The 46,175-nt window shown below is 65.4% G+C and carries 47 protein-coding genes (1 of these 47 only partly in view); 30 read left to right on the top strand and 17 right to left on the bottom strand.

The features are described 5' to 3' along the window. The 3 genes from AC04PT_RS14705 to AC04PT_RS14695 form a co-directional block, all read right to left on the bottom strand. Window positions 1–499, bottom strand: a 499-nt coding sequence (locus AC04PT_RS14705; protein WP_482874472.1) for a hypothetical protein, incomplete at its 3' end; no start/stop codon positions are given. A gap of 28 nt (window positions 500–527) precedes the next feature. After that, window positions 528–926: a DUF1203 domain-containing protein gene (locus tag AC04PT_RS14700; protein WP_482874476.1), complete on the bottom strand. Its 399-nt coding sequence runs from the start codon at window positions 924–926 to the stop codon at window positions 528–530. 210 nt (window positions 927–1,136) lie between these two features. Next, on the bottom strand, window positions 1,137–1,334 hold the full coding sequence (locus tag AC04PT_RS14695) for a DUF1127 domain-containing protein (protein WP_482874471.1): 198 nt from the start codon (window positions 1,332–1,334) through the stop codon (window positions 1,137–1,139). 170 nt (window positions 1,335–1,504) lie between these two features. Between AC04PT_RS14695 and AC04PT_RS14690 the strand changes: the two genes are divergently transcribed. The 3 genes from AC04PT_RS14690 (at window position 1,505) to AC04PT_RS14680 (ending at window position 5,288) form a co-directional block, all read left to right on the top strand. Continuing rightward, window positions 1,505–3,106: a hypothetical protein gene (locus AC04PT_RS14690; RefSeq protein ID WP_482874470.1), complete on the top strand. Its 1,602-nt coding sequence runs from the start codon at window positions 1,505–1,507 to the stop codon at window positions 3,104–3,106. Window positions 3,107–3,221: 115 nt separating this feature from the next. Further along, window positions 3,222–4,613 (top strand): 30S ribosomal protein S12 methylthiotransferase RimO, encoded by a 1,392-nt coding sequence (gene rimO / locus AC04PT_RS14685; protein WP_482874469.1) that lies wholly within the window; start codon window positions 3,222–3,224, stop codon window positions 4,611–4,613. 87 nt (window positions 4,614–4,700) lie between these two features. Next, window positions 4,701–5,288, top strand: coding sequence for a thymidine kinase (locus tag AC04PT_RS14680; protein ID WP_482874468.1), 588 nt, complete (start codon window positions 4,701–4,703; stop codon window positions 5,286–5,288). A 74-nt stretch (window positions 5,289–5,362) separates the two neighbouring features. Here AC04PT_RS14680 and AC04PT_RS14675 read toward each other — a convergent pair whose 3' ends face one another. The 3 genes from AC04PT_RS14675 to AC04PT_RS14665 are packed head-to-tail and all read right to left on the bottom strand — an operon-like array spanning window position 5,363 to window position 7,043. Then, window positions 5,363–5,701, bottom strand: coding sequence for a tRNA-binding protein (locus AC04PT_RS14675; protein ID WP_482874467.1), 339 nt, complete (start codon window positions 5,699–5,701; stop codon window positions 5,363–5,365). Further along, a complete protein-coding gene (proC, locus tag AC04PT_RS14670) occupies window positions 5,694–6,509 on the bottom strand; it encodes a pyrroline-5-carboxylate reductase (protein ID WP_482874466.1) in 816 nt (271 codons plus the stop codon). Before proC ends, AC04PT_RS14675 begins: the two co-directional genes overlap by 8 nt. Before the next feature lie 33 nt (window positions 6,510–6,542). Then, entirely contained in the window at window positions 6,543–7,043 is a 501-nt protein-coding gene (locus AC04PT_RS14665; RefSeq protein ID WP_482874465.1) for a type III secretion system chaperone family protein, read from the bottom strand. Window positions 7,044–7,394: 351 nt separating this feature from the next. On the opposite strand from AC04PT_RS14665, the gene AC04PT_RS14660 reads away from it, so the two are divergent. The 10 genes from AC04PT_RS14660 to AC04PT_RS14615 all read left to right on the top strand — a co-directional run bounded on the left by AC04PT_RS14660 (window position 7,395) and on the right by AC04PT_RS14615 (window position 19,003). Beyond that, window positions 7,395–8,402, top strand: coding sequence for a LacI family DNA-binding transcriptional regulator (locus tag AC04PT_RS14660; protein WP_482874464.1), 1,008 nt, complete (start codon window positions 7,395–7,397; stop codon window positions 8,400–8,402). Window positions 8,403–8,521: 119 nt separating this feature from the next. After that, on the top strand, window positions 8,522–9,829 hold the full coding sequence (locus tag AC04PT_RS14655) for an ABC transporter substrate-binding protein (protein ID WP_482874463.1): 1,308 nt from the start codon (window positions 8,522–8,524) through the stop codon (window positions 9,827–9,829). Window positions 9,830–9,952: 123 nt separating this feature from the next. Continuing rightward, on the top strand, window positions 9,953–10,819 hold the full coding sequence (locus AC04PT_RS14650) for a carbohydrate ABC transporter permease (protein ID WP_482874462.1): 867 nt from the start codon (window positions 9,953–9,955) through the stop codon (window positions 10,817–10,819). 12 nt (window positions 10,820–10,831) lie between these two features. Next, window positions 10,832–11,662, top strand: coding sequence for a carbohydrate ABC transporter permease (locus AC04PT_RS14645; protein ID WP_482874461.1), 831 nt, complete (start codon window positions 10,832–10,834; stop codon window positions 11,660–11,662). Between the two features lie 12 nt (window positions 11,663–11,674). Beyond that, the gene (locus AC04PT_RS14640; protein WP_482874460.1) at window positions 11,675–12,679 is read left to right on the top strand and encodes an ABC transporter ATP-binding protein; all 1,005 of its coding nucleotides are present in this window, start codon (window positions 11,675–11,677) and stop codon (window positions 12,677–12,679) included. Continuing rightward, the gene (locus AC04PT_RS14635) at window positions 12,679–13,449 is read left to right on the top strand and encodes an L-iditol 2-dehydrogenase (RefSeq protein ID WP_482874459.1); all 771 of its coding nucleotides are present in this window, start codon (window positions 12,679–12,681) and stop codon (window positions 13,447–13,449) included. Before AC04PT_RS14640 ends, AC04PT_RS14635 begins: the two co-directional genes overlap by 1 nt. A gap of 30 nt (window positions 13,450–13,479) precedes the next feature. Continuing rightward, the gene (locus AC04PT_RS14630; RefSeq protein WP_482874458.1) at window positions 13,480–14,946 is read left to right on the top strand and encodes a mannitol dehydrogenase family protein; all 1,467 of its coding nucleotides are present in this window, start codon (window positions 13,480–13,482) and stop codon (window positions 14,944–14,946) included. A 173-nt stretch (window positions 14,947–15,119) separates the two neighbouring features. Beyond that, window positions 15,120–15,395, top strand: a complete 276-nt coding sequence (locus AC04PT_RS14625) for a hypothetical protein (RefSeq protein WP_482874457.1) — start codon at window positions 15,120–15,122, stop codon at window positions 15,393–15,395. 161 nt (window positions 15,396–15,556) lie between these two features. Then, window positions 15,557–17,443, top strand: a complete 1,887-nt coding sequence (locus AC04PT_RS14620; RefSeq protein WP_482874456.1) for a hybrid sensor histidine kinase/response regulator — start codon at window positions 15,557–15,559, stop codon at window positions 17,441–17,443. 72 nt (window positions 17,444–17,515) lie between these two features. Further along, window positions 17,516–19,003: a calcium-binding protein gene (locus AC04PT_RS14615; protein WP_482874455.1), complete on the top strand. Its 1,488-nt coding sequence runs from the start codon at window positions 17,516–17,518 to the stop codon at window positions 19,001–19,003. 297 nt (window positions 19,004–19,300) lie between these two features. Here AC04PT_RS14615 and AC04PT_RS14610 read toward each other — a convergent pair whose 3' ends face one another. After that, entirely contained in the window at window positions 19,301–21,199 is a 1,899-nt protein-coding gene (locus tag AC04PT_RS14610; protein ID WP_482874454.1) for an alpha/beta hydrolase, read from the bottom strand. Window positions 21,200–21,464: 265 nt separating this feature from the next. Then, window positions 21,465–21,710, bottom strand: a complete 246-nt coding sequence (locus AC04PT_RS14605) for an accessory factor UbiK family protein (RefSeq protein WP_482874453.1) — start codon at window positions 21,708–21,710, stop codon at window positions 21,465–21,467. Window positions 21,711–21,801: 91 nt separating this feature from the next. On the opposite strand from AC04PT_RS14605, the gene lgt reads away from it, so the two are divergent. The 5 genes from lgt to AC04PT_RS14580 all read left to right on the top strand — a co-directional run bounded on the left by lgt (window position 21,802) and on the right by AC04PT_RS14580 (window position 26,085). Then, window positions 21,802–22,683, top strand: a complete 882-nt coding sequence (lgt, locus tag AC04PT_RS14600; RefSeq protein ID WP_482874452.1) for a prolipoprotein diacylglyceryl transferase — start codon at window positions 21,802–21,804, stop codon at window positions 22,681–22,683. Then, complete coding sequence (locus tag AC04PT_RS14595; protein ID WP_482874451.1) at window positions 22,680–23,735, top strand: class I SAM-dependent methyltransferase; 1,056 nt, start codon at window positions 22,680–22,682, stop codon at window positions 23,733–23,735. The genes lgt and AC04PT_RS14595 overlap by 4 nt, the downstream gene beginning before the upstream one ends. After that, a complete protein-coding gene (pgeF, locus tag AC04PT_RS14590; RefSeq protein ID WP_482874450.1) occupies window positions 23,732–24,487 on the top strand; it encodes a peptidoglycan editing factor PgeF in 756 nt (251 codons plus the stop codon). The genes AC04PT_RS14595 and pgeF overlap by 4 nt, the downstream gene beginning before the upstream one ends. Before the next feature lie 339 nt (window positions 24,488–24,826). After that, window positions 24,827–24,964 (top strand): hypothetical protein, encoded by a 138-nt coding sequence (locus AC04PT_RS14585; RefSeq protein ID WP_482874449.1) that lies wholly within the window; start codon window positions 24,827–24,829, stop codon window positions 24,962–24,964. Between the two features lie 440 nt (window positions 24,965–25,404). Continuing rightward, entirely contained in the window at window positions 25,405–26,085 is a 681-nt protein-coding gene (locus AC04PT_RS14580) for a Hint domain-containing protein (RefSeq protein ID WP_482874448.1), read from the top strand. A 102-nt stretch (window positions 26,086–26,187) separates the two neighbouring features. Here the strand turns inward: AC04PT_RS14580 and AC04PT_RS14575 are convergent, their stop codons facing one another. Further along, entirely contained in the window at window positions 26,188–26,688 is a 501-nt protein-coding gene (locus tag AC04PT_RS14575; RefSeq protein ID WP_482874447.1) for an Lrp/AsnC family transcriptional regulator, read from the bottom strand. Between the two features lie 190 nt (window positions 26,689–26,878). Here AC04PT_RS14575 and trxB point away from each other — a divergent pair, with 190 nt between their 5' ends. Continuing rightward, window positions 26,879–27,889, top strand: a complete 1,011-nt coding sequence (gene trxB / locus AC04PT_RS14570; protein WP_482874446.1) for a thioredoxin-disulfide reductase — start codon at window positions 26,879–26,881, stop codon at window positions 27,887–27,889. 116 nt (window positions 27,890–28,005) lie between these two features. On the opposite strand, the gene AC04PT_RS14565 is transcribed toward trxB, so the two are convergent. Next, window positions 28,006–28,533, bottom strand: coding sequence for a DUF6647 family protein (locus AC04PT_RS14565; protein ID WP_482874445.1), 528 nt, complete (start codon window positions 28,531–28,533; stop codon window positions 28,006–28,008). 104 nt (window positions 28,534–28,637) lie between these two features. Between AC04PT_RS14565 and AC04PT_RS14560 the strand changes: the two genes are divergently transcribed. Beyond that, window positions 28,638–29,543, top strand: coding sequence for a LysR substrate-binding domain-containing protein (locus AC04PT_RS14560; RefSeq protein ID WP_482874444.1), 906 nt, complete (start codon window positions 28,638–28,640; stop codon window positions 29,541–29,543). A 122-nt stretch (window positions 29,544–29,665) separates the two neighbouring features. Continuing rightward, window positions 29,666–31,744, top strand: a complete 2,079-nt coding sequence (locus tag AC04PT_RS14555) for a bifunctional sulfate adenylyltransferase/adenylylsulfate kinase (RefSeq protein ID WP_482874443.1) — start codon at window positions 29,666–29,668, stop codon at window positions 31,742–31,744. Window positions 31,745–31,835: 91 nt separating this feature from the next. Here the strand turns inward: AC04PT_RS14555 and AC04PT_RS14550 are convergent, their stop codons facing one another. The 3 genes from AC04PT_RS14550 to AC04PT_RS14540 are packed head-to-tail and all read right to left on the bottom strand — an operon-like array spanning window position 31,836 to window position 33,365. After that, on the bottom strand, window positions 31,836–32,720 hold the full coding sequence (locus AC04PT_RS14550) for a PhzF family phenazine biosynthesis protein (RefSeq protein ID WP_482874442.1): 885 nt from the start codon (window positions 32,718–32,720) through the stop codon (window positions 31,836–31,838). Next, entirely contained in the window at window positions 32,720–32,947 is a 228-nt protein-coding gene (locus AC04PT_RS14545; RefSeq protein WP_482874441.1) for a DUF1150 family protein, read from the bottom strand. The genes AC04PT_RS14550 and AC04PT_RS14545 overlap by 1 nt, the downstream gene beginning before the upstream one ends. A 4-nt stretch (window positions 32,948–32,951) precedes the next feature. Continuing rightward, window positions 32,952–33,365: an Hsp20 family protein gene (locus AC04PT_RS14540; RefSeq protein ID WP_482874440.1), complete on the bottom strand. Its 414-nt coding sequence runs from the start codon at window positions 33,363–33,365 to the stop codon at window positions 32,952–32,954. A 159-nt stretch (window positions 33,366–33,524) separates the two neighbouring features. On the opposite strand from AC04PT_RS14540, the gene AC04PT_RS14535 reads away from it, so the two are divergent. From AC04PT_RS14535 to AC04PT_RS14515, 5 genes are all read left to right on the top strand, one after another. After that, window positions 33,525–33,749 (top strand): YdcH family protein, encoded by a 225-nt coding sequence (locus tag AC04PT_RS14535; protein ID WP_482874439.1) that lies wholly within the window; start codon window positions 33,525–33,527, stop codon window positions 33,747–33,749. Window positions 33,750–33,913: 164 nt separating this feature from the next. Continuing rightward, complete coding sequence (locus tag AC04PT_RS14530; protein ID WP_482874438.1) at window positions 33,914–34,177, top strand: hypothetical protein; 264 nt, start codon at window positions 33,914–33,916, stop codon at window positions 34,175–34,177. Between the two features lie 83 nt (window positions 34,178–34,260). Next, entirely contained in the window at window positions 34,261–37,125 is a 2,865-nt protein-coding gene (locus AC04PT_RS14525; RefSeq protein WP_482874437.1) for a S8 family serine peptidase, read from the top strand. 110 nt (window positions 37,126–37,235) lie between these two features. After that, complete coding sequence (gene purE / locus AC04PT_RS14520) at window positions 37,236–37,724, top strand: 5-(carboxyamino)imidazole ribonucleotide mutase (RefSeq protein WP_482874436.1); 489 nt, start codon at window positions 37,236–37,238, stop codon at window positions 37,722–37,724. Next, window positions 37,717–38,799, top strand: coding sequence for a 5-(carboxyamino)imidazole ribonucleotide synthase (locus AC04PT_RS14515; RefSeq protein ID WP_482874435.1), 1,083 nt, complete (start codon window positions 37,717–37,719; stop codon window positions 38,797–38,799). Before purE ends, AC04PT_RS14515 begins: the two co-directional genes overlap by 8 nt. Before the next feature lie 288 nt (window positions 38,800–39,087). Here AC04PT_RS14515 and AC04PT_RS14510 read toward each other — a convergent pair whose 3' ends face one another. The 4 genes from AC04PT_RS14510 to AC04PT_RS14495 form a co-directional block, all read right to left on the bottom strand. Next, window positions 39,088–40,245, bottom strand: coding sequence for an alpha-D-ribose 1-methylphosphonate 5-triphosphate diphosphatase (locus AC04PT_RS14510; protein ID WP_482874434.1), 1,158 nt, complete (start codon window positions 40,243–40,245; stop codon window positions 39,088–39,090). Beyond that, on the bottom strand, window positions 40,238–40,978 hold the full coding sequence (locus AC04PT_RS14505) for an alpha/beta fold hydrolase (RefSeq protein ID WP_482874433.1): 741 nt from the start codon (window positions 40,976–40,978) through the stop codon (window positions 40,238–40,240). The genes AC04PT_RS14510 and AC04PT_RS14505 overlap by 8 nt, the downstream gene beginning before the upstream one ends. A 188-nt stretch (window positions 40,979–41,166) precedes the next feature. Continuing rightward, entirely contained in the window at window positions 41,167–41,994 is an 828-nt protein-coding gene (locus tag AC04PT_RS14500; RefSeq protein ID WP_482874432.1) for a DMT family transporter, read from the bottom strand. A 4-nt stretch (window positions 41,995–41,998) separates the two neighbouring features. Continuing rightward, the gene (locus tag AC04PT_RS14495) at window positions 41,999–42,688 is read right to left on the bottom strand and encodes a CDP-alcohol phosphatidyltransferase family protein (protein ID WP_482874431.1); all 690 of its coding nucleotides are present in this window, start codon (window positions 42,686–42,688) and stop codon (window positions 41,999–42,001) included. Window positions 42,689–42,767: 79 nt separating this feature from the next. Here AC04PT_RS14495 and AC04PT_RS14490 point away from each other — a divergent pair, with 79 nt between their 5' ends. The 4 genes from AC04PT_RS14490 to AC04PT_RS14475 form a co-directional block, all read left to right on the top strand. Further along, entirely contained in the window at window positions 42,768–43,457 is a 690-nt protein-coding gene (locus AC04PT_RS14490; protein WP_482874430.1) for a fumarylacetoacetate hydrolase family protein, read from the top strand. 125 nt (window positions 43,458–43,582) lie between these two features. Beyond that, window positions 43,583–44,620 (top strand): TRAP transporter substrate-binding protein, encoded by a 1,038-nt coding sequence (locus AC04PT_RS14485; RefSeq protein WP_482874429.1) that lies wholly within the window; start codon window positions 43,583–43,585, stop codon window positions 44,618–44,620. A gap of 49 nt (window positions 44,621–44,669) precedes the next feature. Next, window positions 44,670–45,242 carry a TRAP transporter small permease gene (locus AC04PT_RS14480; protein WP_482874428.1) on the top strand — a complete coding sequence of 191 codons (573 nt, stop codon included), beginning with the start codon at window positions 44,670–44,672 and terminating at the stop codon, window positions 45,240–45,242. Continuing rightward, window positions 45,239–46,175, top strand: the 5' portion of a protein-coding gene (locus AC04PT_RS14475) for a TRAP transporter large permease (RefSeq protein WP_482874427.1). 560 nt of this gene lie beyond the right edge of the window; only the first 937 of its 1,497 coding nucleotides appear in the window; its start codon is at window positions 45,239–45,241; the stop codon falls past the right edge of the window. The genes AC04PT_RS14480 and AC04PT_RS14475 overlap by 4 nt, the downstream gene beginning before the upstream one ends.

The following is a 46,175-nucleotide window of genomic DNA, read 5'->3' as shown; positions in this document are numbered from 1 at the left end:
ATCCGTATTTGTCGCCGCCACGCTGAGGGGTGTCATACACCTCCAGGATGACCCCGGGGTAAGTGGCACTCTGAGGCGTCACGCAGCGACGGACCGCTCTGACGCCGAGCGCCTTCGATAGTTGTGACATTGGCAGGAAGGGATCCGATCCGCGAATTCCATTGCGCAGAAACGCCGTCCAGCCGAATGTTGTCGAGAGGAACAGCTCTTTCGTAGGCACCGGCGACAGGAGTTCAAGTGAGGCAAGGCATTCAACAAGCCCACCCTCCAGCCAGGTGGTTTCCACCGTCATGCCATGGTCCTTGTACATCTCCGGCCTCACGCCCGAGATGTCCCGGAGATCCGCGTCGATCAATCCGAAGTCGTAGGTAACCGGCCACCAATTCGCCCATTCAGAAATCCGCACGTCAGACTCTCCCACCCCCCTGGAGGCATGCGCGGCGATGCGCGGACCACGCGATGACATCGTCATCATCAGGGCGGAAAACCGCGCCGACATCGCGCCTCGTGCGCCTCACCCAAGCCGATCATGGCAGCCTTGGCAAGCGCCGACCCGTGCGGCTGACAGAGGCCGCAAAGCAACCCGGTTTGGCGAAATGAAGGTGGATATAAGCAGCCGCATCAATCTCGAAGGACCGAAGAATCCCTGTGGCAAGGGCGCTGCCCGGGACGGCTTCGGCATCGATCATCATATGGTCTTCATCGAAGACACGCAGGGATATCAGCCTTGACTGCAATACCTCCGGCACCTCGTTTTCAGGGATGCGTGCTGTTTCGACACCCTTGCGCACAAAGATTGCATGGCTGGCGTGGTAAGGGCCCCGCGCGGCCTGATGCGTGTAATTCAACAAGACGACGGTATCGCCGACGTCTGCGTCGGTCATGCTTACCCGACAAGGCGTACCGGGTTTTACTGCAACGCGCATTCGGCACGCTTGCCGGCGCATCAGTTCCCGGTCACTCAGTTCGAAGAGACCTTCGAACTCTTCCGCCCTCAGCGGGTGGATTTGAAATCCCATTGCAACTGTCCTCTGCAAAGCCTGCAGCGATCATTGCACGCATGGCTTCGCCGTCCGCCCCGCATCATGCGCATAGATGATGCGGGGCGGGAGGATGAGGCCTGAACCCATTCGTGTTCAATGCCCGCCGGTGTCGGCGTCGCGGCGGGTCATGCCCACGTCGCGCAGTTGCGTGTCGGTCAGGCGGCGCATTTTCTGACGTTCACGATATGCGGCATCTGCGGCAATGATGCGGTCCAGCGACCGCGCAAAGAAACCGAAGAATACATTGCGGATCGTGGCGGGACGGGTGGCTGTGGTGCGAAGGGTAGTCATGGCGTGCTCCTGAAGGTCGGGGTTGCGATGTGATGACCCATCTTCGCCCGGGCCCGCAAAGGCCCCGCAAAATGCCGGGTGCAAACTGCCTGTCGCCGTGCAAAAATCCCGTAAAATCCTTGTCCGTCCGCGTAAAAAACCGGCGGTCGCCCGAAACGGAACGTCCGACCATGACTTTGCTGACGCTGCATTTGTCCGGCCCGCTTCGGATCGACACCGTCGGTGGCGCCCCGGTCTCGGGGCTGTCGCGGCGGGGTCAGGCGTTGCTGGCCTGTCTGGCGATGCAGCCGGCGCACCGGGCCGAACGCGCCATGCTGGCCGACCTGCTGTGGTCCGACCGCTCTGAGGATCAGGCCCGGGCCTCCCTGCGACAGGAGCTGTCGGTTCTGCGACGGTCGCTGCCTGAGGACGTGATCGAGGCGGATCGCCAGGCGGTCTGGCTTGTGCCGGACAATGTCTCGGTCCAGTGCGGCGGCGAGGCGGAGTTCCTGCAGGGGTTCGATCTGGCCTCCGAGGGGTTCGAGGACTGGCTGCGGCACCAGCGGTCCGCCGACCCACCGCCTGCCACCGCCGGTCCCAACTGCAGCGACCACCCGACACTGGCGGTGCTGCCGTTCCGCGAACTGGGCGCCGACGAAGCCGACATGTTCGCCGATGGCGTGGTCGAAGAGATCACCGGCGCGCTCAGCCGCGCGCATGAGTTCGACGTGATTGCCCGCCAGTCCGCCTATGCACTGGGCGGCGACGCCCTGTCGGTGCCGCAGGCGGCCGAGCGTCTGGGCGCGGACTACCTTGTCGAAGGGTCGGTCCGCCGCGCCGGCGACCGTGTGCGCATCGCGGTGCAGCTGGTGCGCGGATCGGACGGTCACATGCTCTGGTCGGCGCGCTTCGACGACCGGCTCGACGATCTTTTCGACCTTCAGGACCGGATCGCCGCGCAGGTGGCGGGGCAGGTCTCGCCCAATCTGCGCTCGGCCGAGATCGCCCGCGCCCGGACCCGCGCGCCGCAGGACCGTACCGCCTATGAACTGATGCTGACCGCCCTGCCGCATTTCTGGGCGCACAAGGCGGACGAGAACGTCAAGGCAATCGCGCTTCTGGACCGGGCGCTGGCGCACCAGCCGGACTACGCGCTCGCCATGGCCTACAAGGCGTGGTGCCATGCGCATCAATGCTGCTACACTTGGACCATCGACGGAGGCCCCGACCGCGCCGCCGCCGAAGACCTCGTGGCGCGCGCCGCGCCACTGGTGCAAGAGGACGCTCCCGCGCTCGTGGCACTGTCGGCTGTCTGCGGGCTGGCGCTGAACGATTTCGCCCGGGCCAAGGCGCTGGTCATCCGGGCGCTGACACTCGATCCCAACAATGCCTGGGGCTGGCTGCGGCTGGGCTGGACCTCGATCTACGTCGGCGAGTTCGACGCCGGAATGGCCGCCTTTGACCGATACGACCAGCTAAGCCCGCTCGACCCGTTCCGCTTCAATGCGCTGTTCGGGCGCTCCGCGGCGATGCGCGCGATGCGGCGCTATGACGAATCGGTGGCGCTCTGCGAGCAGGGGCTGCGCGAGGGCACCGGCGTGACCTGGGCCTACCGGATGCTGTTCGGCACCCACTGGCTGGCCGGCAACCACGCGGCGGCGATGGAGGCAGGGCGCAAATGGCGCGCCGCCTATCCCGAGATCACCCTCGAACGGGCCAGCAACCTGATGCCGAAATGGGAGCATGACCCGGCCTATGCCGAGGCGCTGCACCGGCTGTGGGACGAGGGCTAGGCAAAGCGTCGCCGCTTCGATCCTTGTGCGCGACGCGGCCCTGCGCAGGCCGGAACCCGCCCGCGCCGCGCTCTGCCTCTTTCCCAGGGGCGCCGGACCGTCTATAGCGCCCGGCATGACAACGAACCCGCCCGATCTTCGCCCGGACCTCGCCAATGCGCGCGTCCTAACCGACACGCGGTCCCGCGCCGGTCAGCCGACCATCGGCATGGTCTCGCTCGGCTGTCCCAAGGCGCTGGTCGACAGCGAACGCATCCTGACCCGGCTCAGGGCCGAGGGCTACGGCATCTCGCCCGATTACGCGGGCGCCGACGCGGTGATCGTCAACACCTGCGGGTTTCTCGACAGCGCCAAGGTGGAAAGCCTCGAGGCGATCGGCGAGGCGCTGCGCGAGAACGGTCGCGTGATCGTCACCGGCTGCCTCGGTGCGGAACCTGAGTATATCACAGGCGCCCATCCCAAGGTGCTAGCCGTGACCGGCCCGCACCAATACGAACAGGTGCTGGACGCGGTGCACGGCGCGGTGCCGCCCGATCCCGATCCGTTCGTGGACTTGCTGCCCGCCAGCGGCGTCAAGCTGACGCCCCGGCATTTCAGCTACCTGAAGATTTCCGAGGGCTGCAACCACAAGTGCAAGTTCTGCATCATCCCGGACATGCGCGGGCGGCTTGCCTCGCGGCCGGCAAAGGCGGTTCTGCGAGAGGCCGAAAAACTGGTCGAAAGCGGCGTCAAGGAACTGCTGGTCATCAGCCAGGACACCTCGGCCTATGGCACCGACTGGAAGGACCGCGAGGTCAAGGCGCCGATCCTGCCCCTGACGCGTGACCTCGGCAGTCTCGGGGCCTGGGTGCGGCTGCATTACGTCTATCCCTATCCGCATGTGCGCGAGTTGATCCCGCTGATGGCCGACCCGGCGAACGGCGTGCTGCCCTATCTGGATATCCCCTTCCAGCATGGTCACCCCGAGGTGCTCAAGCGCATGGCGCGTCCCGCCGCCTCTGCTCGGACGCTGGACGAGATCGCCGCTTGGCGCGCTGATTGCCCCGATATCACCCTGCGGTCGACCTTCATCGTCGGCTATCCCGGCGAGACCGAGGCCGAATTCGACTACCTGCTCGACTGGCTGGACGAGGCGCAGCTCGATCGCGTCGGCTGCTTCCAGTACGAAAACGTCGCCGGAGCGCGGTCGAACGATCTGCCGGATCACGTGCCCGCTGAGGTCAAGCAGGAGCGCTGGGACCGTTTCATGGAAAAGGCGCAGGCCATTTCCGAGGCCAAGCTGGCCGCGAAAGTGGGCACCACCTGCGAGGTGATCGTGGATGACGTGGACGACGACGGCATTGCCACCTGCCGCACCATGGCCGATGCGCCCGAGATCGACGGCAACCTCTTCATCGACGAGGGCGCGGGCGGTCTGCAGCCGGGCGATATCGTCACGGTCGAGGTTGACGAAGCCGGCGAGTACGATCTCTGGGGACGGCTTGCAGGCTCTGACACGGGCGTCTGATCCATCGATGGATCAGTCCCGATCCGTTGACGGATCGGCCGCGATGCGCCTTGCATGCGCCGCCTCGGGCAGGGCATAGAACGGCGTATGGCCAAGCTCTATTTTCACTACTCCACGATGAACGCCGGCAAGTCGACGCTTCTGTTGCAGGCCGCCTACAACTACCGTGAACGCGGCATGCAAGTGCACCTGATGACCGCGCGCCACGATGATCGCGCCGGGCAGGGGCGGATCGCCTCGCGCATCGGGATCGGCAGCGAGGCAGAGACCTACGGCACGCAGGACGATCTGTATAACTGCATCGAGCGGCAGCAACAGGCGATGGGCGAGAGGCTCGCGTGCGCCTTCGTCGACGAGGCGCAGTTCCTCACCGAGACGCAGGTCTGGCAACTGGCCCGCGTGGTGGACGACCTGGGCGTGCCGGTGATGTGTTATGGCCTGCGGGTGGATTTCCAGGGCCAGCTGTTTCCCGGCTCGGCGGCGCTTCTGGCGCTGGCCGACGAGATGCGCGAGGTGCGCACCATCTGCCATTGCGGGCGCAAGGCGACGATGGTGGTGCGGCAGGACGAAAGCGGCGCGGTGCTGAAAGAGGGCGCGCAGGTGCAGATCGGCGGCAACGAGACCTACGTGAGCCTCTGCCGCCGGCACTGGCGCGCGGCGATGGGCGCGCGCTGAACCGGCACCGAAATCTTGCAAAGATTTCGGCCCGCATTCTTGCAAAGAATGCGGCACCGCCCCGGTCGGGATCGTCAGTGCATTCGCTGGCCGTTCGCGACGGGCTGGTCGGGGCACAGCAGTACGATGCCGCCCGCGTCGTCCGACACACCGAGCGTCAGCACCTCGGACATGAACTTGCCGATCTGGCGCGGCGGAAAGTTCACCACCGCCATCACCTGCCGCCCGACCAACGCCTCGGGGGTGTAGTGGTCGGTGATCTGGGCCGAAGTCTTCTTCTCGCCGATCTCCGGGCCGAAATCGATCCACAGCTTGATCGCCGGTTTTCTCGCCTCGGGAAAGGGCTCGGCACGGGTCACGGTGCCCGCGCGTATGTCGACCTTCAGGAAATCGTCAAAGGAGATCTCAGTCACCGCTGAGCTCCTTCGACCGGTCCGTCGCGGCCTTGACCGCGCGTTTCAAGAGCGGCGGGAACCCCGTCTCTCCATCCATCAGAACCTCGAGCGCCGCCTGCGTGGTGCCGTTGGGCGAGGTCACGTTGACGCGAAGCTGTGACGGGGTCTCTTCGGCCTCTTCGGCCAGCACCCCTGCGCCCCCCACCGTGGCACGGGCCAGCTTCATGGCCAGCTCAGACGGCAGGCCCTGTGCCTCGCCCGCCGCGGCCAGAGTCTCGATCAGGTGGAAAACATAGGCCGGGCCGGAACCCGACACGCCCGTCACCGCGTCCATCTGCGCCTCACTGTCCAGCCGCACGGTCTGACCGACGGCCTGCAACAGCTCCTCGGCAAGCCTCATGTGATCCTCGGTGACAGCGTCGTTGCCGGTAAGCGCAGTGATCCCGCGGCCGACGGCGGCGGGGGTGTTGGGCATCGCCCGGATGATCGGGTTGCCGGCGCCCAGCACCCTTTCATAGGTGGCAAGCGTCACGCCCGCGGCGACCGAAACGAAAAGCGTCGCGCCGCCGGCCATGGACTGTATCCTCGGCAGCGCCTCGCCCATCATCTGCGGCTTGACGGCAATCAGCACGATCGCGGGCGTTTCAGGCAGACGGGCGTTGATGTTGACGCCGCTGTCTTTGAGCCAATCCGAGGGGTAGGGGTCGATCACGTGAACGCTGTCGGCGGGCAGTCCGTCCTTCAGCCAGCCCTGCAGCATTGCCGACCCCATCTTGCCGCATCCCAGCAGCACGAGGCCGCAACGGGCCAGATCGTTTGAAGTCATCGCCCCCTCCTGTCGTCCATTCGGGGGCGAGTGTTACGCGCGGCCGTAGGCCTCTGCAATGGCAACCTGAAGCGCTTCCTTGGGGGTGCGATCGCCGTATACGACAAGCTGCAAGGCAGGGTAATAGCGCTCGGCGCTCATCACCGCGGCATTGATCATGGTGTCGATCTGATCGGGGCTGGCGACCTGTCCGCCCGCCAGCACAAGGCCATAGCGATAGACCATCAGCTGATGGCTGCCCCACCAGGTAAAGGCGCCGGCCCAGCACTGATCGTTGATCGCGTTCAGCGCTTCACAAAGCTGCGGGGTCTTCTCTTCGGGGGGTTCCATTTCGAAGGTGCATATCAGCCGCAGCGTTTCGTCATAGGCCGACCATGCGAGGGTGATGGAATAGGTGCGCCATTGCCCCTCGACCGCCATCGCGATCTGGTCGTCGTGGATGCGGTCGAAGTCCCAATCGTGGTGTTCGGCGATGTGCTCGACGATGTCGATCGGGTGGAGGTCGTCCTCCAGGAACTGCTCGGAAAGTGCCATGCGCCACCTCTTTGTTTTGGTAGCGCGAGGGGGTGGCAGCGCCCCAAGCGCTAGGTGCCTGCTCTAGGGGCGGTGGGCATTTACCCGGCCCCTACCCGATATGGTGAGGGGAGGGGCATGTCATGTAAAGCGATATTTCCGTGAGTGCCGCAATAAGTTGTGGACGGTTTGGAAATCAGCACAAGAGACAGGCGGTGGCTGGCGCGCCGAAACGACCCTATACTCGAATGCATCGGGATAGCCCGCGTGAATTTAAAATTTGCGCGCGGAAAATTTGTCGCTAAGCTCTTTCACGAGAGGGCCGACGCTCCAGAGGGAACCAAGCCAGTGGTCGCACCGAGAATAAAGAACATGGAGGAGTTCGCCTCCGTCAGCGGCATCTCGCGGCCCACGGTCTCGAAGTATTTCAACGATCCCGCCTCGGTGCGCAAATCCACCCGGCAGCGTATCGAGGCGGCGCTGGAGCAATATGACTACCGGCCGAACATCTACGCGATGAACCAGAACCGGGCGCAGACCAAGAACATCGGCATCATGGTGCCGTTTCTGGCTGATCCGTTCTTTGCCGAACTGGCCCGCACCATCGAGACCGAGGTCATCGCAGCCGGGTATCGGCCGATCCTGCTCAGTTCGCATGGCTCGCCGTCGCTGGAGCAGGAGAACCTGGAGAGCCTGCGGTCGATCAAGCCGGCGGGCGTGCTTCTGGCGGCGCTGGGCCGCGCATCGGACGTGGCCGCGGTCGAAGCCTTCGCTCGGGATGTGCCGACGGTGCTGTTCGATAGCCAGATCAGTGGGATAGGCGAAGCTTTCATCGGCCATGACATCACTCAGGCGACGGACCTGATGTGCGATTACCTATGCCGCACGGGCGCGCCGCCGGTATTCTTCGAAATGCGCACACCCTCCAACCCGAATGCCTTCCGGCGCCGCAAGGCCTATGCTGCGGCGATGGAGCGGCTTGGCCACACGGCCGAACTGGTGCAGGTCGAAGGCACCGGCTGGGACTTCGAAGAGATCGGCTACCGCGAGGGATTGCGGGTGCTGTCCGAGCGCAGCCTCGCCACCGACACGGTGCTTTGCAGCAACGACCGCCTTGCGATCGGGTTGCTGGCGGCGGCCTATGAAAAGGGTATGCGGGTAGGGGTCGGACCCGGCTGTGCCCTGCGGGTTGCGGGCCACGACGATCACCCGTTTTCGCGTTATACCTGCCCGATGCTGACGACAGTGGCGCAGGATTACGCGGCTATCGGACAGGCCAGCGTCGCAAGCCTCATGAAGCTGATCGAATCGGACGACCGCCCCGACACACGGGAAAAGACCTTCTGTGCCGGGCGACTCATCCGTCGCGCGTCTGCCTAACGTATTGATATTCCGAAAAGGTCGGCAAAAGTTTACGCGCGTAAAAATTTTGATTGACCGAAAGGCACGTCTGGCGTTACCGTTTCTGCACGACATCCAAGCATTCAGGGAGGAAACGGATGCCTTTGAACAACGCACTTCGCACCGCGACGGCCGTGTCGCTGCTGGCTGCCACCGGCGCCTATGCGGACACGATCACCATTGCCACGGTTAACAACGGTGACATGATCCGGATGCAGGGTTACACCGACGATTTCACCGAAAAGACCGGCCACGAGGTCGAATGGGTGACCCTGGAGGAGAACGTTCTCCGCCAGCGCGTGACCACCGACATCACCGCCAAGGGCGGCCAGTTCGACATCATGACCATCGGCATGTACGAAACCCCGATCTGGGCGGCCAACGGCTGGCTGGTGCCGCTGGACGACCTGTCCGACGAGTATGACGTCGACGACATCCTGCCCGCCATGCGGGACGGGCTGAGCCATGACGGCACGCTTTACGCGGCACCGTTTTACGGCGAAAGCTCGATGATCATGTACCGCACCGACCTGATGGAAAAGGCCGGGCTGGAAATGCCGGAAGAGCCGACCTGGGAATTCATCCGCGAGGCCGCAGCGGCCATGGATGATCCGGAAAACGACATCAACGGCATCTGCCTGCGCGGCAAGGCCGGTTGGGGTGAAGGCGGCGCGATCATCACCGTCACCGCGAACTCCTTCGGCGCGCGCTGGTTCGACGAAGACTGGACCCCGCAGTTCGATCAGCCGGAATGGAAAGAGGCACTGACCTTCTTCTCCACCCTGATGAACGACTACGGCCCCGACGGCTATGCCACCAACGGCTTCAACGAGAACCTCTCGCTGTTCCAGCAGGGCAAATGCGGCATGTGGATCGACGCCACCGTCGCGGCCTCCTTCGTGACCAACCCCAACGACTCGGAAGTGGCTGACATGGTCGGCTTCGCTCTGGCGCCGAACGCGGAAGGCCACGAGAAGCGTGCCAACTGGCTCTGGGCCTGGGCGCTGGCAGTCCCGGCCGGGACCGACAACGAGGAAGCCGCCAAGGCGTTCATCGAATGGGCCACCTCGAAGGACTACATCGAGCTCGTGGCCGAGAAAGAAGGCTGGGCCAACGTGCCGCCGGGCGCGCGCACCTCGCTCTATGAGAACGAGGATTACAAGTCGGTGCCCTTCGCCGAGAAGACCCTTGCCTCGATCAACGCGGCCGATCCCAAGAACCCTGCCGAAAAACCGGTTCCCTATGTCGGCGTCCAGTTCGTCGCCATCCCGGAATTCGCCGGTCTTGCCAGCCAGGTGAGCCAGGAATTCTCGGCGGTCTACGCCGGCCAGCAGACCGTGGACGAGGCGCTTGAAAAAGCCCAGGCCATCGCCATGGAAGAAATGGAAGCCGCCGGCTATCGCTGAGGCATCCTCCCAAGGGCCGGGGGGTGGCTTGTCCATCTCCCGACTCCCTTGATCCGTGTTATCCTTTTTCCAGTTTCAATCGCGTTCAACATGCACCTTGCGTGACCAGAGAGGATTTGTGTCATGGCGACCCAGCACTCCCGATCCGCAGCGCGTTTCATGATGGCCCCGGCCGTTGTCCTTCTTCTCGGATGGATGCTCGTGCCGCTGATCATGACGCTCTATTTCTCATTTAAGGATTTTCGGCCCCTGCGCGGGGGCGACCTAGGATGGGTCGGCTTCGACAACTACGTCCGCTTTGTATCCTCCTCCGCCTTCTGGCCCTCGATCCAGGCCACGCTGATCATCGTCGGCGGCGCGCTGATCATCACCGTGGGCTTCGGCATCCTGCTCGGCATCCTGCTGAACCAGCCGATGTGGGGGCAGGGCGTCGTCCGCATCCTCGTGATCGCGCCGTTCTTCGTCATGCCCACCGTGTCGGCGCTGGTGTGGAAGAACATGTTCATGGACCCCACCAACGGCCTTCTGGCGCACGTGTGGCGCTTCTTCGGGGCCGACCCGGTGGTCTGGCTGTCCGACCATTCGCTGTTCTCGATCATCCTGATCGTGTCGTGGCAGTGGCTTCCCTTCGCCACGCTGATCCTGCTGACCGCGATCCAGTCGCTCGACGGCGAGCAGCTGGAAGCCTCGGAAATGGACGGCGCGCCGGTGCTGAAACGCTTCTGGTACATCGTGCTGCCGCACCTGAGCCGCGCGATCACCATCGTCATCCTGATCGAGACCATCTTCCTGCTGTCGATCTTCGCCGAGATCCTCGTGACCACCGGCGGCGCCTTCGGCACCCGGACCCTGACCTACCTGATCTTCCAGCGCGTGCTGGAAAGCCAGAACGTCGGACTCGGATCGGCGGGCGGTGTCTATGCAATCATTCTCGCCAACATCGTTGCCATCTTCCTGATGCGCATCGTCGGCAAGAACCTGGACGCGTGAGGAGATAACATCATGGCACGTGCCGTCACCAATCAACGCAAGGCGATCAACACCGCCGCAGCCTGGGCCGTGGGTCTTCTGATCTTCTTCCCGATCCTCTGGACCATCCTCACCAGCTTCAAGACCGAAGCCATGGCGATCGCCGATCCGCCGGTGTTCCTGAACTTCGACTGGACTCTGGAGAACTACTCCGCCGTCATGGAGCGCTCGAACTACGCGCGCTTCCTGTGGAACTCGATCATCATCGCCGGCGGGTCCACCATCCTCGGCATCATCATCGCGGTGCCCGCGGCCTGGTCGATGGCCTTCGTGCCCTCGAAACGGACCAAGGACATCCTGCTCTGGATGCTCTCCACCAAGATGCTTCCGGCGGTCGGCGTGCTCTACCCGATCTACCTGATCTTCATCAAGCTGGGCATCCTCGACACCCGCATCGGGCTGGTGATCGTCATCATGCTGATCAACCTGCCGATCATCGTCTGGATGCTCTACACCTACTTCAAGGAAATCCCCGGCGAGATCCTCGAAGCCGGACGCATGGACGGCGCCAGCCTGAAGGACGAGATCATCTACATCCTCACCCCGATGGCGGTTCCGGGCATTGCCTCGACGCTGCTGCTGAACTTCATCCTAGCCTGGAACGAGGCGTTCTGGACCCTCAACCTGACCGCCGCGAAAGCCGCGCCGCTCACCGCCTTCATCGCCAGCTACTCCAGCCCCGAGGGTCTGTTCTACGCCAAGCTCAGCGCGGCCTCGACCATGGCCATCGCGCCGATCCTCATCCTCGGCTGGTTCAGCCAGAAACAACTCGTTAGCGGCCTGACCTTCGGCGCTGTGAAATAAGGACCAAAGACCATGGGACAAATTCAACTGCACCAAGTCACCAAGAGCTTCGGCGACGTCAACGTCATCCCGCCCTTGGACCTGAAAATCGAAGACGGTGAGTTCACGGTCTTCGTCGGCCCCTCGGGCTGCGGCAAGTCAACCCTCCTGCGGCTGATCGCTGGGCTGGAGGACATCACCTCGGGCAAGATCGAGATCGACGGCCAAGACGCCACCCATCTGCCACCGGCCAAGCGCGGTCTGGCGATGGTGTTCCAGTCCTACGCGCTCTACCCGCATATGTCGGTGCGCAAGAACATCGCGTTTCCGATGAAGATGGCGGGCATGGACCAGGCCGAACAGGACCGGCGGATTGAAAGTGCGGCCAAGGCGCTGAACCTCACCGACTACCTTGACCGGCGCCCCGGCCAGCTCTCGGGCGGCCAGCGTCAGCGGGTGGCCATTGGCCGTGCCATCGTGCGTGAGCCTTCGGCCTTCCTCTTCGACGAACCGCTGTCGAACCTCGACGCGGCGCTAAGGGTGGGGATGCGTCTGGAGATCTCCGAGATGCACAAGCGTCTGGCGACCACGATGATCTACGTCACCCACGACCAGGTCGAAGCGATGACCATGGCCGACAAGATCGTGGTGCTTCAGGCCGGCGTGATCGAGCAGGTCGGCTCGCCGCTGGAGCTTTACCGCGCACCGCGGAACAAGTTCGTTGCCGGCTTCATCGGCTCGCCCAAGATGAACCTGATCGAGGGCGGCGAGGCGGCCAAGCACAATGCCCACACCATCGGCATCCGTCCCGAGCACCTCGACGTCTCGACGACGGAAGGCCAGTGGCAGGGCACCGTCGGCGTGGCCGAACACCTGGGATCGGACACCTTCATCCACATTCACGGCATCCCGGGCTGCGACCCGCTGACCGTGCGCGCCGGCGGCGACGTTGCCGTCAAGCACGGCGACACCGTCTACCTGACGCCGCAGGCCCAGCACATCCACAAGTTCGGCGCCGACGGGCTGCGGATCGACTGATGCGGCTCGAGGGCAAATCCGCACTGATCACCGGGGCCGCGCGCGGCATCGGCAAGGAATTCGCCCGGGCCTACGTGAACGAGGGCGCGCAGGTGGCGATCGGGGACATCAACCTCGACGCCGCCCGCGCCGCCGCGGAAGAGATCGGGCAGGGCGCCTATGCCGTCCACCTCGATGTCACGCGGCAGGACAGCATCGACAAGGCGGTTCAAGAGGTCGTGGGGCATGCAGGCAAGCTCGACATCCTGATCAACAACGCCGCGTTGTTCGATGCCGCTGAGACCGTTGATATCACCCGCGAAAGCTATGACCGGCTCTATGCCGTCAACGTCGCGGGGACGCTGTTCACCATGCAGGCGGCGGCTCGCCAGATGATCGCGCAAGGCCACGGCGGCAAGATCATCAACATGGCCTCGCAGGCCGGGCGGCGCGGCGAAAGCCTCGTGCTCGTCTACTGCTCGACCAAGGCGGCGGTGATCTCGATGACCCAGTCGGCGGGGCTGAACCTGATCAGGCACGGCATCAACGTCAACGCCATCGCGCCCGGCGTGGTCGACGGTGAACACTGGGTCCACGTGGATTCGATGTTCGCCAAGCTCGAAGGCAAACAGCCCGGCCAGAAGAAGGCCGAAGTGGAGGCGGGCGTGCCCGCGGGCCGCTTTGCCACGCCCGGAGACCTGACCGGCATGGCCGTGTTTCTCGCCTCGGACGAGGCCAACTACATCGTGTCACAAACCTACAATGTCGATGGCGGTCAGTGGATGAGCTGACCGGGAAGGACCCCGAAGAGGACCCTTGCTATGAAACTGTCCAACGCCACGCTGAATGACCTGCCCGCCGGGGTGGATCGGCCGCGCTATGACCGGTCGAAGCTGACCCCGGGTATCATCCATGTCGGTCTCGGCAATTTCCACCGCGCGCATCAGGCCTGGTATCTGCACCGGCTGATGCAGGAGGGCGAGGCGCTGGACTGGGCGATCCTCGGTGCCGGGGTGCGCGACTACGACAAGGCGATGCGCGACAAGCTGCTGGCGCAGGACTGCCTGACCACCCTGATCGAGCTTGATCCGGCCGGCACCTCGGCCGAGGTGGTGGGGTCGATGATCGGCTATATCCCGATCGAAGAGGGCAACGGCGCACTGATCGCCGAAATGGCCCATCCGCGCATCCGCATTGTCGCCCTGACCGTGACAGAGGGTGGCTATTACCTCGATCCGGCTACGAAAAATTTCGATTCCAAGCATCCCGACATCCAGCATGACATCGCCAATCCCGACACCCCCCGGACCGTCTTCGGCGCCATGATCGCCGCGTTGCGAATGCGGCGTGATGCGGGTGCGGCGGCCTTCACCTGCCAGAGCTGCGACAACCTGCCGGGCAATGGCACCAAGCTGCGCGAGGTGGTGTTGGAGCTGGCGGAGTTGATGGACCCCGAGTTGCGCCAGTGGATCGAGACGCATTCGGCGTTTCCGGACTCGATGGTGGATTGCATCGTGCCGGCCACCGGACCCAACGAACTGAAGCTGGCCGAAGCGATGGGCATCGAGGACAAGGTCCCGGTAACACACGAGAATTTCCGGCAGTGGGTGATCGAGGACCACTTCGCGAACGGCCGCCCCGCGTGGGAGAAGGCGGGTGCGACGATCTCGGACGGGGTGCATGAGTACGAGGCGATGAAGCTGAGGATGCTCAACGGCGGACACCAGGTGATTGCGGCGCCTGCGGAGGTTTTGGGGATCACCACTATCGCTGGTGCCATGGAGAATGACGGGATCAAGGGGCTGCTGCGGAAGGTCGCGCTGGACGAAATCTCGCCGCATGTGGATGATGTGCCGGGGATGACTACGGCGCAATATGTTGATTTGATTGACAAAAGATTCTCTAACCCGAAGATCCACGATACGGTGCGGAGGGTCGCGTTCGACGGGTCCTCGCGGCACACGGGCGCGGTGCTGCCGGTGATCCGGGATGCGATAGAGGCAGGTAAGCCATTGAAAGGATTGGCTTTGTCGCAGGCTCTTTGGGCGCGGATGTGCTATGGAACACGCGAAGACGGGACCCGGATCGAGCCGAATGACCCGGCGTGGGACCAGTTGACCGCCGCCGCTGCGGACGCCAGGAACGAGCCGCGCAAGTGGTTGGAACAAAGGCAGTTTTACGGCTCGATCGGGGACGACGAGCGGTTTTCGGAGGCCTTCGAGACCTGGCTGCGTATGATTTGGGACAAGGGGGTCGCGGCCGCCTTGGACGCGTACCGCAAGGGCTGATCGCCCAGCTGCAAGTTTTGTACAATTTGTACAAAACGACCCCCTGTTTTGTACAAAAGCCCCCCCCCGAGGCCCCGCTGGACGCCGCCGTGGCGGAGGCCGGGGGCTGCGTACGGCCCGGTCAGGCTTTGGCAACCGGGGTCTGGCAGGTTGGGGGCGACCCGGAGTGACCCATGAGCCAGACCCCCTTTCGCACCATGCCTCTGTCGGAGTACCGCGCCAATTGCGCCGCGCTGACGCAGTGGGTGCAGCACATGGGCGGACGGCTCTGGCTGACCCGACATGGCAAGTTCATCGCCGCGGTGGTGCCGGTGCACCATTGCGAGCGGCTCGAGGCCTGGGACCAGCGATCACTGGCTGAACATCGGGTGCGGATCGAGAAGGACTATCAGCGCTGGAAGCGGGCCAAGGCGGCGACCAAGAAGGGCGGCGATATCGTCTGGGAGTGACAGGGGCCCAAGTCTCCACCCGGCGCGGGCGGCGCCATTAAGGATTTGTTAACCATTATTACGCCTTGTTGGCTCCGGGGCGGCGGTGCAGCGCATATATCGCGGCACATCCGTGCGGGACGCTGATCCCGGCACGGCGCCCCGCGATTTCGAGGGGCGTCGTGGAACAGTTTCTTTCCTATTTGCTGGATGTCCTCGGCGAGTTCGGAGGCGGCCGCAATTCGCCGTTGAACGACTATGTCCGGTTCGGGCTGGGGGCGATCCTGTTCGGTGGCCTGCTGGTTCAGGCCATAAGGAACCGCGCCGGACATCGGGCCGGACGCGAGGCGCTGCTGATCGTCGGGTTCACGTTCGGACTGGGGCGCGAGGTCTTCAAGTTCGTCATCAAGTCGCTGCAGACGCAGGGCGTGTTCCACGCGGCATCGCTCGAACTGTTCTTTCCCCCGATCGACCATGCGCTTCTGCTGGCGGCACGGGTCACCATCGGGGCCGCGTTCCTGCTTTACCTGCTTGGATCGCGGCGGATTGCCTATGGCTATCTGCGCTGGGGGCTTGCGGCGGTGGCGCTGTTCTACGCGGTGGTGGCGCCGGACTGGTGGAACACCTTGGCCGCCGACCCCGCAGCCCGGTTTTCGGAGCATTGGGGGGACTGGGTGGTCCATATCACCGGGGCCTGTCTCAGCGCGGTCGCGCTGGGGCTGTTCCTGCGCGCCACCGGCTGGGCGCGATGGGCGGTGATGCTGGCCTTCACGCTGATCCTGATGGACGACCTGCTGATGCTGGTGAACCTTTATGCGCAGAACATGCTGCAGCCGGCACTGTCACCGATCCGCCATGCGTTTCACCTGCTGGCGATCGTCGTGCTGGGCTATATCTATCGCCGCGAGAACAGCGAAGAGATCGAACGGCTGCGCAGACGCATCGCGCAGGACGAACGGACGCGGGCGGTGGGGCAATTGGCCGCCGGGGTGGCGCATGACTTCAACAACCTGTTGCAGGTGATCCTCGGCTTCACCGAGATCGCGCGCAGCCGGCCCGGCGCCGATCAGGAGACGCTGGCCAATGTCACGGCGGCTGGCAACCGGGCGGCAAACCTTGTCAGCCAACTGCTGGCGTTCAGCAAGATCGACAAGGCGGACAGCGGACGCTGTGCCATCGACCCGGTGATCCGGGAGATTCAGCCGCTGCTGTCGCAGATGCTCGGGCCGCGGTTCCACCTTGTGCTGGACCTGCGGGCCTGCGGACTTTGGATCGGGTTGTCGGACAGCCAGCTTGAGCAGGTGCTGACCAACCTCGTGCTGAACGCCCGTGACGCCATCATGGGCAATGGCAGGATCGAGGTCAGGACCGGCCATCGCGGCGACGAGGTGACGCTGGAGGTGACCGACACCGGCAAGGGCATGGACGAGGCGACGCGGGCCAATGCCTTCGTGCCCTATTTCACCACCAAGAAGCTTGGCGAGGGATCCGGGCTTGGGCTGGCCTCGGTCTACGGGATCGTGGATGGCGCGGGCGGCGGGATCGAGCTGGTTTCGCACCCGGGGCAGGGCACGCGGGTGGAGATCGTGCTGCCCAGGGTCAGCGAACGGCGGGTCGCGCGGCGGGCGCGTCCGGACGGGGTGACCATGCCGCCACTGCGCATCCTCGTGGCCGATGACGAGGGACCGGTGCTGAGTTATGTCGAGAGCGTGCTGACCAACGAAGGCCACCGGGTCATCACCGCGCACGACGGCCGCGAGGCGGCCCGGAAGGCGCAGGCCTTGGGCGACGCGCTGGACCTTGTGATCCTTGATTGCATCATGCCAGAGGTCGGCGGCTACGAGGCCTTCAAGCGTATCCGGGCGCACAACCCGGGGTTGCCGGTGCTGTTCATGAGCGGTCATGGAATGGACTTCGACCTGCACGAGGGCGCGGCGCCACACATCCGCAAACCCTTCGACCGTGCGACCTTTCTTCAGGCCGTTGCCAAGGCCGGCGGCGGGGACGTGCCGGGCGACGCGGCCGGGGCCGCGCGTTCCGACGCGGGGGGCGGGGCGCCGCCGTCGTAAAGGTTTCCTGCCGTCAGGGCCGAAATGGATTATAAGGGTGAGGATCACGCATTTTCAGCTGGGAGTCTTATTATGACGGAGCAACTTTTTCTGGCCGCGAACCTTGTCCCCGATACCCTTGTTTACGGGCATTTGCAGATCGTCTTTGAGGACGCCGAGGGCAACCTGCTTGAAAACGAGACGACCTCGCCCGGGTTTCCGTATTTCTTCGGGGACTGGGCGTTTCCCGACTTTGGCAGGCCGCATGACGACACGTCCAACACGCCCGGCTATGGCGATGCGCAGGACTATGCCATCGTGCCGCTGGAGCTTGGCGTCCAGCAGGCGGCCGGCCACGTCTGGGAGTTGCTCGGCCAGATTCACGCCTCGCTCAGCGGGGGCGGACACGGGTTGAATTATGACGTCAACCAGAACAGCAACTCCTACGTGGGCAGTGTGCTGTCGGTGATCGGCATCGATATCGGCGACTATCTGGCCGAGGTGCAGCCCGACAGCGTGACCGGTTTCCCCGGGGTGGGCACGAACATCTTTCAGGGCGCCCGGACGGGGGGCTTCTTTTCCGGCTATGACACGCCGGTCCCGCTGACGCTGGCCGGGACCGCGGGCAACGATTATATCGTGACCGGCATCGGCGATGACTGGCTGAGCGGCGCCGAGGGCAATGACGAGATCCACGCCGGCACCGGTGAGGACACCGTCTTTGGCGGCGGCGGCAGGGACACCCTGTCCGGCGGCGGCTGGAGCGACCTGCTGGATGGCGGCGCGCACCACGATTACCTGCTCGGGGACAAGGGAAACGACACCTTGTACGGGCAGGGCGGCAACGACACCCTGTTCGGCGGCGTGAACGACGACCTGATCTTCGGCGGCGGCCAGTATGACGAGATCCACGGCGAGGCCGGCAACGACACGCTGCACGGCGGCAATGGCCGCGACACCGTCGATGGCGGCCATGGCGCCGACGAGCTGCACGACAATGGCCAGACCGGGTGGCATGGCGCCGATCAGTTCCTTGCCGGGGCCGGAGAGGACACGGTGTTCGGCGGCGCCGGCAACGACACCGTGTACGGTGGCGAGGGCAACGACCTGCTTTACGGTGGCAACCAGTACGACGCGATCCACGGCGAGGCCGGCCACGACACGCTGGAGGGCGGCAATGGCCGGGACACGCTTTACGGCGGCGAGGGCAATGACGAGCTGCGCGACAATGGCCAGTCCGGACGACATGGCGCCGACCTGATGATCGGCGGCGACGGCGACGACACTCTGCGCATCGGCAGCGGCGACGACACCGCCACGGGGGGCGCGGGAGCGGACGAGTTCGTGTTCTTCGGGGCGCTCATCGGGGCCGATCTGGTGACCGACTACCAGACCGGAACCGACGCGCTGGTGCTGGACGAGGCCCTGTGGGGCGGTGGTCTGAGCGCCGATCAGGTGGTCGACCAGTTCGCGTCGGTCGTGGCGGGCGCCGTGGTGTTCGATTTCGGCAGCGGCAACACCATCACGCTGCAGGGGGTCGGCAGCACCGCAGGGCTGGCCGCGGACATGGATTTCATCTGACGGCGGGCGTTTCGGAGCGCGCCTATCGGAGGCCGTGCCGGTTCGGCAGGGTGCGCCTGCCGTGGCAAGTTCACCGTCGCTGAGGTTCCAATGCACGATTAGGATCAGCTGGAGGAACGGGACAAGCGCGCCCTAGCCGAGGAGCGTCTGCAAATGGAGGATGCCTACCAGCGGTAGAAGCGCGTCAGGGCGATGAGTAGGAAGGGTGAGCATGTAGTTTAAGAGCGAGGGTCAGCAGCGAAGACATCGATGGGAAGAGGTATTGCGAAGGGTTGATTACGGCAGATGACTCCGGTGTCATCTGGAGGTGGGGAGTTCCCAATAGATGTTCCCGTCACGATCGGTTCGCTCAATTAAGCCGCGGTCAGGCGGCGACGCCCTGCTCCTGAGGAATTCCCTCAGGTCATCGAACGCGCCGTGTGAGACGAATACGTGAGAATGGTCACTATGGCGATTTGACAGATCGATCACTTCGATGTTTCCAAGTGCAATCGCGCGATTAGACCCTGCGGGTCTCCTGATATTCACAATCCATGACAAGAGGAGGGCAAGGTCTTCGGTGGAGACATAGTGCACCATCCTGGCCGACGTCTGCGTGATTAACTCTTTAAACCGCTTTCGCCCTATGTCTGCTGCGGCTAAAACGAAGGTGAATCCGTCAACCATTTCCTTCATCTGTTCGACCGTCATGCCGACCATTCGTGTGCCCATGGAGTGAGCGACGATCACAGATTCCGAAATACGCTCAATGTCATGCCATCGGCGCAAAAAACGGATGAAGTGTAGTGAGCTGTTTTCGATTGCCCTCTCGTCTTTCCAATATGCCCCAGCGCTTCCGGCCGACGGCCAGCTCCAGAGGATCAGGTCCGTGTCCTCGATACCTAGATCCCGAGCGAGAGCCAGCGCGCGTTTTGCCGAATCCTCGAAGGAATTGCGGTAACCGTGGATCAGAAAAAAACTGTCGCGAGTACGCGTGGTCAGGAATCGAAAGCACGCCTCGGACCCTTCAGTCAATCTTCCAGCAAGCTCAATCTCAGCCAAGTAGTCACCGAGTGGCGCATCGCTCATGTCCAGCATGAACTCTCCGCATCGAATTCGAGCAGCCTGTTTGGGAACAGCACCAAATTTGTCCACCAGGCGATCTTCGTGGGGAAAATAGCGCCTGTCCGTGACAAAGTAGACCTTTCTGCCTGCCGACCCTAGGTTCCCCCGATCTTCTATTCGAAACGGCTCCTCCGACGTGCGTGACGCTGCCAATGCCTCATCGAAGGCAAGCAGAGCCATCTCGCCTGTCATTCCATATTTCGAGATAAAGCTCTTTCTCGCACGTCGTGTGATGTCGCCTTTCGCCTCAGTCGACGCAAACTGGAAAGAACCGTCACCGCCGTAAGTTTCCAAGAGCTTGGCGGTCAAATCCTCTTGCTGGGATAATGTGTTTTGCGCCGCTCGTGCGATGGCCGCTTCCAACTCCCGGTGCTGTCTCGGCGAAAGGGTGTCCCAGAACGCGGAAGAACTTAGAACTACACCGGTGTTGCTGCGGAAGGCCGGCCAAATCGTCCTGCTTTCTTCACCACCAGCGTCAAGGTAATCTTGCAGCGCTCCAATAGGGAGTTCAGTGCCATCGATGACACCGGTCCGCATCGCAGCGGACAAATTTTCAGTAGTATGGCGCGTGGTAACTGCGCCTAGATCGGACAGGAACAGATTTGCGAGGGGGTCAAGGGCACTGATCTTCAGGCCCTCGAACTTATCAACGGTGGTTGTATCCGCGACAGTATAAAGCGCCACATCAGCCCCGTCGAAGAAACCAATAGGGAAGGCGTTCTCCCGGCCGAGACTTCGCGCAGCCTGTGCAGCGACCTCGGAACTAAGTGCGACAAGTCTTTCTTGCGGTAATGCTGTAACCATTGGAAATGAAAGAAGCGCGACATACGCGTTCTCAAATTGGAGTTCAGCTCCCAATCGTGCCAATGTCACGACAGTAAGGTCAGCATCTTCGGGTAATGCTCCAAACTCGTTCTGGAACAAGTGGATCGAAGCGTCAAAGCCTCGCTCATTAAGTTCGCCGATGAATTCTTCTGCGAAAAGAAATTCACCTTCGGTTGCCCTAGCAGATAGTGAGACGCTCAAGGGCTGACCTAGCACTTGCGACGACAGCACCAATAGCGCCTTGGACAATAACAAAAGACGGGTCACTGCGGAGCTTCCTCTATTCGGAGAGCTCCAATACTAACTCGACAACCCTGAGTCGGCCAAAGGCTAAGGTGATCGGTCGGCAACAATTGCTGCCTTTAGACAAAGTGAAGGTGATACCCACGGACAAAGCATGAAAGCAGCAAACGCTGCGGAGTACTCGTAATCAAGGTCGGCAAGGCGACCCAATTACCCGTAGACGTGAACCTCGAGCGCCGGCGTGATGCGTCGTTTCTGAAGCATCGAGTGAGATCACGCACCCTACGGGTCAGTCGTGCTTCTTCTCCAACGCCTCGATCCGCGCCTTCAGGGCCTCGTTTTCCTCGCGGGCCTTCTGGGCCATGGCGCGGGTGGCGTCGAATTCTTCGCGGGTGACGAAGTCGCGGTCGGCGAGCCAGCGGTCGATCATCGACTTCATCGCCGTCTCGGCCTCGGTCCGCGCGCCCTGTGCCACGCCCATGGCGTTGGTCATCAGTTGCGACAGGTCGTCGAATACTTTGTTACGGGTCTGCATCGGGGTCTCCATCTGATTTGTGATCTATATGGAGCCGCCGGGGCCGGGGGACAAGGTTGACCTTGGCTCGGGGCGAAGGCACAGAGCGGGGATGCAGGCCTTGATCCCATTCCCCCCGCTCGCGCCCGAGGTGTTCTCGGTTTCGCTCTTCGGTTTCGACTTTGCGCTGCGCTGGTACGCGCTGGCCTATATCGCCGGCATCCTGCTGGGCTGGTGGGTGGCGGCGCGCACCCTGAAGCGGCCCGCCTTATGGCAGGGCGGCACCGCGCCGATGAGCCCGGCGCAGCTCGAGGACCTGATGACGTGGATCATCCTCGGCATCATCCTTGGCGGGCGGCTGGGCTTCGTGCTGTTCTATCAGCCGGGCTATTACCTCGCCAATCCGGGAGAGATCCTGATGATCTGGCAGGGCGGCATGGCGTTTCACGGCGGGCTGATCGGGGTCGCGGTGGCGGGCTGGATCTGGAGCGCGCGGCAAGGCGTGGCGCGGCTGCCGATGGCCGACATGATGGCGCTGGCGACGCCGCCGGGTCTGCTGTTCGGGCGGCTGGCGAACTTCGTGAACGCCGAGCTGTGGGGGCGTCCGACCGATGTGCCCTGGGCGGTGGCCTTTCCGGGCGAGGCGGCGCAGGACTGCGGGCAGGACTTCGACGCGCTCTGCGGGCGGCATCCGTCGCAGTTGTACGAGGCGGGGCTGGAGGGGCTGTTGCTGGGCGCGGTGCTGCTTTGGGTGGTCTATGCGCGCGGCTGGCTGCGGACCCCGGGCCGGGTGGCGGCGCTGTTCTTTGCCGGCTATGGCGCGGCGCGCTTCGTGGTGGAGTTCTTCCGCCAGCCTGATGCGCAGTTCGTGACCGAGGGCAACCCGCTGGGGCTGGCGTGGCATGTTGGCGGCTGGGGGCTGACCATGGGGCAGCTCCTGTCCCTGCCGATGATCGTGATCGGGCTGTGGCTGGTGTGGCGGCAGCGGGCATGAGCCTGAAGCGGGTCGTGCTGGAGCGGATCGCGACGGAGGGTCCGATTTCGCTGGCCGACTACATGGCGATGTGCCTGCTGCATCCGGAGTACGGCGTCTATACGGCGCGCGATCCGCTGGGGGCGGCGGGAGATTTCACCACCGCGCCCGAGATCAGCCAGATGTTCGGCGAACTGGTCGGACTGGCGCTGGCCCAGAGCTGGCTGGATCAGGGACGGCCGGGGTTCACGCTGGCCGAGCTGGGGCCGGGGCGCGGGACGCTGATGGCCGATATCCTGCGGGTCGGAGCCCGCGTTCCCGGGTTTGTCGACGCGGCGCAGGTGGTGCTGGTCGAGGCTTCCGAGACGATGCGGCAGGCGCAGAAGCGGACGCTGGCCGGGCATGAGGTGATCTGGGCGGAGCATGTCGATGCCTTGCCCGAGGCGCCGCTGTGGCTGGTGGCGAACGAGTTCTTCGATGCGCTGCCGGTGCGGCAATTCCAGCGCCGGGGCGCGGGCTGGAGCGAACGGCGGGTCGGCGCCGAGGGGGACGAACTGGTGATGGGGCTGGCCGGTGAGGCGCCGGTGGCGGCGCTGGAGCATCGGCTTGGCGACACGCGGGACGGCGACGTGGTCGAGATCGCGCCGGCCCTGCCCGCGGTGTCCGAGGCGCTGGGCCGGCGGATCGCCGGTCACGGCGGGGCGGCGCTGATCGTGGACTATGGCGACTGGCGGTCGCTGGGCGATACCTTGCAGGCCCTGCAGGCGCATCGCACGGTGCCGCCGCTGGAGACCCCGGGGATGGCGGACCTGACGGCGCATGTGGATTTCGAGGCGATCGCACGGGCCGCGCCCTGTGCGCATACGCGGCTGACCACGCAGGGGGTGTTTCTTGAACGGCTCGGCATCACCGGGCGGGCGCAGCAGCTGGCGCGCGGATTGCAGGGGGCGGAGCTGGAAAGCCACGTCGCCGCACATCGGCGGTTGACGCACCCTGCGGAAATGGGGACGGTCTTCAAAGTGCTGGGGCTGCTGCCGCAAGGTGCCCCGGCGATACCCGGGCTGGATTCATGACACTGGAAATACTGACTTCGGATCTTCTGGCACCGTTGCGCCACGGGTTCTTTACCCGGCGGGGCGGGGCGTCGTCGGGGATCTTCAGCGGGTTGAACTGCGGGCAGGGGTCGTCGGATCAGTCGGAGATCGTCAGCATCAACCGCGCCCGGGTGGCGGGGGCGCTGGAGGTGCGGCCGGAGGCGCTGCTGACGGTGCACCAGGTGCATTCGCCGGACGTGGTGACCGTCACTGAGCCTTTCGCGGAACGGCCGCGCGCGGATGCGATGGTCACCGACCGGCCGGGCATCGCGCTGGGCGTGCTGAGCGCGGATTGCCAGCCGGTGCTGTTTGCCGACACCGGGGCCGGGGTGATCGGGGCGGCCCATGCCGGCTGGCGCGGGGCTCTGGACGGTGTGCTGGAGGCGACCGTGGACGCGATGGAGGCGCTGGGCGCCGAACGCGGACGGATACGCGCGGTAATCGGACCGTCGATCTCGCAGGCGGCCTATGAGGTCGGGCCGGAGTTTCTTGAAGAGGTCATGGCGGCGGATCGCGAGTCGAGCCGGTTCTTTTCGCAGGGCAAGGGCGACCGCTATCTGTTCGATCTGCCGGGTTTCGGGTTGTCGCGCCTGCGGGCGGCGGGCGTGGGCGAGGCGGAGTGGTGCCGGCACTGCACCTACGCGGATCCGGAGCGGTTTTATTCCTATCGCCGATCGGTGCACGCCGGCGAGGTGGACTACGGGCGGCTGATCTCAGCGATCCGGCTCTGAGGGCGGTCCGCCGACGGATCGGCGGCGCAAAGCGACAGTCATTTGTCAGGATGGGCGGGATCACGCGGGCATTGCGGCAGAAGCAGGGCAGCACCGCGCCGCAGGGTTGCCACAAAGTCGGATGGGGGAAGCCGCGGATTGGTTGGGGATGCGTGTTTAAGGCGTTGAAAATCAACCCTTAATTCGGTTCTCCCAGTCTGCCGCATTTGCCTTGGAAATCCTGCGAGAATTCACCGAAAATTTTCGCTGTCCGCCCCATACCTGCCGGAAACCAATCTCATAGTTAATGGGTAAGTGAGCTTGGCCACTCCGGCTGCCACCCGGTTCAGGAGCAATGACATGAAAACCCGTTTCATCCAGTCCGTCGTGCAAGGTGCACAGACCTCCAACGTTGAAATGCCCTGGGCGCGCGGGCGCCGCCGGGCCGCTATGATTGCGCGCCGCAAGGCTGTGCTGGCCCTGCGCAAGAGCGCCTGAGCCGCGCCCCTTTCGCGAGGCCATCGCCGTGACAAAGCCGCGTGCCGGGAAACCGGGCGCGGCTTTCGCTTGTCCGGGGGCATGCGTGCGCGATTCGGGAAGGGTACGGCGAATTGTGGCATCCGGGTATTCCTAGCGGGAACAATCGCGGTGCTGGCTGGGCATTGCGGGCCGGGGCGGGGGTGATCAGCGCGGATCTTTGACTTATGCCGCCGGATCTGGTCCATTATCCCTGTTTGCTAAAAATTTCAGATCTGTCGTTGTCGGTGGGGGCCGGCGCGGATGTGACCAGAGTACAGGGTACACATGCTATGACGGCACCTCATCGCCCACATTTGCGGGCACTGACCGAACAGTATTCCACGCCAGTTCCCGGACGGCTTCCACCCCCCCGACCCGAGGCAAGACCCGGCGCGCACCCGCAGCGCAGCACCGTGCCGATGCGACGCATCGAGGTCAGCGGTCTGCGGCCCGATGGCTCTGTCCACGACAGTTCGCACGTGGTGCCGCAGGTGCCGCTGTTCGAACGTGCCGTTTCGGGATTTGCGCGCGGCACGCTGGTGGCGACGCCCGGCGGGCCGGTGGCGATCGAGGATCTTCTGCCGGGCGACGTGGTCGACAGTACGGCCGGGCCGCAGCCGGTGGTGTGGATCGGGGCGGCGACCATGGTGCCGGGGCAATCGGCGCAGGGGTCGCTGTTGCGCGGGCTTTTGCGGGTGACGGCCGAGGCCTTCGGAATGGGCCGGCCCGGCAGCGATCTGGTGCTGGGGCCGGGTGCGGCGCTGTTGCACAATCCGCCGCAGTTGCGCGCCGCCAACGGGCAGGGCCACGTGCTGACCCCGCTGTCGGACTTCGCGGATGGCAACAGCGTGTTCCAGGTGATGCCGCCGTCCTCGGTGCGGGTCTATCACCTGCGGCTGCCGCGTCATGCCGCGGTGGACGCCGGCGGGCTGGAAATCGAGAGCTATCACCCCGGCAGCGGCACCGTCGAGCGCATGGCCGATTCGGTTCAGGGCCTGTTCCTGTCGCTGTTTCCCGACGTGCGGCATCCGCGCGACTTCGGCCCGGTGGCCTTTCCCAAGGTCGAGCGCGAGATGCTGGAAGGGTTGCACGGCGGATAGGACGCGCGACGGCGGGGCTTTGCCCCGCGCCCTGCGGGGCCACCACGACAGGATATTCGACCGCAGGAAACGCCGGGACGGGTTTGTCGACGGCGTTTCTGGTCAGGCGCTTTTGCTGAGACGGTCTTCGAGCACGTCGAACGGTACGCCGGGTTCGTCCTTGGCGCCGCGGATCACCAGCGAGGTCTTGACCGAAGCGACGTTGGGCGCGGTCAGCAGTTCACCTGTCAGGAAGCTCTGGAAGCTGGACAGGTCGGGGGCCACGCATTTCAGCACGAAGTCGACCTCGCCGTTGAGCATGTGGCATTCGCGGACCAGCGGCCAGGCGCGGCAACGGTCCTCGAAGGCCGAGAGGTCGGCCTCGGCCTGGCTGACAAGGCCCACCATGGCGAAGACCTGCACCTCGAATCCCAATTCGCGGGCGTCGATGTCGGCGTGGTAGCCGCGGATATAGCCCTGCTCCTCGAGCGTGCGCACGCGACGCAGACAGGGCGGCGCGGAAATGCCGACGCGTCGCGCCAGTTCCACGTTGGTCATGCGGCCATCGGCCTGAAGTTCGGCAAGTATCTTGCGATCGATCGGATCGAGTCGGGTGCCCGGCATGTTCCCCTCCGCCAGAATTGCGATTGTTATAGCACCTTGGTAGGGCGGCGCAATAATGTTTCGCGGATCGGCAACTTTATTCGCAAGCTCCCGGCGCGGGCTGCATGGCCGGCCTGCGCGGGCTTTTCGTTGCCGCGCCGGGGGTCTATATGCGGCCCCTGACAGATACAATACGCCAGGGGGCAGAGACATGGCCGAGACACGCCACACCAAAGTTCTGATCATCGGCTCCGGCCCCGCGGGCTATACCGCCGGGGTCTATGCCAGCCGCGCTATGCTGGAGCCGATCCTGGTGCAGGGGATCGAGCCGGGCGGGCAGCTGACCACCACGACCGAGGTCGAGAACTGGCCCGGCGACACCGAGGTTCAGGGCCCGGACCTGATGGTGCGGATGGAGGCCCATGCCAAGGCGATGGGGACCGAGATCATCGGCGACATCATCACCTCGCTGGACATCTCGAAGCGGCCTTTCACGGCGAAGGGCGACAGCGGTACGGTCTATACCTGCGATGCGGTCATTCTGGCCACCGGCGCACGGGCGAAGTGGCTGGGGCTGCCGTCCGAGGAGGCCTACAAGGGCTTCGGCGTTTCGGCCTGCGCGACCTGCGACGGGTTCTTCTATCGCGGGCAGGAGATCGTCGTCGTGGGCGGCGGCAATACCGCCGTCGAGGAGGCGCTGTTTTTGACCAATTTCGCGTCGAAGGTGACGCTGCTGCACCGGCGCGACGAACTGCGGGCGGAGAAGATTCTGCAGGAGCGTCTGCTCAAGCATCCCAAGATCGAGCCGATGTGGTTCCACGAGTTGGAAGAGGTGATCGGCGAGAGCGATCCCAAGGGCGTGACCGGCGTGCGCGCGATCAACACCCAGACCGGCGCGGTCACGGTGATCCCGGCCAAGGGTGTGTTCATCGCCATCGGTCACGCACCGGCGACCGAGCTGGTCAAGGATTCGCTGGAGCTGCACAACGGCGGTTACGTGAAGGTCGAGGCGGGATCGACGCGGACCTCGGTGCCGGGGGTGTTCGCGGCGGGCGACCTGACGGATCACGTCTATCGGCAGGCGGTGACGAGCGCCGGGATGGGCTGCATGGCGGCGCTGGATGCGGAGAAGTTCCTGGCCGAGCATGGCGAGGCGGAGCGCGGCGCCGAGGCGGTGACCGAGCCGCTGGGCTATGGCGCGGAGAACCCGGTTCAGGGGTGATGACAGGGGATGAATGCCGCCCGGCGTCCCGGACCTGATCCGGGACCTCATGGCCGGCGTTGAGGCAGAGCTCCCGGATCGGGTCCGGGACTGCGGAGCGTGGCGGGGCTGTCGGGTCAGTCCGGGTGGATGTCGCGCGGGGTGCAGCCGGATTCGAGCACCACGGCGATCCAGTTGACCTCCGGTTCGAGGCCCAGCGCGTTCAGCCACCGCTGTTGCAGCCGGTAGGCGGGCAGTTCCTGTACGCCGGGGCAGTACCAGTGCCCGGCCTCGGCCTGCCGGTGGTGGGCCATCTCGTGCAGGAGCGTGCTGACGTCGAAGGGGTCGCGCGGGCGCCACGGGCGGACGAGATAGATGACACGCGCCTCCGGATCATAGAGGCCGCGGCGGTGCGGGGCATCAACGCCGAGGTGCGAGGGTGCCAGCGCCGCGGCACGGGCGGCGGAGACCATCCGCACCTCGGGCGGTGGCCTGCGGGGCAGGTCGGTCTCGGCGTCGAGCCAGCCGTCGAGGTGCGCCATCAGGGCGGGAAGGCTTCGCGCCTCGCGCCAGGCCAGCGGGTCGGCGGCGGCGGTCGTGGTCAGCAGCAGGCACAGGATCAGCGGGCGCGCCAGCCTGCGGGCGGCGGCGGTGAGGGACAGCATGGTGTCCTCCGTAAGGTTGGTGATGGAATGCTTTGATGTTACCCTAGCGTCAGCCTTGCGCACAAAAGATCGTTTTTCATTACCGGGTGAGGGAAATTCACCCCATGGCACGACAGCTTCCGCCCTTCGCGGCGGTCCGGGCCTTCGAGGCCGCGGCGCGACATCTGAGCTTCAAGAAGGCGGCGGAGGAATTGTGCCTGTCGCCCTCGGCGGTGTCGCACCAGATCCGGGCTCTGGAGGCGTACCTCGATACGGCGCTGTTCGAGCGGGACGGCAACCGCATGGTGCTGACGCTGACCGGGCGCGGCTATGCGGGCAAGCTGACCGGGCTTCTGAACACGCTGGATGAGACGACGCGGGCGTTGCAGGACGCCGGCAAGCGGACCTTCCGGGTGCTCTGTACGCCGGGGTTCGCGGCGCGCTGGCTGGTACCGCGGCTTGATCGGCTGGAGTTCGGCGATCGGGTGCGGCTGAGGGTGTCGACCGGGGCGCCCTCGGTGGATTTCGCCGCCAACGACAGCGACCTCGTGATCCAGTGGTCGGTGGACCGGGTGTCGGGGGTGCGCACCGAACCGCTGATGCAGTCGAGCCGCTATCCGGTGATCGCGCCGGACCTGGCCGGCGAGGTAAAGCAGCCCCGCGACCTGCTGCGGCATCGGCTGATGTATGACGAGACCGACGATGCCTGGCCGGCGTGGTTCGCGGCGGCGGGGCTTGACGACGTGACGCTGCCGCAGGGCCCGGTGTTTCCAAACTGCGAACTGGCGACGACGGCGGCGGAGCGCGGGCAGGGCGTATCGCTGGCCTATGACGCGGTGGTGCGCGGCACGCTGGCCTCGGGGCGGCTGGTGCGCCTGTTCGAGGCGGTGACCCTGCCGATGGTGATCTATTCGGTGGCCTATGCCGAGGACCGGGCGGGCGACCCGATGATCCGCGCCTTCCGCGACTGGATCTTCGACGAGGTGGCCCGCGAGCAGGTCGGCGTCAGCACGGTGTCGGCGGCGGAATGAGCCATGCGCGGGGTGCAGAGCGGTAATTCTGCCACGGGGTGACCGGGCCGCCAGTTTGGGGTTTCTTTTTCGGACCGGCGGTGCGATGTGTTCAGCGTTGAACACACTTTGAGTCGCAGGGCATGGCCGAGACCAGCGCGAAACCGATCACCGACGAGGAAGGGCAGCTCTTCCGGCTTCTGCGCCAGCTTGACCTGGCGCCGGATGCGTCGCAGCGCGCCATTGCCGAGGCGGTCGGGGTGTCGCTGGGCACGCTCAATGCGCGGCTCAAGACGGCCCAGGCGGCCGGTTTCATCAAGATCAGCGAACGTGACGGGCCGGACCGGCGCCAGCGGTTCGCCTATGCGCTGACCACGAGGGGCGCGGCCGAAAAGAACCGGCTGACCGACCTTTTCCTGGCTGGCAAACGCGCGGAATACGATGCGCTTCACGCCGAACTTACCGGAACGTCGAGTGGCTACACTCCTATCAAACACAGGACTGAACTGATGCAGAACAATCTGGCTCCGATCCCCGAGCTTTATGTCTCATACGAAAGTGCGCAGAAGCTGAAGGTGGAGGCCGGCGACCTGGTCAGCCACGACCTGACGCCGCGCCAGATCTGCGATCTGGAACTCTTGATGAACGGCGGGTTCAACCCGCTGAAAGGCTTCCTCTCGGAAGAGGACTATGACGGCGTGGTCGAGAACATGCGGCTGGCCAACGGCGCGCTCTGGCCGATGCCGGTGACGCTGGACGTGTCCGAGAAGTTCGCGGAGTCGCTGGAAATCGGCCAGGACATCGCGCTGCGCGATCAGGAGGGCGTGATCCTCGGCACCATGACCGTGACCGACCGCTGGACCCCGGACAAGAGCCGCGAGGCCGAGAAGGTGTTCGGCGCCGACGACCATGCGCACCCGGCGGTGAACTACCTGCACAACGAGGCCGGCAAGGTCTATCTGGGAGGTCCGGTGACCGGCATCCAGCAGCCCGTGCACTATGATTTCCGTGGCCGCCGCGACACGCCGAACGAACTGCGCGCGCTGTTCCGCAAGCTGGGCTGGCGCAAGGTCGTCGCGTTCCAGACCCGCAACCCGCTGCACCGCGCCCACCAGGAGCTGACCTTCCGCGCCGCCAAGGAAGCGCAGGCCAACCTGCTGATCCACCCGGTCGTCGGCATGACCAAGCCGGGCGATGTCGATCACTTCACCCGCGTGCGCTGCTATGAGGCGGTGCTGGACAAGTATCCGCAGTCGACCACCAACATGAGCCTGCTGAACCTTGCCATGCGCATGGCCGGCCCGCGCGAGGCGGTGTGGCACGGTCTGATCCGCGCCAACCACGGCTGCACCCACTTCATCGTCGGCCGCGACCACGCCGGTCCGGGCAAGAATTCGGCCGGTGAGGATTTCTACGGTCCGTATGACGCGCAGGAGCTGTTCCGGGAGTACCAGAGCGAGATCGGCGTCGAGATGGTCGACTTCAAGCACATGGTCTATGTGCAGGAGCGCGCCCAGTACGAGCCCGCCGACGAGATCGCCGACAAAGACGACGTGACCATTCTGAACATCTCGGGCACCGAGTTGCGCCGCCGTCTGGCCGAGGGTCTGGAGATCCCCGAGTGGTTCTCTTTCCCCGAGGTGGTGGCCGAACTGCGCAAGACCAAGCCGCCGCGCGCCAACCAGGGCTTCACGGTGTTCTTTACCGGGTTCTCGGGGTCGGGCAAGTCGACCATCGCCAACGCGCTGATGGTCAAGCTGATGGAGATGGGCGGCCGCCCGGTGACGCTGCTTGACGGCGACGTGGTGCGCAAGCACCTGTCGTCGGAACTGGGCTTCTCGAAGGAGCACCGCGACCTGAACATCCAGCGCATCGGCTTTGTCGCCAGCGAGATCACCAAGAACGGTGGCATCGCCATCTGCGCGCCGATCGCGCCCTACGCCGCCACCCGCCGCAAGGTCCGCGAGATGGTCGAGCAGTACGGCGCCTTCTGCGAGGTGCACGTGGCGACCACCATCGAGGAGTGCGAAAAGCGCGACCGCAAGGGGCTGTACAAGCTGGCGCGGGAAGGCAAGATCAAGGAGTTCACCGGCATCTCGGACCCTTACGACGTGCCGCAGAACCCCGAGCTAAGCGTCGAGACCGAGAACGTCGAAGTCGACAACTGCGCCCACCAGGTGCTGCTGAAGCTGGAGTCGATGGGGCTGATCGGGGCACAGTAAGCCTCGGGTCTGCCGACCGGTGAAAAGAGAAACGCCCCCGCGAAGGATCGCGGGGGCGTTTTTTGCGTTTCGTCGTGCCAGGCGAGGCGCTTTACAGATGCAGCGTGCCGCTCATCAGCACGTACGCGCCGCCGGTGACCTGGACGCCGGTGATCGCTTCGGGCGGGCCCAGCACCTCGACCTCTGCCTGTCCGGGGCGGCCCATGGCATGGCCCTGCTCGGCGGTGTAGCGGGGGCTGTCGATCAGTCCGTGGTGCCAGAGCCAGCAGGCGGCGGCGCCGGTGGCGGAGCCCGTGAAGGGGTCTTCGGGCGGGCTGGGCGGCGCCAGCAGCAGGCGGGCGAAGGTGTCGCCGGCATCGGTCGCGCCCTCAAGGGTGATCAGGTAGGGCTCGATCATGTTGATGCTGTCGGCGCCGGTGATCTTGGCAAGCCGGGCCAAGGCATCGAGATCGAGCGTCGCGCGTTCCAGCGTGGCGCGGTCGCGCAGGAGCGTGATGCAGAACGGCAGGCCGGTCGAGGCGATCTGCGGCGGGGCGAGGATGTCGTCGGGTGACAGGCCCACGGCGCGGGCGACGAGGGCGGCATCGACCGTGGCGCCGAAGCGGGGCGCGATCTGGGTCATGTGGACGGACAGGCCACCGTCGTCGCGGGTGACGTGGACGGGAATGATGCCGGCGGCGGTTTCGAGCGTCAGCTTGCTGGGCGGCAGGGTGCCACGGTGGACCAGCGCGGCGGCGGTGGCGACGGTGGGATGGCCGGCAAAGGGAATTTCGCCGCTGGCGAGGAAGTAGCGGACGCGAACATCGGCCTTGTCCGAGGGGCCGATGAAGGTGCATTCCACCAGCGAGGTTTCGCGGGTGAAGGCCATGCAGGTGGCATCGTCCAGTTGCGCCGCGCCATGGACCACGGCGCAGCCGTTGCCGCCGAACGGGCGCTGCGTGAAGGCATCGACCCAGTCGACGGCGTGGCCGGGCATCAGTGGACGGACACCGGCGCCATGTCGTATTGGCGGGCCAGCACATGGGCCAGCTTGCGATCGGCCACGAGGGCCAGCTGTTCGCCATCCTCGCGGTGCACGGCGTAGAGCACGGTCGCGCCCTGTGCCTGTTCGCGGACTTCCTCGGGGAGGTCGGCCACGGCCACCGGCTTGACATAGACGATGTTGCGCGGAACGGCGGTGCCGAAATCGTAGGTTGTGTTCATGACATTACCCTTTCCTTATGTTGATGGTCTGCACCACCGTATCGGGACGTTGCAGGGTCAGATCGACATGCAGGAGCCCGTTCTCGATCACCGCTTCGCCGACTTCGACGCCATCGGCGAGCACGAAGCTGCGCTGGAACTGGCGGGCGGCGATCCCACGGTGCAGGAACACCCGGTCGGCGGCGTCGTCGCGTTGCCGGCCGCGGATCACCAGTTGCCGGTCCTCGACGGTGATCGACAGGTCGGTCTCGGCAAAGCCTGCGACGGCCAGCGTGATGCGGTAGGACTGGTCGGAGGTCTGTTCAATGTTGAAGGGCGGATAGCCTTCGGCACCGGATTTGGCGGTGCGCTCCAACAATCTTTCCAGCTGCTCGAACCCCAGCATGTGCGGGTAGGAACCCAGGGTCAGTTTTGTCATGACACGTCCTTTAGGCAAAGCGACATCTCTTGCCCGGCCCCATGAGCGGCAACCGGATCGTAACGAATATGGTGTCGCTTCCAAGAGGGTGCAAGACCTTTGCCAAAGCCCGTCCGGTTCAGTATCGTCGGGGCCTGTCCGCAACGGAGATGTAACCGCATGAACATGCAGAGCGACCTTGAGATGAAGACCGAAGAGGTCCTGCGGGTGGAGCTCGAGGTCTTCAAGCGCGAGCACCGCGACCTGGACGAGGCGATCGACGCCCTGCAGTCCGAGGGCCGGGCCGATGCGCTGACCATTCAGCGGCTGAAAAAGAAGAAGCTCTTGCTGAAGGACAAGATTGCCTTGATCGAGGACAGGTTGCTGCCGGACATTATTGCCTGAACATGAAGTGCCTGCGTCCGGGCGAAGTTTCTGGACCGATCAAATAATTTGAACTAATAATGATCTTCGGTGGCCGTGTTTCCGGAGTTCGCCAGATGCCTATCCGATTGCACAGATTTTTACTTTTCGCTTTTTTATCGCTCTTTCTGGGAGGAGCCTGCACCGTGACCACCCCGGCAAACACCAGCAGGACAGACAGCCAGACCGATGACGGCCTTGTCACCGTTGCTGGCGTGAGGATCACCCGGGGCAATGCGGTCGACTGTCCGCAGATCAGGGCCGATGACGGGCAGGTGCATACGGTAAATTATCTTTCGCCGGCGGTCGCTATCGGCGACCGGGTCGAGGTCTCGGGGACCTACGGCGTCACCACCACCTGCGTGGGTACGGTGCTGGTGGTGCAGGACGAGACGCGACTGGCCGACTAGGCCGGTCCGGTCGACGTGCAGATTTGCTGGTTGTCGCGGCGTGCCGCGACGGCGACGATTATTAACCTTGGGGGACTTTTAACATGCCTATTCCAACCGATCCGCTGCTGGCCAACCAATGGCACCTGAACAACCCGGTCGCAGGACTTCTGGACCTGAACGTTTTTGACGTCTGGAATCCGTTCGAGGGACCGGCCTATACCGGCGCCGGCACCCGCACCTTCGTGATCGACAGCGGGTACGACTACACCCATTACGACCTGGCTCCGAACTACAATCTCGGTCTGAGTTTCGATTTCGAGACCAATATCGCCGATGCCTTCGGAGGTCCGACCGAATCGCACGGCACTGCGGTGATGGGCATCATCGGCGCCGCCGCCAACGGTATTGGCGCGGTTGGCATCGCCCATGAAACCGAATTGGTGGGCTATCGCACCGCGCAGTTGATTGGAGATCCGTGGCTGCAGGATATCCGCGATTCCATTTTCAACGCTTATTTATTCGGTGGCGATGTGACCAACATCAGCCAAGGCATTGCCAACGACACCAGCAGCGAATTCGGCAATGGCTACAATCTGTTACGGTTCGACGAGATCAGGGGTTCGATCGGGGACGCGACCGAATTCGGACGTGGTGGGCTGGGCATGACGATCGTGAAATCGGCCGGCAACTCACGTTTGGCCAACTATGATGTCAATGCCGACCTGTGGACAAACGATACCCGCCAGGTGGTTGTGGCGGCGGTCGATCAGGACGGTTTCGTGTCAAGCTATTCCAGTTACGGCGCCGCCAACCTCGTTTCGGGCTTCGGGACGCCGGGCCAGGTCTTTACCACCGACCGGCTTGGCGCCGACGGCTATGACCCCGGCGATTTCACCTCGACCTTCAATGGCACCTCCTCGGCGGCGCCGATGGTCGCCGGCGTCGTCGCGCTGATGTACGAGGCCAACGCGGGGCTGGGCTGGCGCGACGTGCAGGATATTCTCGGGGCCTCCGCGCGACACGTGGGCAGCGCCGTGGGGGCCGGGACCACCGGGTCCGAGCGCTATGCCTGGCAGTTCAACGGCGCGAGCACCTGGAACGGTGGCGGGCAGCACCACAGCAACGATTATGGCTTCGGGCTGGTTGATGCCCATGCCGCTGTGCGCATGGCGGAAAGCTGGCTGCTGAATGGCGAGGATGCCCGGACCACCGCGAACGAGGATGTGACAGGTATAAATGTCCTGAACGTCGTTACGGTGATCCCCGATGGCGATCCCGCGGGGCTTGAGTTCTCTGGTCAAACCTTCTTCCACGACATTGTCGAGCGGGTCACCGTCGAGATCGATTTCAGCACTACCTATACCGGCGATGTCGAGGTCTATCTGGTTTCGCCCAGCGGCACCGAAAGCCTGCTGATCGACCAGGCCGGCAGCGGCAATGATTTCGATGGTGTCTGGACGTTCGAATCGCAGGCCTTTCGGGGCGAGCGTGCTGCGGGCGAATGGACGGTGCGGGTGGTCGATCGGATTAGCGGTGATACGCTGACGGTGCGTAATATCGAGATTAACTTCCATGGCGCGGGCACCTTTGACGACCGGTACGTATTCACCGACGAGTATTCCGACTACGCAGGCGGCGTGTTCGGCCACCAGACCGCCATCGTCGACACCAACGGCGGCATCGACGTGGTCAATGCCTCGGCGGTCACCACAGCATCGACGATCTTTCTGGACGGGAGCCTCGGAACGATCGATGGCATTGCGGTGAGCTTCGTCAACGTCGAGGACGCGATCGGCGGTGACGGGTCCGACCTGATCTCCGGCAATGCCGACGACAACTTTCTTGCCGGCATGCGCGGCGATGACACCCTGATCGGCGGCGTCGGCTTCGACACGTTGCAGGGCGGCACCGGCAACGACACCCTCAGCGGTGGCGGCCATGCCGACCTGCTGGAAGGCGGTGACGGAAACGATTCGGTCGAAGGCGAGCAGGGCTCGGACTTCCTGATCGGTGGCAATGGGTTCGACACGCTGAACGGAGGCGACGGCAACGACCAGCTGTTCGGCGGCGGGCTGGCCGACGTGCTGCGCGGCGGCAACCAGAACGACCTTGTCCAAGGGCAGGGCGGTGCGGACATCCTGTTCGGCGACGCCGGCTTTGACACGCTGCTGGGCGGCGTGGGCAATGACCAGCTGTACGGCGGCACTCTGGCCGACGTGCTGCGCGGTGGCGCTGACAACGACCTGCTGCAAGGACAGAGCGGATCGGACTTCCTGTTCGGCGACAACGGCTTTGACACGCTGCTGGGCGGCGCGGGCAATGACCAGCTGTACGGCGGCAACCTTGCCGACGTGCTGCGCGGCGGAGCCGACAACGACCTGTTGGTCGGGCAGGGCGGGTCGGACTTCCTGTTCGGCGATGCCGGCTTTGACACGCTGCAGGGTGGCGGCGGCAATGACCAGCTGTTCGGCGGCAGCCTGGCCGACGAGCTGCGCGGCGGCGCCAACGACGACCTGCTGCGCGGCCAGTCCGGATCGGACTTCATGTTCGGCGGCTCGGGCTTCGACACGCTGGAAGGCGGCGTGGGCAACGACCAGATGTACGGCGGGTCGCAGTCCGACCTGCTGCTGGGCAACGCCGACAACGACTGGCTGTTCGGCGAGAACGGGCGCGACTTCCTGAACGGCGGCGCGGGCAACGACCGCCTGTCCGGCGGCGCGTCGTCCGACATGTTCATCTTTACCGGCCAGTTCGGCAACGACCGCATCGTCGACTTCGACGCCTTCGATCCGAACGAGGATATCAACCTGTCCGCCGTCGGCGCGATCACCGACTTCGTAGACCTGGTGGCCAACCACATGAACCAGGTGGGGGCGGACGTGCTGATCGAGGACGGCAACGGCAATTCGATCCTCGTGCTGAACGTCAATATGGCGGCGTTGGATTCCTCCGACTTCCTCTTCTGACCGACGCGGCTGCCCCGACGTGCCCCCCCGGCGCGCCGGGCAGCCGCAGGCCGGCATTGCCCTTGCCCCGCACTTGGCTATAGTGCGCGCTCCGAAACCCGGGGGACAGCATGACAGAGCCGGTTGTGGGCATCATCATGGGCAGCCAGTCGGACTGGCCCACCATGAAGGAAGCGGCGGATATTCTTGACGAATTGGGCGTGGCCTTTGAGGCGCGGATCGTTTCGGCGCATCGCACGCCGGACCGGCTGTGGGACTATGGCAGGACCGCCGTGGACCGCGGGTTGCAGGTGATCATCGCCGGGGCCGGCGGGGCGGCGCATCTGCCGGGTATGATGGCCTCCAAGACGCGGGTGCCGGTGATCGGCGTGCCGGTGCAGACCAAGGCCCTGTCGGGGGTGGATTCGCTGTATTCGATCCTGCAGATGCCGCGCGGCTACCCGGTGGCGACGATGGCGATCGGCGCGGCCGGGGCCAAGAACGCCGGGCTGATGGCGGCAGGCATCCTCGCGCTGCACGACGACGCGCTGGCGCGGCGGCTGGACGATTGGCGCGACGCCCTGTCGGCGTCCATTCCGGAGGTGCCGGTCGATGAGTGAGGCCCGGGACAAGGCCCTGGCGCCGGGATCGGTGATCGGCATCCTCGGTGGCGGGCAGCTGGGGCGGATGCTGTCTGTCGCGGCCAGCCGGCTGGGGCTGCGCTGTCACGTGTTCGAGCCCTCGGCGGGGGCGCCGGCGGGGCATGTGGCGGAAAAGGTGGTGACGGCGGGCTATGACGACGAGGCGGCGCTGAGGGCGTTCGCCGAGGGCGTCGATGTCATCACCTACGAGTTCGAGAACATCCCGACGGCGGCGCTGGACCTGCTGGAGGGGCTGCGAGAGGTCCGGCCCGGTCGCGAGGCGCTGCGGGTCAGCCAGGACCGGTTGACCGAGAAGGACTTCCTGTCGGGGCTGGGGCTGCGGGTCGCGCCCTATGCCGATGTCACCGACATGGCGTCGCTGGAAGCGGCGCTGGCGGAGATAGGCACCCCGGCGATCCTGAAGACCCGGCGTTTCGGCTATGACGGCAAGGGGCAGGCGCGGTTGTCGCGGCCCGAGGATGCGGCGCGCGCGCTGGCCGACATGGGCGGGGCGGCGGCGGTGCTGGAAGGCTTCGTCGAGTTCACCCACGAGGTTTCGGTGATCGCGGCACGTGGCGTGACCGGCGAGGTCGCCTGTTTCGATCCCGGCGAGAACGTCCACGAGGACGGCATCCTGCGGACCACCACGGTGCCCGCGAACCTGCGGCCGATGATGCAGGCGGATGCCGTGCTGCTGGCGGGGAAGATCCTCAATGCGCTGGACTACGTCGGTGTCATGGGGGTGGAGCTGTTCGTCACCCGCGACGGGCTGGTGGTGAACGAGATCGCGCCGCGGGTGCACAACTCGGGCCACTGGACACAGGCGGGCTGCGCGGTGGACCAGTTCGAGCAGCACATCCGCGCAGTGGCGGGCTGGCCGCTGGGCGACGCGTCGCGGCATGTGGACGTGGTGATGGAGAACCTGATCGGTGCCGACATGGACCGGGTGGACGAGATCGCGCGCGAGCGTGGCGCAGGGCTGCATCTTTACGGCAAGGCCGAGGTCAAGGCCGGACGCAAGATGGGCCATGTGAACCGCATCGTTTCCAAATAGAGCGCCTTGCGGCGCGCAGGAGGCCTCGGCCCCCTCCCTGTCCCTCCCCCGTGACGCCGGGGGAGGAAAGATTTGGGCTGGTCTACCCTGACGGAGTGGCGGAGAGGCCGGGGCTGCTGTTGGCGGACTTCCGGGCTCACCAAAGCAATGCTTGCGAGCGCCGCCCCGCGCCTGATCCTTGCGTGACACCGTGCTCGCGTGCGCCAAGCAAAATAGCCGTCTCCCCTCCTGCGGGGGGCCCCTCGGCGATTTGGCTTGGCACCCGATGCGCGCGGCGTCCCTTCGGGCTCAGGCGAGGGGCGGCTCCGAAGCAATGATCCGGCGGGCGGTATCGCCGGTGAGGTGGGTGACGATGCCGCCCGAGAGGGTGGCTTCGAGGCGGCGGGTCGCCGGGTCGAGGATAACCAGGTCGGCCCGTTTGCCGGGGGCAAGGCTGCCGCGGTCGGTGAGGCCGAGGATGCGCGCCGGGTTGGCCGAGACCATGGCCCAGGCGGTGGGCAGGTCGGCGAGGCCGAGATCGACCAGATCGAGGGCGGCCGTGCGCGGGCTGGGGTAGTGGTAGTCGGAGGCCAGCGCGGTGCAGAGGCCGGCAGCGATCAGGTCGCGGGCGGAGACCTTGCCCTTGTGGCTGGCGCCGCGAGCGACGTTGGGCGCGCCGAGGATGGTGGGGCTGCCCGCCGCGGTGGCGGCGCGGGCGGCTTCTTCGGTTTCGGGGAATTCGGTGAGGGTGACGGCGCGGCCGGCCCAGGTGGCGATGTCGCGGGCGGTGGCGGCGTCGTGGCTGGCGAGGGTGACGCCCCGGGCGGTGAGCTGGGCGCAGAACCTGTCGAGCGCGGCGGGGACTTCATGTGAGCGGGCGTGGAGCGCCTGCATCAGCGCGAGGTGTTTTTCCGGGTTGCGGCCGGATTTCAGCGCGGTGCCGGTGAGGCGCGGCGGGCGTTTGCCTTGCGCCAGGTGGTCGTGCGGCAGGTGGTCGTTGAAGGCGACGTAGCGGATGCGGTGGCGTTCGACCAGTTCGAGGATCGCGGGCTGGTCGTCGATCATGTGGGTCTCGACCCGGAGCTGGACGTGGAGGTCGGTGTCGAGCGTCGGGCGGACCTCATCGAGGGCGTCGAGCATGCAGGTGGCGAAGTCGGGGCCGCGCAGGCCACCCTCCCACGAGTAGAACTGCGCCAGCACGGCGGTGGTGATGCCGTTGGCCGCCAGTTCGGCCTCGGCCGAAACGAGACCCCGGCGCAGATCGGTCATGGCGCCCCGGCGCGGCGCTAGGTGGCGTTCGAACCCGTCGCCGTGCAGGTCGACGATGCCGGGCAGGATGAGCTTGCCGGTGAGGTCGACCCGGCGCTGGGGACCGAGGGTGATGCGGCCGCCGGCGATGGACAGCGGGTCGTCGCGCAGGCCCTCGGGCGCAAGCCACTGCGCGCCGGTGAAGGTCAGGTCAGTCATCGAATGTGGCATCAACGCCCCGCAACAGGCTTTCGATCAGGTCGAGTTCGGGGTCGAAACGGCCTTCGCGCAGGAACAGCAGGGTCTGGGCGATCACCACCGGGTTGTTCATCAGGAAGGTGTGGGTGACGGGCAGGGTGATATGGGCGTCCATGCCTTCGACCCGTGTGCTTTCGACGCCGACCTTGCCGTCGTCCGGCCCGGCGATCAGCGCCGAGAAATACGGGTTGAGGCTGCGGTTGCCGGCGATCACGCCGAGCTCGGCCTCGACGGGGGGCAGGCGCAGCGGCAGCATGTCGTCCTCGGTGCCCAGTTGCAGGCCGGCGGGGCCGTTGAGCCATTGGAACAGGTCGAGACCGCCGAGTTCGTCGACCAGTTCGCTGCCCTTGTTGGGTGGCGCCAGCATGACGATGCGGCCGAGCTTGTCGGGGGTGCCGTTGTCGCGCAGCCAGACGCGCAGCAGAATGCCGCCCATCGAATGGGTGACGAAATGGGTGGTCTGGTCGCCGCATTGCCGGACGGCGTCGGGCAGGGTGTCGGTGGTGAGCGTCGCGACCTCTGCGCTGGTGGAGGGGTAGGAGGGCAGCACGGTGTCGTAGCCCTCGGATCGGAGGACCTGCTCCATCACGGTCATGCTGAGATCGGAGCGGGCGAGGCCATGCAGCAGCACGACGCAGTCGGCGCGGAGGGCAGCGGGGAGCAAAAGCAGGATCAGGGCGAGGATGTGGCGCATGGGGGCGAGATAGGCGCTGCGGGCGGACAAGGGAAGGGGGACGTTGCGCTCCGGTTACCAAGGCGGGCCGGGGGGCTGCCGACCTGCGGCCGGGGGGCCATGGTTGGCGGGGAGGTCCCGGCGCGGGGGCCGGGGCAGCGGGGCACCTGCTGCAATGTCCGGGGCGTCCGGGAGGGGCAGCGGGCGGATCAGCGGGCCTTGAGCGACAGCGCGACGCCGCCGAGAACGAGAATGGAGGCGAGGATGAAGCGCAGGGTGAGCGGTTCGGCGAGGACCAGCATGCCGCCGGCCATGGCGATCACCGGGACGGTGAGTTGCACCACGGCGGCGGTGGCGGCGCGCAGTTGCGGCAGCACCGTGTACCAGAGCGCGTACCCCATGGCGGAGGTCAGGGCGCCGGAGGTGACGGCGAGCAGGGCACCGCGCAGGTCGAGGGCGTCGGGCTGCGCCGCGAAGGCGAGGACGCCCAGCGGAACCGACCACAGGAAGGAGGCCGCCATGGTGGGCAGGGGCGCGCCGGCGCGGCGGCCGATGAGCGAGAACAGGCCCCAGCCGATCGCGGCGGCGGACATCATCGCGAAGCCCAGCGGATCGGGCCGGGCGGCACCGGGCGCCATCAGCCAGGCTAGGCCGGCGAAGGCGATCAGCGCGCCGGCGATGCGCAGCGGCGGCAGGCTTTCGCGCGACAGGATGGCGCCGAGGAACATGGTGATCTGAACGCCGCCGAACAGGATCAGCGCGCCGGTGCCGGCGGGCAGGGTGACATAGGCGAAAGAGAAGCCGAGGACATAGAGGCTGAGGGTGAGCACCCCGGGCAGCAGCGCGGCGCGGGGGGCGAGGCTGCCCGCCTTGCCTTGCAGGGTCACGATCAGCGCCAGCAGAGCCGCGCCCGAAACGATGCGGATCAGGGCGAAGCTGGCGGGGCCGGTGGTGCCGGTCTCGAGCGCCAGGCGGTTCAGCACCGAATTGGCCGCGAAGGCCACCATGACCAGCGCGGTGAGAGCGACAAGGCGCATCGGCTCAGGCCCGTTCGGGGATGATCTGTTGCAGGATGCCGACCGAGATCAGGTAGAGCGAGGTCACCACGAGGCCCCAGTGCGCCCAGCTTTGCGGATCGAAGTTCACCCAGGCCGCCCAGCCGGCGAAGAAGGTCCAGGCCAGCGCCACCGGCAGCGACACCGCGCGCCAGCGTCTGGTGCGGACCGGGTGGATGAACTTGAGCGGCAGGAACATGGCCACGGCGCAGACCAGCACGATGGTCAGGATCACCGGCGGCGGCGGGGTGACGGCGAACATCACGATCACCACCATGTTGAAGCAGCCGGGGAAGCCCGCGAAGGAATTGTCCTTTGTCTTCATGCCGGTATCGGCGAAATAGAGCGCGCTGGCGAAGGTCACCACGATGATCGCCAGCCAGCCGGGCCAGCCGGGCAGAAGCCCGGACTGAAACAGCGCGAAGGCGGGGATGAAGACATAGGTGAGGTAGTCGATGATCAGGTCCAGCAGGACACCGTCGAAGCGTGGCGCGTTGGTCTTGACGTCGTATTTGCGCGCCAGCGGTCCGTCGACGCCATCCACCGCGAAGGCCACCACCAGCCAGACGAACATCATCGGCCAATCGGCCTGCGCGGCCTCGAGCAGGGCCAGCATGGCAAAGACCGCGCCGGTCGCGGTCAGCCAATGGATTGAGAGGGCGCTGAATCTGCTCATTACCCCGTCATCCCCGATATGGCGGTTGGATTCAATGGGGGGCGCTGGCACTGTGGCGCAAAGTTTGAAGGAGCGTGTCGTGAGTGACTATCTGTTCGAGCCCGCCCCGGTGGTCTCGGTGCCCGTTGCGAGCGAAACGGCGGCCTATCCGGTGCGGCGGGTGTTCTGTGTCGGGCGCAACTATGCGGCGCATGCGGCGGAGATGGGCAGCGTGGTGGACCGCGAGGCGCCGTTCTATTTCACCAAGACGCCGTTCTCGGTGGTGGCGAGCGGGGCGGAGGTGGATTTTCCGCCCGGCACCAAGGACTTGCATCACGAAATGGAGCTGGCTGTGGCGCTGGGGGCAGAGGTGTTTCGCGCCGACGCGGCGGCGGCCGCCGGGGCGGTGTTCGGCTATGGCTGTGCGCTCGACATGACGCGGCGCGACTTGCAGGCGGCGGCGAAGGACCAGCGACGGCCCTGGTCGCTTGGCAAGGATTTCGAGGGTTCGGCGGTGCTGGCGCCTTTGACGCGGGCCGATGCGTTGGGCAAGATCGGGACGCAGCGGATCTGGCTGGACGTGAACGGGCAGCGGCGACAGGACGCCGTGCTGTCGGACATGATCCACGGGGTTGCAGCGATCGTGGCGCATCTGTCGGGGTTCTATCACCTCGGGCCGGGCGACGTGATCCTGACCGGGACACCGGCGGGCGTGGGGCCTGTGCAGCCGGGCGACGTGCTGGAGGGCGGCATCGACGGGCTTGCGCCGGTGTCGCTGCGGCTGAGGTGAGGCCGAACAAGAAAGTGGCAGTCCGGTGAATGCGTTATAGACTGGGGCTGATCCGGGGGCGGAATCAATCCGCGCCCGGACGGGAAAGGGCCGTCACAAGGCCCGGAGACATTTGGGAGGATATCATGATCGACACGGCAAAGCTGGTGAGGCTGGCGGCCGGCACGGCGCTGGCCGCGGTGCTGGGCGCGGGCGCGATGGCGCAGGAGGTGACGCTCAGGCTGCATTCGTTCCTGCCGGAGCAGGCCAACGTGCCCAAGAACATCCTGATCCCCTGGGCCGAGAAGGTCGAGGCGGACAGTGATGGGCGCATCGAGATCCAGCTGTTTCACGCGATGGCGCTGGGCGGCACGCCGCCCGAGCTGATGGACCAGATGATCGACGGGGTGGCGGATATCGTCTGGACCCTGCCGGGCTATACGCCGGGGCGTTTCCCGAGGCCGGAGGTCTTCGAGCTGCCGTTTACCATGACCGACGCGGGCGCGGCCAGCCGGGCCTACTGGAAGCTGGCGGAAGAGACGATGATGGACGCCGACTTCAAGGATATCAAGCCGATCGCGCTGCATGTGCACGGGCCGGGGATCATCCACACCAAGGAGCCGGTCGAGGCTGTCTCGGATTTGAACGGTGTGAAATTGCGGGCGCCGACGCGGGTGACGAACCAGATGTTCAGCGCCTTGGGCGCGACGCCGGTGGGGATGCCGGTGCCGGCGGTGCCGGAGGCTCTGTCCAAGGGTGTGATCGACGGTGCGGTGATACCGTGGGAGGTGACAGGCGCGCTGAAGGTGCCGGAGCTGGTGACGAACCACACGGAAATGGGCGGCGACACGGCGCTTTACACCGCGACCTTCGTGTTTGCCATGAACAAGGACAAGTACGATGCGTTGCCCGATGACCTGAAAGCGGTGATCGACGCGAATTCGGGCGCGGAGGTCTCGGCGCAGTTTGGGGCGCAAATGCAGGAGGACGACGCGCCGCAGCGCGAGGCGGCGCTGGATCTGGACAACAACGTCATCACGCTGGACGAGGCGCAGACGCAGGCGTGGAAGGACGCGGCGCAGGGCACGGTGGACACATGGATCGCCGAGATGGACGAGAAGGGCATCGACGGCGCCGCGCTGCGCGAACGCGCGCTGGAACTGATCAAAGAGAGCGCGATGTGAGACCGGGCGCCCCGGCCATACGCCGGGGCGTCCCGCCGGGGTGCGTGACATGCTGAACGCGATGGACCGGCTGGCCCGGTGGACGGCGATTGCCGGCGGGCTGGTGCTGACCGCGCTGGTGGTGCTGACCTGCGTGTCCGTGCTGGGGCGCGGGCTGAACACGCTGGGGCATTCCGGGATGCTGGGCGATTTCGGCGCGGTGCTGATCGGTGCTGGCGTCGGCCCGGTGAAGGGCGATTTCGAACTGGTCGAGGCGGGGGTGGCCTTTGCCATCTTCGCCTTCCTGCCGTGGTGCCAGTTGCGCGGCGGCCATGCCACCGTGGACATCTTCACGTCTAAGCTGCCGGCGCGGGCCAACCTCTGGCTGGTGGCCTTCTGGGAGGTGGTGCTGACCGGGGCGATCTGGCTGATCACCGCGCGGCTGTTTGCCGGGCTGGCAGGCAAGTTCGGCAATGGCGAGACCACCTTCCTGCTGCAATTCCCGGTGTGGTGGGCCTATGCCGCCAGCTTCGCGGCGGCGCTGGTGGCGGCGGTGGTGGCGGGATACTGCGCCTGGGCGCGGCTGGTGACGGCGGCGACGGGCGTGCCGGTGCTGCCGCAGGGCGAGGGGGCGGGACATTGAGCCTGCTGGAGCTTGGCTTCGTCTCCTTCCCGGTGCTGCTGGTCTTGATCTTTTTGCGCGCACCGATCGGTCTGGCCATGCTGCTGTGCGGGATCGGCGGGCTTTGGCTGGCGACCGATGGCACGACGGTGTTCATGGCGCGGCTGAAGTCCGAGACCTATACGACGTTCTCCTCCTATTCGCTGTCCATCATCCCGCTGTTCCTGCTGATGGGACAGTTCTCCACGCTGTCGGGCATGTCGGCGGCGCTGTTCCGCTCGGCCGAGAGCTTCCTTGGCCACCGGCGCGGCGGCGTGGCAATGGCGGCGGTGGGGGCCTGCGCCGGGTTCGGGGCGATCTGCGGGTCGTCGTTGGCGACGGCGGCCACCATGAGCCGCGTGGCGCTGCCGGAATTGAAGCGCTACGGTTATTCCGGCGGGTTTTCCACGGCGACGCTGGCGGCGGGGGGGACGCTGGGCATCCTGATCCCGCCCAGCGTGATCCTTGTGATCTATGCCATCCTGACCGAGCAGAACATCGCCAAACTGTTCCTCGCGGCCTTCGTGCCGGGGATCCTGGCGGCGCTGGGCTACATGATCACGATCTCTTTCTACGTGCGGGTGCACCCCGATGCGGCGGGGGTGCGGGCACCGGTGCCGATGAAGGAGCGGATGCGCAACCTTGCCGGGGTCTGGCCGGTTGTGCTGGTGTTCGGGCTGGTGGTGGGCGGCATTTATGCCGGATGGTTCACCCCGACCGAGGGCGCGGCGGTGGGCGCGGCGGGCACCGGGGTGATCGCGCTGCTTTCGGGCAACATGAGCTGGCGGGTGTTTGGCGCGGCGATACTGTCGACCGCGGCCTCGACGGCGATGATCTTCTTCATCGTGCTGGGGGCGGGGCTGTACAACGGGTTTCTTGCGCTGACCCAAGTGCCGCAGGAGCTGGCCGACTGGG

This window comes from Litorisediminivivens sp. KMU-197 (assembly GCF_056858395.1).
The sequence above is the reverse complement of the archived record's forward strand: the minus strand, read 5'-3'. Positions and strand labels throughout refer to the sequence as shown.

Excerpts from the sequence above, each read along its gene's own strand:
- AC04PT_RS14700 (WP_482874476.1), bottom strand. The coding sequence starts at position 926 with ATGCGCGTTGCAGTAAAACCCGGTACGCCTTGTCGGGTAAGCATGACC.
- AC04PT_RS14695 (WP_482874471.1), bottom strand. The coding sequence starts at position 1,334 with ATGACTACCCTTCGCACCACAGCCACCCGTCCCGCCACGATCCGCAAT.
- AC04PT_RS14690 (WP_482874470.1), top strand. The coding sequence starts at position 1,505 with ATGACTTTGCTGACGCTGCATTTGTCCGGCCCGCTTCGGATCGACACC.
- rimO (WP_482874469.1), top strand. The coding sequence starts at position 3,222 with ATGACAACGAACCCGCCCGATCTTCGCCCGGACCTCGCCAATGCGCGC.
- AC04PT_RS14680 (WP_482874468.1), top strand. The coding sequence starts at position 4,701 with ATGGCCAAGCTCTATTTTCACTACTCCACGATGAACGCCGGCAAGTCG.
- proC (WP_482874466.1), bottom strand. The coding sequence starts at position 6,509 with ATGACTTCAAACGATCTGGCCCGTTGCGGCCTCGTGCTGCTGGGATGC.
- AC04PT_RS14665 (WP_482874465.1), bottom strand. The coding sequence starts at position 7,043 with ATGGCACTTTCCGAGCAGTTCCTGGAGGACGACCTCCACCCGATCGAC.
- AC04PT_RS14660 (WP_482874464.1), top strand. The coding sequence starts at position 7,395 with ATGGAGGAGTTCGCCTCCGTCAGCGGCATCTCGCGGCCCACGGTCTCG.
- AC04PT_RS14655 (WP_482874463.1), top strand. The coding sequence starts at position 8,522 with ATGCCTTTGAACAACGCACTTCGCACCGCGACGGCCGTGTCGCTGCTG.
- AC04PT_RS14650 (WP_482874462.1), top strand. The coding sequence starts at position 9,953 with ATGGCGACCCAGCACTCCCGATCCGCAGCGCGTTTCATGATGGCCCCG.
- AC04PT_RS14645 (WP_482874461.1), top strand. The coding sequence starts at position 10,832 with ATGGCACGTGCCGTCACCAATCAACGCAAGGCGATCAACACCGCCGCA.
- AC04PT_RS14640 (WP_482874460.1), top strand. The coding sequence starts at position 11,675 with ATGGGACAAATTCAACTGCACCAAGTCACCAAGAGCTTCGGCGACGTC.
- AC04PT_RS14635 (WP_482874459.1), top strand. The coding sequence starts at position 12,679 with ATGCGGCTCGAGGGCAAATCCGCACTGATCACCGGGGCCGCGCGCGGC.
- AC04PT_RS14630 (WP_482874458.1), top strand. The coding sequence starts at position 13,480 with ATGAAACTGTCCAACGCCACGCTGAATGACCTGCCCGCCGGGGTGGAT.
- AC04PT_RS14625 (WP_482874457.1), top strand. The coding sequence starts at position 15,120 with ATGAGCCAGACCCCCTTTCGCACCATGCCTCTGTCGGAGTACCGCGCC.
- AC04PT_RS14615 (WP_482874455.1), top strand. The coding sequence starts at position 17,516 with ATGACGGAGCAACTTTTTCTGGCCGCGAACCTTGTCCCCGATACCCTT.
- AC04PT_RS14605 (WP_482874453.1), bottom strand. The coding sequence starts at position 21,710 with ATGCAGACCCGTAACAAAGTATTCGACGACCTGTCGCAACTGATGACC.
- lgt (WP_482874452.1), top strand. The coding sequence starts at position 21,802 with ATGCAGGCCTTGATCCCATTCCCCCCGCTCGCGCCCGAGGTGTTCTCG.
- AC04PT_RS14595 (WP_482874451.1), top strand. The coding sequence starts at position 22,680 with ATGAGCCTGAAGCGGGTCGTGCTGGAGCGGATCGCGACGGAGGGTCCG.
- pgeF (WP_482874450.1), top strand. The coding sequence starts at position 23,732 with ATGACACTGGAAATACTGACTTCGGATCTTCTGGCACCGTTGCGCCAC.
- AC04PT_RS14585 (WP_482874449.1), top strand. The coding sequence starts at position 24,827 with ATGAAAACCCGTTTCATCCAGTCCGTCGTGCAAGGTGCACAGACCTCC.
- AC04PT_RS14580 (WP_482874448.1), top strand. The coding sequence starts at position 25,405 with ATGCGACGCATCGAGGTCAGCGGTCTGCGGCCCGATGGCTCTGTCCAC.
- AC04PT_RS14575 (WP_482874447.1), bottom strand. The coding sequence starts at position 26,688 with ATGCCGGGCACCCGACTCGATCCGATCGATCGCAAGATACTTGCCGAA.
- trxB (WP_482874446.1), top strand. The coding sequence starts at position 26,879 with ATGGCCGAGACACGCCACACCAAAGTTCTGATCATCGGCTCCGGCCCC.
- AC04PT_RS14565 (WP_482874445.1), bottom strand. The coding sequence starts at position 28,533 with ATGCTGTCCCTCACCGCCGCCGCCCGCAGGCTGGCGCGCCCGCTGATC.
- AC04PT_RS14560 (WP_482874444.1), top strand. The coding sequence starts at position 28,638 with ATGGCACGACAGCTTCCGCCCTTCGCGGCGGTCCGGGCCTTCGAGGCC.
- AC04PT_RS14555 (WP_482874443.1), top strand. The coding sequence starts at position 29,666 with ATGGCCGAGACCAGCGCGAAACCGATCACCGACGAGGAAGGGCAGCTC.
- AC04PT_RS14550 (WP_482874442.1), bottom strand. The coding sequence starts at position 32,720 with ATGCCCGGCCACGCCGTCGACTGGGTCGATGCCTTCACGCAGCGCCCG.
- AC04PT_RS14545 (WP_482874441.1), bottom strand. The coding sequence starts at position 32,947 with ATGAACACAACCTACGATTTCGGCACCGCCGTTCCGCGCAACATCGTC.
- AC04PT_RS14540 (WP_482874440.1), bottom strand. The coding sequence starts at position 33,365 with ATGACAAAACTGACCCTGGGTTCCTACCCGCACATGCTGGGGTTCGAG.
- AC04PT_RS14535 (WP_482874439.1), top strand. The coding sequence starts at position 33,525 with ATGAACATGCAGAGCGACCTTGAGATGAAGACCGAAGAGGTCCTGCGG.
- AC04PT_RS14525 (WP_482874437.1), top strand. The coding sequence starts at position 34,261 with ATGCCTATTCCAACCGATCCGCTGCTGGCCAACCAATGGCACCTGAAC.
- purE (WP_482874436.1), top strand. The coding sequence starts at position 37,236 with ATGACAGAGCCGGTTGTGGGCATCATCATGGGCAGCCAGTCGGACTGG.
- AC04PT_RS14515 (WP_482874435.1), top strand. The coding sequence starts at position 37,717 with ATGAGTGAGGCCCGGGACAAGGCCCTGGCGCCGGGATCGGTGATCGGC.
- AC04PT_RS14510 (WP_482874434.1), bottom strand. The coding sequence starts at position 40,245 with ATGACTGACCTGACCTTCACCGGCGCGCAGTGGCTTGCGCCCGAGGGC.
- AC04PT_RS14505 (WP_482874433.1), bottom strand. The coding sequence starts at position 40,978 with ATGCGCCACATCCTCGCCCTGATCCTGCTTTTGCTCCCCGCTGCCCTC.
- AC04PT_RS14500 (WP_482874432.1), bottom strand. The coding sequence starts at position 41,994 with ATGCGCCTTGTCGCTCTCACCGCGCTGGTCATGGTGGCCTTCGCGGCC.
- AC04PT_RS14495 (WP_482874431.1), bottom strand. The coding sequence starts at position 42,688 with ATGAGCAGATTCAGCGCCCTCTCAATCCATTGGCTGACCGCGACCGGC.
- AC04PT_RS14485 (WP_482874429.1), top strand. The coding sequence starts at position 43,583 with ATGATCGACACGGCAAAGCTGGTGAGGCTGGCGGCCGGCACGGCGCTG.
- AC04PT_RS14480 (WP_482874428.1), top strand. The coding sequence starts at position 44,670 with ATGCTGAACGCGATGGACCGGCTGGCCCGGTGGACGGCGATTGCCGGC.